Genomic DNA, 51,385 nt, shown 5'->3' with positions numbered 1-51,385 from the left:
TGTCTCATGGACTGTCATTTCCACTTCTCGCATGCCCGTACCCAGCTTATTTGTGGCGCTGAGCGTAACGGCGGTTTCATCCGCACCCACGAGTTCTTCTTCCATGAGCATTTCCTCGGACAAGCGACCTTCTTCTATCAGTTGGCGCTGAATATCTTTTAACGAGCTGTTACCGTTATCTTTTCTTTCTTTCACTTCCTTGAGTAGTTCAAAGCCTGCTTCGCTGATCAAATAGTGACCCTGCGGATTTTTCAGACGTTCCTGAGCAGGTACGAACAAGTCCAGCCAGTTACGTAGTGTACGAACATGCACATCAAGGCGATCAGCTACCTCTTTTGAAGCCATCCAAACTTGTACATCCATCCCGAATCACTCCCTTTTTTCCTCTCGGTATTCCCGGTGGACTCATTATAGCACCAAAATTTTCCGGGTAAGAGAGAATCGACAAAGGTTCTAAAAACTAGTGATCTTTCGTCCGATTCGGACAGGTCGTCGTATTTTGTCAAATTTGCTAGGCTGCTCATAATGACCGGGACAGGCGCGTACATATGGAAGGAGTAAGCATGTTTTTGCTCGTTGGGTGAGGAGAGGACCGGATGATGCAATCTGTTTTCTGGATTGTCCTTTTGACTGCTGCCTTGGCGAGCAGTATCGGGGGACTGCTGTTATGTCTGCGTGCTTGGTCGTCTGAGGCATTGTTTGCGATGATCAGTGCAGGGGCTGGGCTACTGCTGGCGATTACGCTTCTAGATTTGATGCCACATGTCTTTTCTGATAAGAGCTTGTGGTTGATGCCATTTGTGCTCGTTGGTTTTGTTACGCTTTTTGCTTTGGAATTAATCAGCAAGTCGAGTGGAGAGTTTGGCTCCACGGGAATGATTGGGGTCATGACAGGTTTTTTATTACATGCATTTGTCGAAGGTGTCTCTTTAGTCGCGAGCTTGCGGATGGATTCAGAGGTTGGGGTATCCGTGTTGGTGGCCATGCTCCTGCACAAAATCCCGGATGGTGTAACCATAGCCTCCCTGTTGCTGGCAGCGACCAACTCGAGAAAGAAAGCATTTTGGGGCGCGACGTCCCTTGGGATTGCGACGATTGCAGGAGCTCTCAGCTTTGGTTTTGCTGAGCGAATGTTTCCATCGAATTGGTCTGGCATTATGCTGGCCATGACGACTGGTATTTTTTTATATGTATCCGCCAGCCATCTCGTCCCTTATATCGGACAAACCAAAAAGGCACAGTACGGGGTTTATTTTGTTGGCGCGATGGCCGTGTATCTGATTTTGTCTGCCTTTTTACACGCGAACCACTTGCATGCATAAAAGGGCCCATTCCTAGCCAGTCTAGTCTGAAGGAAGGGAGTGTGGACTTACAGCATGAACCATCAAGAGCAAATGCAAACAGACGATCATTTGCAGTCACTGACTGAGTTCCCGGTCATGGGGACATCGTTGAATCTATTGCAGGAATCGTGGGCTTCCTCTGAAGCTCTATCAACGCTAGGTGATCAGGCCGGAAGTACCGATTAAATTTTACACTGCCTCTCTCGTTTATCCACTCGTATCCATGGACAAGATCGGTTATAATGCAGGGGAATAAGTTGGGAAAGGGGCAGAGACATAATGAATACATTGTTGCAAGGAAAGAACATCGTCATCATGGGCGTAGCGAACCACCGCAGTATTGCCTGGGGAATTGCGCAATCCTTACATAATGCTGGAGCGAATCTGATTTTTACGTACCAAGGGGAGCGTCTGCGTGAAAACGTGGCGGCACTCACGGAAAAATTGGGAGTAGAGTCGCTGCTGGTAAACTGCGATGTCACGAAGGATGAGGACGTCGAAGCGGCTTTTGCTGTGATCAAAGAGAAAGTGGGCGTGATTCATGGCCTAGCGCATTGCATCGCGTTTGCGAAAACGGAAGAGCTCGAAGGTGAGTATGTAAACACTTCCCGCGAAGGATACGCATTGGCACAGGACATTAGCGCATTCTCCCTGGTAGCAGTTGCTCGTGCTGCTCGTCCGTTGATGACGGAGGGCGGAAGCATCGTGACGTTGACTTACCTTGGCGGTGAGCGCGTGATTCAAAACTACAACGTGATGGGCGTAGCCAAAGCTGCCCTTGATGCTTCTGTTCGTTATTTGGCAAACGACCTGGGCAAAGAGAACATTCGTATCAATGCGATCTCTGCTGGTCCAATCCGTACGCTTGCCGCAAAAGGAATCCGCAATTTCAACTCCGTGCTGAAGGAAATTGAGGAGAAAGCGCCATTGCGCCGTACGATTGACCAATCGGAAGTAGGCGACACGGCTCTCTTCTTATTCAGCAATCTCTCCCGAGGAATCACGGGTGAAATTCTGCACGTCGATGCTGGCTACAGCATTATGGGCGGCTAACCAGAAGCAAATTTCCCGAAAAAGAATAACAGGCCCCGCTTTCTCGCATACTATACCCAAAATGAATGCGTGAAAGGGGGCCTGTTTTATGTTTCCATTGATTACGAACATGGAAGAATTCTTGATTTATATGGGCGGTGGCTTTCAGTACTTACCTTCCCATCTCGGCGATGAAGCGGGAGGTGCGGGTCTTTCGTCCGAATCGCTCCCGGGGGATACCGATACACAAGCTGTGACGGGCCCGGGTAATCGCGACGTATAAGAGACGGCGTTCTTCTTCAAGCGCACCGGAGCCGCCTTTTCGCAGCTCATCCAATGTGTACTCATGAGGAAGGGCACCCTCTACCAGATCGGGCAAGAAGACGTGGTCGTATTCGAGACCTTTTGCCCGATGGATGCTTAAAACATGAACAGCTTCGTCCGGGAGTGGTCGCATCGTGCGCCACTCTTTTTCTTGTCGCGTCATTTGATCGATATAAGCTAAAAAATCGCTGATCGTCGCATGGCGCTTGGAAGCTGCGAGTATTTGCTGTAGCTCATCGCTCCAACGTTCCCGGCCATCTTCCCGGTCTTTCGCGCGTTTTTTTAGATAATCGCGCAGTTTGCCGTCCTCATAGATGAGCTCCAACGCCTGAGCAGGTGGAACATCCTTGCAAGCGGTAAGTATCTCATTGATTTGCTGCATGTGCTTGCGCTGATACGGTTTGAGCTGTGTCAGATGCGGAAGAACATGCAGAATCGGCTTGTCCTCGATGATGGCTTGGCTGCGCAAGGCATTCCACATTTCCGCTGAGATGTAGAGGGTCGACAATATTTCCTTTAGCGCATCGGTGTCATCCGGGTTTAACGCGAGCCGCAAATAATTCAGCGTCCAGCGAACCGTCTGGCGTTGGTAAAAGGATTCCTCCTCTTGTGTGTAATGAAAAGGAATCCCGGCTTCGCTCAGGCGCTCCAAAATGGGGCGTGCCGATTCATTGGTGCGGTATAAGATCGCGCATTCACCCAAAATGGCACCCTGCTCGCGACGATGGATAATTTCATCGACGATCCGGGAAGCTTGCTCTTCTTCGTCTTCCGGCTCGAATAAATACGTGTCACCTTCCTCGTGATGAAAGGACTGACATTCCTTTGCCCATCGCTCCCGGTTATGACCGATCAGCGAGTAGCCAAGACTGACGATCGAGGAATGGGAACGGTAGTTGACCTCGAGTGTAAATGTCGACGCTTGCGGAAAGTCTTTGGTGAAGCCCAAGATGTACTGCGGATCACTGCCGCGAAAGCCGTAAATGGACTGGTCGTCATCCCCGATGACACATAAATTGTTTTGCGGAGCGGCTAATAGCTTGACCGTCTCATACTGAATGCGATTGATATCCTGAAACTCATCGACCATCACATAGGTGATACGTTCCTGATACCGGCGCAGAAGTCCTGGATCATCGCGCAGCATTTCGTAGCAGCCAATGAGCATGTCGTCAAAGTCAAACCATTGATGCTTTTTCTTCGTGGCCTCGTAGAGAGGATAGAGCTGGATCGCTCGTTTTTCTGCATCACTAGTTGCTTCCCGATACGCGACCTCATGGGGGAGGATGTATTCGTTTTTCCAACGGCTGACAATGCCAAGTGCTTCGGTGATCTCTGTTTCTTTTAATGTGGCAAGGTCGTCATGACCGAGCAGTGCGCCAGTCTCGCGCATCAACCGCCATTTTTGCCAATCCTTTTTCAAAAGGCGCTGCTGATCCCAGCGTTCTGGCTGGTGATGCAGGAGCATTCGGTAAAAGATGCTGTGGAACGTTCCGGCAATCAGCTCACGTGCTTGTCCGGCGGGTAGCTGCCGGGCAATGCGCTGACGGATTTCATCGGCGGCTTTGGTTGTAAAGGTCACGACCATGATTTGATTCGGCTTTACGCCCAAATCTGAGATCAAGTGAGTCGTGCGTGCTGTCATGACGCGTGTCTTGCCACTTCCGGCTCCAGCGAGGATAAGAAAAGGCCCCTCGGTAGCGTGCACCGCTTGCTGTTGTCCCGGGTGCAGCGATTGATCGCGCATTTGCTCAGCCATGTGAGAAATGGTCTTCTTCGGCATCAAGCGTTTGCGGAAAACCGGTGGCTTCGGAGCTGGCGGGGGAGGCGTCGTGCTCGCACCAATCGTTCTCTTTTTCGGAATGCGAAAGGAGCCGATGGTTGTTGTATTTGCTTCATCTACGTCTATACATGCCTCGCTATGCTCCTTAGATGAGAAAGCGAGTGGTTCTTTCGCGTTATCGTCGTTGTGATCCTTTGCTGCCGTAGCAGCCAAGACAGCCTGAAAGGCAGTGGCAGCCGTCTCATTTATCGCTTGCAGCGAATCGAGAGGAGTAGGACCGTTTTCCGTCAGAAGCGGGCACTCCGCTCCTTCGGGATGGAAGAAATGCGGCTCAAAGCTGATGCCAGCATGAAGACGAAGCACCGATGCACAGGCTGGACAGCGTACCTTGTCCTGCCGGGCAGCCATGCGCCAAAACGGTATGCGGTTGTAGTTCTCAGGTAGCAACAGGATGGGTTTGTTGTCGAGTAAAGCGTAGTTCATCAGGACACCTCGGAAACAAGAAGTGCCCCCTGTCGGCAGGGGACACTTGCCATTATGGTTGTTCTTTTCGATTAGGAGTGCAGCGACACGATGTCCTCAGGAAGAGCAGACGAATCCTCTGCTCCCAAATACGTGATGCTCACCCGTGTAATACGATGGTTTTCTAGTTCACTGATCGCAAAAAGATAGCCTTGGAATGTGACGGTTTTGCCTTTCGCGACCTCTTCATTCAACTGGCTGTAGAGCCATCCGGCAATGGTGTCGACTTCGTCGGAAACGACTTCAATCGAGATGTAATCATTTAGTTCTGTCAAGAGAGTTTTGCCGGAAACCGAGAGCGTGTTGCTGGAGCTTTCTTCAATTTCAGGGCGCTCATTTTCATCGAACTCATCCTGAATGTCACCGACGATTTCCTCCAAAATGTTCTCCATCGTTAGCAGCCCTGCTGTACCGCCGTATTCGTCAATCACGATGGCAAGCTGGGAACGGCGCTTTTGCATCAAGCGCAAGACGTGGCTGATTTCCATGGACTCCGGCACCGTCAATAATGGGCGGAGAAAATCAGTTAACTCAGCTTTCCCTGTCGTCAGCGCAGAGAGGTAAAAATCTGAGATGTGCACAAAGCCAATCAGCCTGTCCTTATCCTCATGGGCGACGGGAAAGCGTGAATGACGAGACTCTCTCATGATTTCGAGGTTTTCGTCATATGTGTTGTCATCGTAGAGGCAAATCATATCAATCCGTGGGATCATAATTTCCCGGGCAAGACGCTCGGAAAACACGAAGACATTGTCGACGAGTGCCATCTCGGTCTGGTCAATGTGACCACTTTTATGACTCTGGTTCATGAGAAGGCGGATTTCTTCTTCTGTATGAGCAGATTCATTTTCGTTGGCAGGCTCGATCCCAAGGCGTCTGATCAGTAGATTGGCTGCTCCGTTTAAAAGCCAGATGAGCGGATAGCTCAGCTTGTAGAAAAACATGAGCGGTGCGGCAGTCCATAGGGAAGTGGCCTCCGCTTTTTGAATCGCCAAAGACTTGGGCGCAAGCTCTCCGAAGACGATATGTAAAAATGTGATGATAGCAAAGGCGATTGCAAGGGAGGTCGGACCGACCAAATAAGATGGGAAATGAAAAAATGCTATGACGGGCGCGACGTAATGGGCGACGGCAGGTTCACCGACCCAGCCTAACCCCAACGAAGCCAGTGTAATTCCTAGCTGGCAGGCGGATAGATAGGCGTCGAGCTCTCGTGTGACTTTTTGCGCGTAGCGGGCACTTTTGTGATTGCCTTCACTGACGAGCTGGGTCAGACGAGTTTGGCGAACTTTTACCAACGAGAATTCTGCTGCGACGAAGAAGCCGTTCAGAAGAACCAAAAATACCACGAGCAGCAGATTCAGCGTAATCTCCCCTATCGGACTCTCCAAGCACACCTCCGCCTCCCGCAGTGCGAAAGGGGGAGAATTCACCTCCGATACGATAATGGTATTTTACATGTACGACCAAAAATGGATAAATATTCGATCTAAAACCTGCAATGGATATGCTTTTCATGAGCCAAGCTACAGGTTTTCTTGTTACTCGTAAGTATACCAATAGGTCAACCGAACAGTCAAAACGTTCCGATTTGAACCAGCGCATTCTGAAGCAATGCTTGGACATACCTGCTTCTTTCCGATCATAAACATAAACGAGCACGATCCAAGGAGGGGAGCGACATGTACTGGCTGCAAAAAAGTGTAGCGATTCTCACAGGAAGCGTGCTTCTAGGCGTTGGAGTCAATCTTTTTTTGGTTCCGCATCGCTTAATGGAAGGGGGCATGATCGGGATCGGTTTGTTGGCGACATATTACATGCAGATGCCGACCGGTCTCATGATGATTTTGATCAGTATCCCTGTGTATGTCATCGTCTTTTATTATGATCGCAGCTTGTTTTTTCACAGCTTTCACGGCATGCTGATTTCTGCTTTCTTTATAGACATTCTCTCGGATATGCGTGGCTGGAATTTGTGGTCCATTTCCTTTTCCGCAGTTACTGGCGGTGTATTAATCGGAATGGGTGTCGGTTTGATGCTTGCCTACGAGACAAATACGGGGGGGACAGACCTGTTCGCCCAATTTCTTGCCAGACGATACAAGCTGCGCGTTGCATTGCTGATTTTTCTCATTGATGGGCTGATCGTACTCTGCTCGATTCAAACAATCGGGATGGAGAGGATGGTTTTCTCATTACTAACAATCGTTGCCGTTGCGGCGACCACGCATATGTTCAGTGGACTCGGACGACCTCTGCCACCGTATACGATCATTGGCCCGCTTTTTTCACGTAAAATGGATGATCGCTCATCGCGGCACTATGTAAACACGAGCACGAGATATAGGAATAGGGAAGGGGAAGGCGATATTTTGGAGAAAATAAATAGGAAAAGGATGAAATGAGGGACTGTTTTGTCTGGACAAGCATTTCAAATGATAACGGAGCGTGTTGGTTATTTTCCCGGTCATGTTAACATAGGACTTGTCATTGGTGAGCACGGAGCGATCCTGATCGATTCAGGACTGGATACCCAAAACGCCAAAAAAATCAAGAAAGGACTGGACGCTATCGCCCAGCCCTTGTGTGCCATTATTCAAACGCACGCTCATGCCGACCATTTCGGTGGCAACGCCTACTTGCTCGGATGCTGGCCAGAAGCAAGGGTCTATGCGCCACCGCTGGAAGAGGCGATCATTCGGAATCCGATACTTGAGCCCATTTACTTGAACATGGGTGCAGCCCCACTTGAGGATCTCAAAAACAAGTTTTTGCTGGCGCAGCCTTCTCGGGTGGACCACCTCCTTCCACTGGATGAAGGGATCGAAATTGGTGGCGTACCTTTCTCTATCCTTTCTCTGCCGGGGCATAGCTGGCAACAGGTTGGCGTCGTCTGTGAAGAGATATGCTTCGCTGCCGACAGTTATTTAGGCGAAGAGGTTTTGGAAAAGCACAAGCTGCCGTTTCTTGTGGATGCGCATGAGACCCTACTCAGTCTTCATAAACTGCTTGCAACCAACTACAAGGGGTACTTGCCTGGGCATGGAGCATATACCACCACCTCTCATGATGCCGTGAATAAAAATATTACTTGGCATGAGCGGATTTTCTCGGTGATCTGCGACATTTTCGTAGAGGAGAGAACAGCAGAAGAAGCGTTGGCTCTCCTGTGTGAGCGTTTACACATTACCATAGAAAATACTTCGAGCTATGTCCTGTTTCGGACGGCGTTTATGGGTTACTTGGTCGGGCTGCAGAAAACAAAGAGGGTGGCGTACCGGTTTGAACAAAATCGGTGGTTGTGGAGAACTGTTCAGGATGGAGCCGAGGGAGCAGAAAGGTAATCGGCGATTTCTGCTAGCTTATGCTCTGCAGCTTCGCGGACGGCCTTGGGAATGAAAAAAACTTCTTCGGACGTGGTGTTCATATAGAACTTTGCTTCCAAATACGGATGACCCAGTTTGACATTCAGTTCCCCTTTTCCGGTTGTTGTGCTGGTGTAGTTCGTAGGGATGCGCAAAAAATACGCGCTGCTGCTGGCGGAATCGTACATGACGACATCGTACGTGGGCATACTGTCCCCGCCTGAACGATGAAAGCCTTGCTGCCGCAGCATTTTGTCAACATAAGAGAGTGGCTGAACGACACCGGTAAGGGTCTTGTTTTTTAACCGCATGGACATCCTCCTCGGTTCAACCATTGGGAATCGAAGCTTAGTCTCATACTATGTGCGGCAATACCAATTCAGACTTGTAGAATAAAGAAAAGAAGGAGTGGACGAGAATGGAACTTATGGCAGATTTGCATACCCATACAAAAGCGTCAGACGGTACCTGCGAGCCGGCAGAAAACGTACGCTTGGCGAAGGAGGCAGGACTCGCTGCACTGGCGATCACGGATCACGACACGGTAGCAGGGATTCCAGAAGCAATGGAGGCTGCCCGTGCACTCGGCGTGGAAATCATTCCGGGAGTGGAAGTGAGCTCCGTAGGGAAGGGGCAGGATATTCACGTTCTCGGCTATTTTGTCCCGTATGAAGACAAAGCTTTTGAAGAGCGTCTCTTTCGTCTGCGAGAGACAAGGCATGAGCGTAACCAACTGCTGATCGCACGGCTGCAGGAGCTCGGTATCGACATTTCCCTGGAAAAGGTATACCGTCGCAAGCAGGGCACGGACAAAAACATCGGGCGACCGCATATTGCAGAAGAACTGATGGAGCTGGGTGTCGTTTCAACGATTGCAGAGGCCTTCGATAAATACTTGGGCAAAGGGGGAGCGGCTTATGTCAATCCTCCACGCATTACCCCGCAGGAAGCGATTACGCTGATCAAAGAGGCTGGCGGAGTGGCGGTGCTGGCTCATCCGGGTCTGTATGACGATGATGAGCTGGTCCAGGAGTTGATTGTATTCGGATTGGATGGGATTGAAGTCAATCACCCGGACAATGATGAGGTACAAAAAATGCGCTACAGCAAGTGGGCAGCGCAATACGGACTTGTTGTCACCGGCGGTTCTGATTTCCATGGCTGGCGTGGAGAGGAGCCGTTTCATGCGATGCTCGGCTCACATACCGCAGGGATGGATGCTGTTGAACAGCTACGGGCGATTGCGGAGAAGCGGAAGGTGTAATACATCTAAACATAATGGAAGCGACCCTCTTCTCTTTTATGGGAAGAGGGTCTTTGGTGAGCTCAAAACAAAGCTAGCAGAAAGGATATCCCTAACCACAAGCAAAGAGGGGTAAACAATGCCGTATCTCGACGGGCAAACTTCGTATTTTTTACTTTTTTAAAAAAGCCAATGTAGTTAAAGTCTCCCACAGCCCGCAGGACAAATACAGCAGCACAGACCATGCATCCCCATTGAATCAAAGAAGGGGAGAGTACGGGCGATAGATAGCCGCTCTGGGCGAGCAAAATGTAACCGGCACAAGCCAACAAGCAGGCAACAATGATCGTTCCGCCTTTCCCAGGGGAAAAAGTCCGGCGTGCATGATCGGCTGTTGTGGGAATGACGGAATCGGTCCCCCATTTTCCTCCGAAGGCCCAATAAAAATGCAGCAAGGACACGATGACCAAGAAGATAGCAGATGAGATGGGGAAAACATGCGTCATAGAAATGCCTCCTATTGATTTGTAAGGTCTTCACGAAAGATACGCACTCGTATGTTTTGGGTAAAAAAACCCCTGCACGAGACAATCTGTCAGGCAGAAAGGGGGAAGTGGGAATCAAATCCAAGTCATAAAATGTTGCAAGGGTGCGGACATATCAAAAGGCGTTTCCAGCTCTCGGCGAACGAGCCAGCCAATATAGAGGAGGTACGCGAGTTGAGCGCGTGCCTTTGCATCAGCCGGAGCCAGCCCTTTTTTCTCATACAGGGAGGCTACGAAGCCGATTCTGCGTTGCTCGATTTCCACGAGACGTTTGGAAAGGGCAGGATGCTGTTTCGCCCAATTGTAGATAGCGGCTTCGGTTTTTCGCTCGCTACTAAAAACGCTCGACAAAAGCTGTTCCAACGACATGCTGTCCGAGTGTGGCGCTCGAATGATCCGCTCGGTCGCATGCTCCTCCCAATAATCGATCATGGAGTCTAACAGTGCTTGACGATCTGGAAAGTGATGATAAAAGCTCCCTTTGCTGATCTTCAGTTTTCTGGCGAGAGGCTCTACACGAACAGCGTCAATGCCTGCTTCAGCCAACATATCGAGCCCCGCCCGAATCCAATCTTCACGTACGTATTGCATGGTTCACCTCAAAAGATACGATATCGTATGTTTCTAGTTCCATGTTATTCCACTGGGTGTGCAGTGTCAAGAAGAGTTGATTTTTGTATTGACATTCACACTAGTGTAAAGCTTTAGAATCGCAATCAAGAGCGGTAGACCTTGCATGTAGCGCCGGATCTTCTCGCTTGGAAAAATAAAACGAATGGAGTGTCGACCTGTGAATTCAGCATCAATTCCTGCCTCTGTAACTGTTATTGGCCTTGGCCATATGGGAGTAGCACTCGCGGATGCTTTTCTAAAAGGCGGTCATCCAACGACTGTCTGGAATCGTTCAGCAGATAAAGCCAAAGGTCTGGTTGAGAAGGGAGCAGTGCTGGCGGGCAGTGTGAGAGAGGCAATCGCGGCAAGCAACTTGGTCGTTGTTTGCTTATCAACCTACAAAGTCATGCAAGAGCAGCTTGCGCCCTTAGAAAATGAATTATCAGGGCGTGTCATCGTCAACCTCACTACAGGAACACCGGAGGATGCACGCAAGACAGCCAAGTGGGTAAGCGAGCACGGTGGGCAATATCTGGATGGAGCGATCATGGCTATCCCTCAAATGATTGGACTGCCCGAAACACTCATTTTCTACGGTGGGTCGAAGGCTCTATTTGAAGCATATGAACCGACATTGAAATTGCTGGGAGGTAACGCTGCCTATCTCGGTGAAGACTATGGTGTTCCGTTGATCTATGATTTGTCGCTGCTTACCATGATGTATGGGGCTTGGTATGGCTCCATGCATGCACATGCCCTATTAAGTACGGCAAACATAACAGGAACAGAGTTTCTTCCGTACGCAACCAACTGGGTAAATCACTTGATTGCCCCGCTCTTAACAGATCCGGTTGCCGCACGGGCACGTGATGAAGGAGACTTCACGACAGATGTGTCCAATTTGAATACGAACAAACTAGGACTTGAACACATCATCCATGCCAGCCAGGAACAGGGAATCCCTGTTGAGTGGTTGATGCCATTGCTAACATTGGCCACACAGAAAGTAGCAGAGGGCTACGGTGCTGACTCTTTTGATCGCGTCATTGAGGCAATCCGGAAACCATTGGTGAAATAATTCTTTTCTCTGGGGCAAATGAAAAACAACCTCGTTTCGCATGCTGATCATAACGAAAACGAGGTTGTTTTTCTGAAAGAGAAAATGGAGCTACACGCAGCTTCCCTTATTCGCGAATGGATTTGACCATCGCAATATGCTCGATACCTGCATCGTCAAATAAGTCGCCAAAAGGTTCATAGCCGAGCTTTTCATAAAACCGTTGGGCTTGCGTCTGTGCATTCAGCTTCAGGCTGTCATATCCGTGTTGCTTGGAGAGCTCTTCCATCTCAAGCATGATTTGGCGGCCCAGCCCGGTACCGCGTTCTGTTTTGGCAACCGCCACCCGTTCGATTTTTCCCACACCAGGTGCGTAGGTACGGATACGGCTAGCGCCCACTGGCTTTCCATCGCGGTAGGCCACAAAATGAATCGTCCCGCTATCAAGGGTGTCATGCTCATCGATTTCCAACTCTTCTGGTACTTCCTGTTCCTCGATGAAAACGATTCGGCGTACTGACAGGGCATCCGCCAATTCTTTTTCCGTGGTGACTCTTTGGATCTGGTAGGTTTGCAAGTTCATCGTATTCGTCCTTTTTTAGAAAATATCCCTCCCTACGATGGATACGCAGGGAGGGTTGGTGGTTGAGGATAGGGTGTTTATTTTTTGAGAAGGAAAGTCTGGTAAACGCTCCAGATGCCATCTTCGAGCTGATAAACCAAGTGGAAGCGATCAATTTCGCTGTTCAGGTCAATTTTTGCCATGCTTAGTTGACCGGTTACATCACGCAGCTCATCGTCGGACAGGTCGCGCCCGATGGTCAGATGCGGTACGTATGCGTAGGTTTCTTTTTCATTCACACACTGATTGGCAATCTTTTGATGCAGCTCGTTAAATGGTTCTTTGTTTTGCACAGCCAAATAGATCACGTTGGTGGTAGGGTGGAAAGAAGATACCCGATGGAAATGAGCTGAAAAACTGTCAGTAGAGGAGGCAACCTGCTCCAGATGGCTCACCAGCTCAGGCAGCTTCGCTTCGTCCAGCTCAAAGGCTTCCTTCAAACGGATATACGGAGGAACCAAAGCATAGCCCGGGTCATAACGTTTCCGGTAAGAGTTGGCTACTTCTTGCACCTTGCTAGATGGGAATATTACGATACTGTACATCATCAGAACCACTCCTCCTTACTATCTATCATGCTCTACAAGATATTATTTTAACAGAAAATTCTTCATTTGTGTAATGTTAAGCGTGGGTCCGTATATTCCTTGCGCCAAAGGAAAGACTGTGTAGTGCAAGGAGGTGCCGCATGGCATGCATACGGCTATGATGATCACATTCATTTTTCTCGTCCTGCTTCTACTGTCTGTGCTGACCTTCACGATCTTGACTGCGATACGAAAAGGAGAATTCGAAGAGGCTCTCGTATCGACGATCAAGGATGAAGGTCCACAAGAAGAACAGCCACGGTAAGTTTACCCGTAAAGCGTCTTTAGCATACGCGGTAGATTGCGCTGCCAGTGGCCCCACGTATGGTCACCCTCAAACGTTTCATAAATGAGGGTGGCTTTTTTCGTGCCCAAAATCTCGCGCAATTCCTCATTGGCCGCAAGAAGATTCAATGTGCCACGCCCCGTGCTTACTGTCGTCTCCTCCGTCCCAATTTCCAAATAAATGGTTTGTGGTACGGAAAAGTCAGCGTCCGCTACCAGACGATTTAGCTTTGCGTCCATGGCAATCGACTGGCAGGCAACTTGTCCAAACGTATGTGGATAGTTAAGCGCGGTGAACAGAGAGACAACCCCGCCCAAAGATTCCCCAAGAAGGGTTCGTGCGTTTCCCAAAGGATGTGTGGAGTAATGCGTATCGACATAGCTCACGACCTCTTCGGCGAGGAAGCGTCGGTAGGCCATGTGCTCCTTACCATCCGGATGATAACGGTCGTTCCGTTTGCTTTTCTCGACAGGGAGAAAGACAGCGATGATATCAGGCAATTCTTTGTCCCCATTCAATTGATCCAGCAAAGAAGCCATTCTGCCCAGCGCCAAGTAATCTTCCCCATCCTGTACGTAGAGGACTGGATACGAGTAGAGTGGCGAATAGCGTTGGGGTGTGTAGACAATCAGCTTTTCCGGCGTCCCCAAATGCCGGCTTTCCAAGATGATTTCCTCAAGGGCCACTGCGTTGTCCTCCTTATTGGGATATTCCTGTTCATTATTATACAGGAGCGAGCGGGCATGCCCAATAGTTTGGGTGTAGAGTTCGGCATTGGGCGAAAGATTGTCGCAATTTGGCTCGTGTGTGATACTATGGTAGGAAAACGACTTCACTCGATTTGTGGAAGGGGTTGTCTCTTATATGAAGAAGCAAGTACACAGCATCGAAGTCAGAAACGCTGCTCTCGCACGTTTGGCAGAACGCGGAGTGACGTTGGATGATATCGCAGAGATCGTCTATCTCATGCAGTCGCCTTACCATCCAGATCTCACAATGGCGCAGTGCATCGAGAGCGTGAAAGCGGTCTTGGAAAAAAGAGAAATGCAGCACGCCATCCTGGTTGGCGTTGAGTTGGATACGTTAGCAGAGAAAGGCCTCTTGTCCGAGCCGCTCCAATCCATCATTGCGTCAGATGAAGGACTATTCGGATGCGACGAAACATTGGCACTAGGCTCCGTATTTGGATATGGAAGTATCGCGGTGACCACCTTTGGGCATTTGGATAAGCACAAGGTCGGGGTGATTAAAAGGCTCGATACCAAATCGGGAGAGGGACGTGTTCACACGTTTTTGGACGACCTCGTGGCGAGTGTGGCAGCCAATGCGTCTAGCCGCATGGCCCATCGGATGAGAGATGAGCAGGAGGCCGAGTTGGCACGAAATGAGGCGTCGAAGCAATAGGAAGCCGAGCTGCGTGTCGAGGAGAAAGAGAAAGGGACGGAGCAGGCGGGGTAGGTTAGGTTTGGGTTGAGGGTGTTTGCTTCGATCGTTACCTAATTATCTTGTTTGTTGTTGTTAGCTTTATTGGATCGTTTTTGTCTGGCAGAGTCAATTCTCCACTGGTGTAGCTCATATGCTTGATGCAGCCATGTAAGAAGTGATGCCATCAGGTAGGTGATCTCCTTGTTTTGTAGGGGGAGGTGGGCAGCAGCGGTGGAGAATGGCTTTTTACAAGGGGAAAACAAGCCTGATTTCACTGGGTTTCTTAGTGTTCTTTTGGTACGAGTGAAAATTTTTACAAGAAATTATTCATTTCCTCTTGAAATCCATTTTACGATGCTGTATAGTAATAAATGTGATCGACGTCCGATACGATTCGGGCCCTTAGCTCAGTTGGTCAGAGCGGTCGGCTCATAACCGATTGGTCGTAGGTTCGAGTCCTACAGGGCCCACCATTAAACGATCACACACATATCCCATGATCCGGTAGCTCAGTTGGGAGAGCACCATCTTGACAGGGTGGGGGTCGCTGGTTCGAACCCAGTCCGGATCACCATATATCGAATGCTGAAACCCTTGGTAATCAAGGGTTTTTCTTATTTCTTATCCATCTCAAAAAATTATAAGTTTTGATTTGGGGACGGATTGGGGACGAATTCTCTACGCTTTGTTTTTTACGTTGGGTTCGAAGAGAGAATCAAAGTGTTTAGCCGCTTCTTTGTCAGCAGACCTTAGTGCATGACCATAAACGTTCATAGTGGTTAGGATGTTTGCATGTCCAAGTCGCTCTGAAATTATCTTCGCATGTACTCCTTTGTTAATAAGCAAAGTAGCAGATGTGTGTCTCAAATCATGAAATCTGATGTATTTTAGATTGTGTCTTTTTGTGAAACGTGACCACCATGTTTTTACGCTAGAAGGATACAAGGGTTTTCCAAAGTCTGATGAGAAAACAAAGAAATACTCGCCATCCTCCCAAAGCTCTGCAGATTTCATTCTGTCTTTTGATGATTCAAGTTTTAATGCTTTTAGATCGGGGATTAGGCTTTCAGGAATAGATACAATTCGCTTCGAATTCTTTGTTTTAGGTTCTTTGACGATATAGCCAATATCTTTCACATAAGTTAAGGACTGCTTTACATCTATTGTGTATTCATTTAGATCAACATTTTTCCACTCAAGACCCAATAGTTCCCCGCGTCGTAAACCGGTTGTTAAGGCAATAGTAATCATCACCCTCCACATTAAACTCTCCTTTTCCAGGGCAGCGAAGAGCAATTGAGATTCCCACTCATCATACACTGACATTTCTGCATGTTCGACTTTTGGTTTTTTTATTGCTTCCATTGGGTTTGATTTAATAACTTGCCAATCGGTAGCTCGATTGAATACGTTTTTTAATACCCGGTAGATGTATTCAATTGTCCCAGTGGATAATCTTCCGCTTTTACCGTCTTGTCTAATACCGTCATTTTCTAACTTGCGAATAAAAGAAAGAATATGCATTGGTTTGATTTGATCTAATTTCATATGGCCGAATTCTGGAATAATCCTGTTGTTAATATGGCCCATGTAGGTTTCAAGTGTTTTTGCTTCAAGGTTGTTCTTGGCATATTTATCAATCCACTCATTAATGAAATTTGAAACAGTCATTTTTTCTGGCGATATATACTCTCCTGCCTCAACTTCAATTTTAAATTTAGCCAATTCAAGTTCTAAGTATTCTTTGAGTTTTTTCGGTGTTAATTTTTCTTCAATACGGATAGTTTTGCTTTTCTTTAAACGTTTACCATGTGAATCGTATCCGGTTTCTACAATTAACCGGTATGAGTTTTCCCCGCGTTTTTCAATTGATGCCACTATAATAACCCCCTTATTTATTAGGCCAAAATTTAACCTCTACAACTTTCCCTAAAATCTTAATGTCTTTTGAGTGGTATAACATCGGTTCGTAGTTTGGATTAGAAGATACAAGCATTACCATATCGCCTTGTCGTTTAACGCGTTTAAGGGTTGCTTCTGAACCATCAATTGTAACCACCGCTATTTCATGTGGTTGTACTTCTTCTTGTTTTAAAACTATAACAACATCCCCATCTAATATCCGGTCTCCGGTCATTGAATCCCCTTTTACACGTAATGCAAACCCATCTCTACCTCTTAATAAATCGGGGTCAATTAATGTATATCCATCGTTGTATTCGTAGAATTCTAAAGGTTTTCCAGCAACAATGGTTCCAAGAACGGGGAGCTTATACATTTTTTCAACTGAATAACTACTCATATCTTCGGAAACTTGAAATTTATTACACTGGTTTAAATCAGATATATATTGGTCATATTGACTTGGGTTTTGTATCGCTAAATTAGTCAATAAATCTAATAAAAGTTCAAGTTTTTCGGCCTTGTCTAATGAGTTTATGAATTCAAGGGAATTGGCATAATTAATCCCTTCGTTCAATTCTTCTCGCGAAACCCCGCCAATACTCTCATACCCATCAAACTCCACATTCAATAGTTTCTTTTCTATGAGAGGTTTTACCAAAATCTCAAAATCATTTACCTTATCAAGGATCCTTTTAACTGATTGTGGAGCTGTTTCATAATAACCTTCCCAGATTAATCTATCTGGATCGCCGCCAGTTACTTCAGCAAATGCCTTATTAATCTCTTCGGATGCTGGATATTTAGGGTTGTTTCTTAGTTTTGAAATATATGATCTATCTACTTTAATCCCTTTCTTTTCCTCCATTTCTTTAATTATTTGCGCCAAACTCATGCCAGAGCTCCTAATATACTCGTCCACAATTTGAGAATAAGTCATCTCGATTTTTCAGCACCTTTACACTCTCTATTAGTAGTAATGTTACCACAGTGTTGACTTTTTAATCAACACTATTTTATTTTTGTGACGTTTTAATCATTGACTGAATTTCGAATCAGGTTTAATATGAAAATCAATTAGTGGTGATCAAAAAGTCAACAGTGAATTCTAAGTCACAATAACACTGAGGTGAAGTTCAATGATGTACGCCAAAATACTTAAGAATGGCATCCAAGATGCAGATTTGTCACTTGCTCAAATCTGTAGGAGACTTTCGAGAAAAGGAGTGATTCTTGATAAAGCAATCCTTAGCAAATTACAAAACGGAAAACTTGCTCCGGCAAGAGATGAGATCAATGTAGCACTCGCTGACGTATTAGGAATCGATTCAAAGAAATTCAGAATTGCTGCTGTAAAAGAAACTTTGTCTGGAGAGTTGTTGCAGTTGATTAAGGATGATCTTCTCTCTGATGTAAGTTGAAGGGAGGCCAACAATGAGTACAAATAAAAATCCAGACTTCCTTGAAGGATTAGTTGAACAACTTGCGGAGAAACTTTTGCCAGTGTTGCAAGAAAAACTTCAGAAAGAAGCGATTGAGCAGTATGAGCAAAGAAGATTAAATATCCCCGAGGCAGCTAGATACATAGGCACTTCCGAAGATTGCCTTTACAACATGTGCAGGGATAAATTGATTCCGCATTTTAAGATAGGTGCAAAAAACTCACGGAGACCAAAGATAATTTTCTCTCAAAGAAGCTTAGACTTATGGATTAAGCAACAGGAAACTGAAAACTATTCCTTGAGTTCCGAATAATGGACTAGTAGAAAGGGGATGAAAGTATGAGTCAGTTACAAATCGTTCAACAAAATGGGCAGTTGTTAGTGGACAGCAGAGAAGTGGCGGAAATGATCTTTGTAAGACACGCGGACCTTCTCGAAAAGATCAAAGGTTACATCCAGCATTTAGAAAACGGAGAATTCCGTTCTCAGGATTTCTTTATCCCAAACACCTACAAAGTGGATGGTAACAACAAAACCTACGAATGTTACCTCCTCACCCGTAAAGGCTGTGATATGGTCGCCAACAAACTCACTGGAGAAAAAGGCGTACTCTTCACAGCAGCTTATGTCACAAAGTTCGAAGAAATGGAACGTCAAGTGGTTAACCCATACCTCGGACTCAGTAGAGAGTTACAAGCGATTTTCACCATTGACAAAAAGACGCAAGAAATCGAAACCCGCGTTGAAAAACTCGAAGACAACATGACCATAGATTACGGTCAGCAGTTGTCCTTACAGAAGGTCGCAAAGAATCAAATCCTTACGATCGTTGGTGGCAAAGAAACGCCAGCATATCAAAATAAGCCTCTGCGGGACAAGCTATTCAGTTCCATCTGGAGTGACTACAAGGATTACTTCAATGTTGGGTCCTACAGGGATACAGCGCTTAAGGATTGCGATAGGGCTAAGGAGTATCTCAAGCAATGGTCACTACAAGGAAAGCTTTTACGCGAGGTAGAGGAAGCGAATCTGCAACTTACATTTGCTAGTTGAAGCGAGGTGAGAAAAAGTGGAACAAACCACACGAGCAGACTTTGCAGAATTCATCTTGAACATGAGAACGGCCGCTGGTTTAACTCGAAAAGGTTTGGCTGAGTTGATCGGTGTCCAGGAAAGTGATGTCACTTCATTCGAGAAAGAACGCATCAGGCCGACTGAATATCTGTATCAACAAATCAGACAAGTTGTGCGAGATGAAATCAACAGAAAGCGAACGAGCAAACCAAACAAATGGATTATTTTAGCGAGGTGAGTGATGTGGATATTGATATTGCGAAACACCAGAAGTTAATTAGGCATGTAATGAAAAGATTCAAAATCAATCCAAATGGATTTTTCGACAAAGATGATTATTACCAAGCAGGTTTAATTGGTCTTTGGATCGCCGCCAATAAGTACGATCCATCCCGTGGGACAAAATTTGCAACTTATGCAGTGCCGTGGATTCGATCGCAAATGAGCAAGCTTATAGATTATGAAAACGCCGAGAAAAGGGTAGCAAGAACAGTTTCTATCTACAACATAGTAAGCCAAAAAAACGATGTTCCTCTAATGATGCTAGATATTATCCCAAATGAAGTTGGGTTAGAAGAAAAGTTATTTGGAAACATTGAGTTGAATGATCGGATAGCAGAAGCGATGAAATACGAGCCGTTTATTGTAACTTGTCTACTTAATGGAGACAGGGCGCCACAAATAGGGAAAAAGATGGGCATATCCCAACAGCGTGTACATCAACGCTTAAAAGCTATGAGAAAGAAGTTGATGGCGTGATGGACAAGCTGATCAACCAGGATAGCCGCAGGACCCTAGCTTATTATCAGCAACTCATGATGACCGCAAAGACAGAAGGCGATATGCGTTTACATGAAAGCTGTGTGAAGATTACGCGTGAATTGACTGCCCAATTAAAAGAAAAAACAGTCTGCTCGCAACAGACTGCCTAAAAACAAAAAATGTTAACGGTAGAGTACCACGGAAAGGTGGAAGTGGTCAAATGAAAACATACGAAGAGTTAGAAATATACCGTAGCACGTTGGTGAGAAAGCTTCAGTTACATGAATTTGTGCTGGACAGCTTGAAGCAAGACGAGTGCCGTATTGCCAGCATGAAAGAAGATGTTGAACAGTGTAAACAGAAAATTCGTGAGGTAGATGCAGAAATTCGTGAAAAGTTGCTGCCACTATATCCAGAAGGTTTTGAAAGAGGTGAAGCCGATGCCAGTTAATTTAGATCGGTTCTCTCAGGGATTGCCTGATCAACAAGAAGCAAAGGTTGTGGCTCATTGCGATCACGAAGGCTGCGGCAGTGAAATTTATGATGGACAACTTGTTACAACGTTGGACCAATCATATTTCTGCAACGACAGATGCCTGTTTAATCATCTGGGAGCCGTGACGATTACGGCAGGAGAATACTAAACATTCAGTCGAGCGTGGCACAGTCATCGGAGCTGTAACGGTTATGTAGAGGTAGGGGCATGACAAACTCGATTTAGGGAGGGTTTTACATGAATGCATTGGCGCATTTGGAATTGGATGAACTTCAAGAAATTGCTTTTCATCTGCAAGAGGAAGAAATCAAGCAGCGATTCCGTATCACTGACTTGGATTCACTCAACTGGACACTTCGAAAACTTGCTGCTCTAGAAGCGAAGCGTAAAGAAAATGATGCACTAGCTCAGAAGGAATATGAACGCATTCGGGCCTGGGAAGTAAAGGTATCCAAGGAGATCGACGATCACAAACAATTCCTCACCATGTTAATAGAAGATTACGCAAGGCAACAACGCGCAGCTGATCCTAAATGGAAATCGACAACGCCATATGGAAAAGTCAGCTTCCGTAAACAACAGCCCAAATGGGAATATGACGAGCAGAAGGCCCTAGAATCAGTGCAATCAAATGGGTTGGACAAATTTATCAGGGTAAAGCAAGAGTTGGACAAGCAGACTCTAAAAGCATCTGTGCAGGTTATGGAAGATGGTCGTGTTGTTGATGTGGAGACTGGCAACTTTATCGAAGGTATCGCTGTAATGGAGCAACCAGAAGCATTTAAGGTGGAGATTGTAGGATGAGCAAAGCACAGCTCTATAAGAAAATCCACGAAGTCATGAAGGAAGTCGAATATCTACAAAAGGACGACAAAGTAGAGTTTGGTCAAACAAAGTATAAAGCGATATCAGAAGAAAAGGTAACCACCGCTGTACGTGCAAGCTTAATTAAACATGGATTAATCATCATCCCAGCAGAACAAGAGCACAGCAGGGAAGGTACACTTTCAACAGTCAACGTGAAATATAAGATTATCGATACTGAAACTGGCGAATTTGAAACAGCTGTCTCGTCCGGTACAGGTGCAGATACGCAAGACAAAGGTGTAGGCAAGGCAATGACTTATAGCTACAAATATCTTCTTCTCAGGACATTTGCTATTCCGACTGGAGAAGATCCTGACAAGATAAGCAATGCTGAATTGGAACAAAAGTCCAAATCAGTATTGAAAGCAAAGTGGGAGCAACTTGCAGGCAACCTGGATGAATTCGACAAGTGGTTTAAAAACATGATCAACAAAGGTAATACAGAGCAACAAATGAACGAGTTCTTGACACAAAAACTAATTGAAAAGGGCGTTGTTATAGATGAATAAAGTCATTCTCATTGGCAACTTGACGAAAGATCCAGAACTTCGCTACACACCAAATGGTGTTGCTGTTGCTACTTTTACTGTGGCAGTTAATCGCCCTCGCACCAATCAGGCTGGCGAGAAAGAAACGGACTTCATCAACATTGTGTCTTGGCAAAAACTTGCAGATCTATGCGCCTCTTCCTTGAAGAAGGGACGCAAGGCAGCTATTGAGGGCCGAATGCAGACGCGCTCATACGACAACAAAGAAGGGAAAAAGGTATTTGTGACTGAGGTGGTTGCTGAAAACGTGGAATTCCTCGACAGAAACAAAGAAGACCGTAAACCAGCTAACAATGACTTTGACCCGTTTGGTGATCCGTTCGCAAATGCTGGAAAGCCTATCAACATTTCAGACGATGACTTGCCGTTTTAGGCGGTGGTAAACATGATGCCATTTAATCCAGCGCCTAAACCGGATCACAAACGGCGTGCCCCTAAACGCAAGGAACAGGGCCGCATTAAGCCTCAAACCTACGCAAAGGTATTTGAACGCGACAACGATCAATGCATCTTATGCAGTCGTGGAGACAGTCTGCAATGCCATCATCACGTTTATAGATCGCAGCTCGGGAAAGGTACAGAAGACAACCTGGTCATGCTATGCGTCAGCTGCCATGAATTGGCGCATAGCAGCAAAGCTACAAGAGAACGGATTGGGGAGTATTTGAGGAGATTGTACAAGGAGGATGCTCATGAACGAAACAAAATCAACGAAGTTTGACCAGGACAACATCGGGCATCAGATTTTGGTCGGGACACTTGCGGCGCTGGTTGATGATTTCGGATACACTCCTCGGGAACTATTCGAATTGATTGAAGATGTAAAGAAACAAACCTACTTTACTCTTCTCGAAATGTCCAAAGAAAAAGGAAATGCCAATGGATCACATTAAACTCGTTGATGATATCCGAAGAGTATCGCAGCGCCTGGACAAGCTTCCAAAAGAACTTCGTACTCAGGCAAAAGCATATGCCGAAAAGGAACGGGAATACCGCGTTGCATTACGCCAAGAAATACTGAAATTACGAGCTGAAAATTTCCCTGCAACACTGATTAGCGATCTGGCAAGAGGAAACGTTGCAGATTTGAAGTTTGAACGCGACCTGGCTGAATCTCTTTTTAAAGCTACAGTTGAGTCTTCAAAAGCGATACAAGCTGAAATGAGTGGGTTGCAGAGCATCTATAGAAGACAGGACGAGATGTAAAAAGAAGGTGGTAGGTGGTGTTAAATGGGTGGGTATCGCTCCACAGAAAAATACTTGATAGCCCAGTTTTCCAAAACGAAAAGCTATTCAAAACGTTTGCTTGGTGCTTATTGAAAGCCAGACACAAAGAACATGAGCAGATGGTAGGTAAGCAAAAAGTGAAGCTTCTTCCAGGTCAATTTGTATACGGAAGAAAGGCAGCTGCAAGAGAATTAGGCATGCCTGAGTCAACTGTCCGAAATAATATAGACTTCTTAAAAAAGGACGGCTGCTTGGACATCAAGACGGACAGCAAATTTAGCGTCATAACCGTTGTAAATTGGGGCTTTTACCAATCTGAATCCTCGGATGCGGACAGCAAAAAGGACAGCTCAGAGGACACGAAAAGGACAGCAAAAGGACAGCAAAAGGACACAAACAATAATGGTAATAATGATAACAATGGTAATAAAAAAGATATTTATGCAGATGCAGATAGTAACCCCTTCCTGTTCTACGAAATGAATTTTGGTGGATCAATCCCATCGATGGTTCAGCAAGATATCATAGCTTGGGAAACAGAGTTGCCAACTGAAATGATTATCGAGGCTATGAGAAGATCAATTAAAGCAAACGTACGAACATGGAATTATGTCGAATCCATTTTGATGAGTTGGCATCGAGACGGAATTAAAACTATCGAAGCAGCTATGGCAGAACAAGCTGAATATGAACGTAAGAAGGCTGTAAAAGGAGGCGCGCAACATGGAGGGACTAGACAAAGTTCTGGAGCGAATCCAAGCAAGGGCGGAACAAGCCCGTTTGACGGCTTCAAAGTCCCAACCAAAAAACGAGAATTCGAACCAGCCGAACAAGACAGTTTGTTCTAAATGCAACGGAGTACAAGGTATCTTGCGGACGTGGTATGAAGACAAAGTGTTCACCAAATTAGTGGGCGGCGAATGGATCACTGAAACGCGACAAATAAAGTGCGAAAGTTGGGAATGGTGCACATGCTATCTAAAAAAGCGCACCTTAGCAGCCAGCAAGATCACTGAGGATTTCAAGGAGAAAGGATTTAAAAACTTCTCCATAGATGGTCGTCCAGAAATCGTAAGAGAGTTGTTCCAAGTAGCCAAAGATTACACCATGAAGTTTGAGAAGATACGCAAAGAACGGAGAAATTCAATTGCGTTTCTTGGGAATCCTGGGGTTGGAAAAACTCATTTGCTCATGGCTGCTTGCAACAACCTGATGCATCAGAATGTGCCTGTAACGTACTTTCCTTGGGTCGAAGGTTGGAACGAAATAAAAGATGATTTCGACTTGCTGAACAAGCGCGTGAACATGCTCAAGGAATGTGAGTTGCTATTCATAGACGATTTGTTCAAGGGTAGACCGATGGACGAGCATGGTCGCGGTGGGCCGACAGCATTCCAATTAGAGCAGTTATTCGGGATCGTGAACTATCGCTACTTAGAAAAAAAGCCCCTCATGCTTTCGTCTGAGTGGTCTTTCGAGAAAATTGTAAAGGCTGACGAGGGAATTGGTTCCAGATTGGTGCAGATGTGCAAGGACTACACCGTAGAGGTATCTGGAAATCCATTCGAATTGAATTATCGCCTGATAGGGGAGTAATGACATGCAACTTGATTATCACGGGAAAACATACACAGTTGTTGACTTCGCCCGAAGCACAGTATTGCCGGAAGAGTTTATTGTGCTGAAAGGCGAAGACGAAATGTTAGTCGCACCAACTCATGATTTATCAGGACTAAAACACGGGGGTGTAAGCCTGAATGAAATCAAAAGCAAATGCGCGATCGCTCTTCCGAGACTTGAATCGCAAGAATGATCGAAAGACAACCAAACTAGAGTCATACGCAAAGCGACCAGTGAAGACATACTTCCGATACTGCTAGCGCGCTGCCAGACGAACGGAAACAGGGTAAATTTCAACGGAAGAATTAGAATCGACTGAATGCATGGATAGGAGTAAACAGTCGATTACGGAGCATCCTAGAGTTTCATTTCAAGATTCATACAATAATTTGAATGTGAGGGATGAGTATGGGGAAGAAAGGCCCGCCAATCACGATCATTCCGAAAGCAGTAAGTGACTGGATAAGAGAGTCGAGCAATTTGTCCAAGGTGAACAACTGGAAAAAGGGTGGAGGGAAGCCGCAAAAATGACTACAGATAGCGCGGCAAAAAAATTCCTATTCAGTATCGATCCGATGGGCGCCGTACGGACAACTCGGAGACAACAGTATGTAGATGAACGGGCTATTAGATACAGGGATTACAAATTGATAATCGCCCATGCTGCGCTGGAGCAAATGCGAGGTATGGCCAAGCTGACTTCGGCACTAGCCCTAAAGATTGTTTTCATAATGCCAATACCGGCTAGTTGGAGCAAAAAGAAACGCTGGGATGCTTTGGAGAAGCCTCACACAAGTACGCCTGATTTAGACAACCTCATCAAAGGCTGTACAGACGCATTAAACAAGGTTGTTTGGTTAGATGACAAGCAGATCGTTTCTGTAGATGCAACGAAAACTTATGGATTCGAACCACGGATCGAACTGTACGTTACTGAAATTTCCTAAAGGGGATGAATTGATTGGAACAGGTTCAAAAGGTGAATGTGCAAATCAAAAAACTCCATCAAGATGCAGTAGTGCCGCAATATGCTAGGGCAATGGATGCTGGATTTGATTTAGTGGCAGTGGATGATGTGCTTATAAAACCTGGGGAAACGAAGAAGGTTCCCACAGGATTAGCCTTCGCGTTACCAGAGGGTTTCGAATTGCAGATTAGAAATCGTTCAGGTGTAGATTCAAAAACGAAGTTGCGTGTATCAAATTCACCAGGAACTGTAGATGCGGGTTATCGTGGTGAAGTTTCTGTAATCATGGACAACATTAGTCAATTGAAACCGAATATGGTTGCTGGAGAGTTTGTTTTCATTGATGGAAGAGATGCACTTGGTAAGGAGCATGACAGGGGCTCCTACATCATCCAAAAAGGCGACAAGGTTGCGCAAGGTGTAATCGCTGTAGTGCCTATCGCGCAATTTGAAGTGGTGGACAAGCTTGACGAAACGGAACGGGGGACAGGGGCATTTGGCAGCTCGGGGGTGAGAGCGTGACTCGCGAACAGTGGATGGAATGGCAAAGGAAAGTCATTCGTGAAGAGATGAGGGACGAAGCCAATGAAAGGGCATAAGAAACCTCCAATTAACAACAACAAGACGATGCGTCCAGTGGATGTCGGCAACTTGCAAAGGGCAGCTTCCGAAACCGCAGAACAAGCTAAAGGCATCGTATATGAAGCGCTGCGCCAAGAATTCGGATTTGGTCCAGCGAGGATTGCAAAACTGCAATCGGTAGTAGCTGAGATGGAACGCCTCAAAAGCTTTGAAGCCTGGGTTGACTTTTACATCAAACAGAAGAATTAGGATAAGCCCCCCCATGGCTGCCAAATAGCTCATGAACATGACGATACACTCGCACATGCATGTCAGGGAACACAAAAGCAATGGTTCCTTCATCAAGAGTCAATCTGTTAGATGGCTGCTCAATCACAAAAGGTATCTCGATAGCTTGTAGAGTCTCTTTCAAATAACCAACATCAGACCAAGGCACAGAATAGTAAAACGACTTTTCCATACGAAACACTCCTTTTTCTCATCATATCGCACTAGGGAGGGAATCGCATGAATTTCGTTGAGCCGATACGTGACCCAGGAAAGATTGAGGATATGAAAAGACTTCTGTTACAGCAATCGAAACGGAACTACTTTTTGTTCGTGATGGGTATCAACACAGGATTGCGAATCTCTGATCTGTTGCCTTTAAAAGTACGAGATGTAAAAGGGAAAAGTCATCTGCTTATCAATGAGAAGAAGACGAAGAAACGAAAGAAATTCAAACTGAATGCAGATCTGAGGAAAGAAATTGCCCAATACGTCATGGGAAAAGAGCCAGAATCATATCTGTTCGCCTCGTCGAAACGGACGCAGCCAATTACCCGGGTACGATCGTACCAAATCATAAACGGCACGGCTGCAAAATTGGGGCTAACTGAGATTGGCTGCCACACAATGCGGAAGACGTTCGGGTATTTCTTCTACAAACGCACCCGGGACATTGCGACACTCCAATTAATTTTCAACCACAGTCATCCGCAAATTACGTTGAGGTATATAGGCATTAACCAAGACATTATGGATGAGGCTGTAGAGCAATTCAGCCTTTGAGGTTAGGAACACAAGCTCAATTATGTTAAATCGGGAGGTTAAATATCATGAATGAAGTCAAACGGATGTATCTAAAAGGTCTGATTTCAGCATCGTATCGGATGGCTAGCAGCCTTCTTAGTAAAGAGGAAGATGAACTGACCGTTCAAGAATCTGGATTGTTGAGTGCTGTAAACCACTGCGCTGAATTCAATATATCAGACAAATCGGTGGATGATATCGGCAGGAAAGTTTCGGTTTTTACAAATAAAGCACTGGTTGGCGTATATGGATACGATGAAATTTTCGGCAAGCGTGATTTGGTTTCAACTGGAACAGTAATCGATTTGAATGATGAGAAGTATGTCGTTCTTAATCTCATGTTGAAATCAGACAAGCAGATCACTTTGGAAGTAAAAGGTCCAGCAAAATAAAAAATGCTCAGGGAGATAAGGCGGCGATAAGTTTGAGGAAAACGGAACGATTGATGTTATCTAAGATTTACGAATACGCCAATGCGGTTCCTAATTTCAGAAACAACATGGACTTGAAGGGATACTCCTCTTTCAGGCACGACTCTATAGAGCTTGCTGATTTTATCTCGAAAATGTCGTACGCCTTGTTGATGTACGGAACACCAGACGAGGACAAAGGTTATTGGAAAAGTGAATTTGACGAGCTCCTGACCGACTTAGAAGACTTCATAAGGTTTCGCAAGGAAGAAGGGTGGAAGGGAAGTTCAAACGCGAGATACAAAACAGCGGTTTCCAAATGGTATTGAACAAAATGCTCATTAAGTAAAAGTTGAGGAGGACATGATAATGAAAAAAACATATTCAGATAAAGTAGATAAGCGCAAGATACGTAGGTTGAAAAGACGTATGGCCAAAAAAGTGAAGTTTATGAATTTAGATGAAGGGCGTCTCCTGTTTTCGGAGCAAACAGATGAAATTAGAGAGTATGAAAAGCGCATCAAATCTCTATCAAATCAGCATCTCTTAAATGAGAAATATGAGATTAGGCATTCTTCAATGATAACACAGGGATTATAACTCGGTGTGATCGGGTGGATACAGTAATGCTCATTATGTGAAAAGGGATGATTCCGATGGTGGATTGGTTAGCTGGATTAATTACTAATCCTTTAGGATATTTGTTGCTTTGCTTGGTGATTGCTTTAGTTGTGACTGGCTTTCTATATTACAGATGTGAAGTTTTCTTTACCGATATGGGTGAGTCTTAACTCAAGATTGTTAAACTTTCCACTTTGATAACGGTAACTAAAATCAATTGAAAATAAATGGATATGGTTATATGATATTAGTAACTGAAATCAAAGTGGAGTGATATGCATGTCTAAATCTAAACGTGGTGGTAAAAGAGAAGGTGCGGGAAGAAAAAAGCAAGGAATCATACGAAAAGTATCCATAAATATGCCTCAAGAATTTTGGGACTTTGCAGACAGCTTTGAAACTTTCACAGATTGCATCAAGGAACTATGGACAGTAAAAGAAGAAAATAGTAACCGAAATCAAAAGGTAGATAACGGTTACCACAATCAAAGCGAAGAAATAAGCAGCCAAGATCAATCTGATGAAATCAGTAACCAAATTCATATAGAATCATCTGGTAACCACTATCAACCGACTGATTCTGAAAAAAGGAAGCTTACGAAAGAATCAAAGTACATCTTCGATGTGATTGGCATGTATTCTGATCCAACTGTGGTCATTGTAGGTAGGTTTGAGAGAATCGGTCCTAAACTGGCACCACTGCTATTTGAAAAGTTGCTTACTAGGAAGTTTGAAGAAAAACATATAGCTACAATACATGAGTCGTGGAATAAGTACATTGCAAATCAGCAGGAGTTGGAAGAGTTTAGAAGACAGAGAGCCTGGAGCGCCAAGAGATAAAAGAAAGGAAAGAGTAATTTATCAAATTGTGTACTGTGTCAAAGCTTTAAGCCACTTTGAAGGGCTTGGAAATAGTCTGAAGTGATTTCGTCTAAGTTGGTATTGCAGTCTATTTTCTCAAGATACTTCCAATAAATTAATTCCTCAGACTCGATATGAAGCACTTCCATTTCAAATTGTTGTGACTCCCAAACAAGGATATGGCCAAAACAGTGTGGCGATTCATGTAAAACTTTTGATGATGGATCCGCGATCCTTGTGCCGTTTACAAATTCATGGGTGGTAATTTCGGAAGTGACATTAAGTAATTTTAGGGAAAGAGATCTGTCTTTAGCCCATTCACGGAAAATATCTAAAAGCATTGGCAGTACCATCCAATCATTGAAAAGTGATGAAGTAAGTATATCACAGGATAATTTTAGGAATTGATAGCACTATTTACTCAATAGTTATTCAGGAAAGGCGGGTCCGAATGGTGAAGTGCCACGCTTGCGGCGGTAAGGGTACTTTTGATCAGCATGAAACGTGTTTATATTGCGAAGGCAGAGGAATACAAGAAATTGGGGAGGAAAAAACGATGGAAAATAAAGGTCTGATCGTGAAATACGATGTGCGCAAAGTGGACAATGGGGAGCTGGTAAACAACTGCTTTGTTCTCCGTCCAGATAAAGATGGGGCGGCATTCACTGCGTTGAAGGCTTACGCTGAGAAAACCGCTAACGAAGAGCTGCGCAAAGACATAAATCAATGGCTCGATTCCATCCTGGCTGAGAAGACCAAAGAATTGAAAGCTTTTGCTATTGGACCGGATCGTTATGAGGTAGTCGTCGGATATGACCGGGAATCAGTGGTTGAGTGGTACAAGCAGCAAACCAGGATAAGCGAGGCTGATTTTGCCGAATATGAAATTGACGAGTATCCGATGGATAAGCCAGTTCAGATCGATGCCAGAAACGGTATGGGACGGGAAATCATAACCCTGCGCGAGTACATTAGCGATGTGAAAGACTTTCCTTGCCTGGCCTGGTTTATGGACTGATTAACAAAACGGTAATTTTGAGAAGAAAAAAGAGCGGAAATGCTTATCCGCTCTGCTAGTCCCACTTTTCAGGCGACAAACGGTAGTCTATCAACTTTCTAGCGTCGTCCGTCGTTTCAACTAATTTAGAACGCAGCGTGCCAAAATCAACACGGAAACCATTTTCATCAGCATACTGCAAAATCACATAGCCTCTATACGTCTCGATATCTTTACGATCAAGCATTATGTTCACCGTCCGTTCGCTTGATAGATACACATATTTCCATTTTGGAGGCTGACGGTCAGGTTGTCAATGAATTGGGAACACAACACCTTTCCTGTACTTGTTCGCACAGGGTAAGAAATTGGTCAAACGCTTAGTGCATCGATAATTTGGATAAATGGGGTGATTAAAATGAACGACCCTAAAGCGTATATTGCTCGAGACAACTGGGGCGACCATGGCAGCAGAGTTGTGTTCGCACATACTCCAGGGCAAGCGAAGAATAATGCGGTTGGTGAATTTGAAGGATGGGTCGAGTTCCTTGATATCCGAATCCGGCGTGCACCCGAATACGACATGTATTGGGAACTAGGAGAAGTACCTAAGCGTGTGTTGTTAGCGGATGGCTGGCACTGGGAATGCCACGGATGCAGTACGCACGCATATGAGGACAACGCCGTTGTTATCGATAACGTAGTCTGGTGCAAAAGATGTGCAGGACCTAAAGCGAAAGCTGTGTAACACATCACACGATTTGTTAAAAAGGAGGGAACGACTTGAAACAAGTTATCGAGTACATGGAAAAGCTCGTTGAGGACATGGAAGACATGCTGCACTGGGGAATAGAGGGGATCGTCGAAGTGCAAGAGCTGACAGAAGGGGATAAGGCTTACGGGGTAATTGTTGGTGATGTTACTCGATACACGAAACAAGATGACGGGTTCATTTGGCAGAAGGTCGGCTACTGCGGTGACGATTACAGCGGGTTCATTTTGAAGCCTTTGGAGGGAAACAAATACCTTAAAGTCAGTTTCGAATGCTGATTGAACACAACAATCGATTTGTAAAGGTGGGATATGGAAATGGACAAGCAAGAAGCAATTGACTTGATAAATACGCTTGAAGTATTGGACTACGAAGCTGATGGCGAAGCGCTTTATTACGCCAACGTTGACTTGAACAGCAAAACCATCGGTGTGTTGAAGTCTCTCGGCTATTCGGAAGAGTGGATTCACAAGAACGCTATAAGTGATTCGGAGTTTGATTTGACCAACGTCGTGTGGAAATACGCACAATGGTGGGACGGAGACGAATTTGTCTTGGAGAGACCCGATTACTAAAGCTATCGAATGGATTTGGAAGGGGTGATTTTATGATTGGACAAGGACATAAACGCGATGATGATCTTGAGCTACTTAATGAATTAATCGAAGCAAGTTTGCGAGAAAAAGGATACGAAGTAACGCGATATGAGGATACAAAACATTCAACCACAGCTTACAGAGGGCTATTTATCAAAGCGACGAATGGGCGTGTATTTACGGTAAGCATGAATGAAAAGTGGAAAGGTTGATTTTACAAAACATTACTTTTGAAAAACGAGGTGGAAAAGCGATGGCAAAAGCGTTTAGATCATTTGTTGATCTACCAGTAGGGAAAAACATTATGATCGGTGACATTGTTCCATATTCCAATTTTCCGCATGGGGTAGTGATTAAGGCTATTACGGAAATTCAGTTCTTTGAAAATAACATGCGGATATTTTGCTTGATGGATTCGCATCATGTAATACCAAAATGCAATCAATGTGGGGAGCTTCGAAGATGTTGCAGCAAGTGTTCATGAAGACTTGAAAGTTGTCAAAACTCACGTAAATTATTCCAAAAATTATTCCTGGGAGTGTTTTGGATGACGACTTATAACCTGTTGCTAGTGGAAGATCGGCTTTACATCTATATGGGATGCGACGAACAAGACCCACTTTATCAATACGCATACGATGGGTTACCAAATCGCATCGAGATCGGGGAAGCAGAGATCGTCGGGACGGTGGAGCTGACACCGGAACAACTGGAGAAAATTCAGGCTGAGTATGAAAACGGCGGCGAATGCGGATGGTGCGGCGAGATAGCAAAGAATCTGCGACCGTCACACATGTTCGACTTTGCTCCAGGAAAGAAGATGTGCAAGAACTGCTGGAACCATGATCGTGGAGTTTACTTGGGCAGCTACGGAGAAGACATTGGACAGTTTGATGAGAAGGACGACAGCAAGCAATGTGTGGCATGCAAGAACTTTATTGATGGTAAAAGACTCCTAAAGCTTGATGATGAAAATTTTGAATGCGAAGACTGCGCTCAACACATGAGCGACATGGCTCCATAGGGAGGGGAACGGGATGAACTGGCAATTAAGTCGTAGCGGAAACACTGGAATCAACATTCTATCTGAGGAAGGGAAGTGGATTGGAGCACTTTACACTCCCAAGCCAAACAATGAAGTGCGGGCTATCCAAAAAGCACCTGAAATGCTTGCTGTGCTTAAAAAATCAAGCGATCCAGAAGCTGTAGAATTGGTAAGTTTCATTGAAGGGTGGGGACGGGATGCTAGCAGGACGTGAGTTGGATTTGAAAGTCGCAAAGGCTCTTGGGTGGAGGGTGTCAGAGTACGATGGAATCTTTTGCGATGAGAATGGCCATGTGATCGATGAGCCTAAGTTTTCCACTACAGGGGATGGAATGATAAGACTAATCGAAGAAGCGCGGAAACAAGGCATTTGGCTGGATCACGAAACCTTTGCAGATGGATATGAAGTGAATGCCTCCGTTTATCGAAGCAAACACGCTAGGACTGTTCTCGCCGATTCAATGTTCAGATCGGAGGACTTGGCTGCTGAATACGCTCGGGTCTACATCAAAGCTAAAGAGGCTATTTAACAAAAGAGAATTGTGATGAGGTGTGCCGTCAATGAAATGGTGGGACAGGCTTCAATGGAAACGAAAAAAGAAGAAGGCGCTTCGAAATATTCGTGAAGGGTTTGGCTTTTTCGGGATTTTCATGGTAGATCTTTCTGATGATGTGTTAGAGGAACAAATCTATAATGCAGCTCATCTATTTGGTGGAGCGTTCATAACTGCTGAAGAGGCTGTAGAAGCACTAAGGAAGCTGCGGATTTAAGAGAAATTGTGATGAGGAGAGTGTGGTATGGATAAGCCTAACGGAAAGCTAACACCAATTGAATGGGAAATGTTAATCGACGGCCTAGTGGCGCAAATGCCTTTCCAAATTAAATTGTATGTAGAGTCCTCGAAGTTGTTTAAGGCACGATTTGATGCACTGGTTGCAGCTGGCTTCAGCGAACCGCAGGCTTTGGAGATTGTGAAATCCCGGGGGATGGATATTTGAGGAATTGTGATGAGGAGGGAAGGTTATGGATGACCTTAATCTGAAAATCGCTGAAATGAGACTGGAAGAAATCAGAGTATATATGTCCAAAGCGTTCGGCACAGAGGAAACAAGGGAATCGGCGTTGGCAGTTGTCATAGAGAGTTTTTATAGCAGGCACTTTGACTCGATAATGAAATCCAAGGAAGCGAGCTGATTCGATGCAAAGCATACAGATTCCTGAAAATGCAGTACCAGTGTCATTTGATGTAGCTATGCTAAAGTATCAACTCGGCCATAAAGTTTTAGCTACGTCGTCAGACGGTGATACGGTGTATGCAGCCCAAGCTTATGCTAAATCTTGGGAAAACCTAGAACAAAGCGATCGTGAATTCAAAGAGTTCAAGAAACATGGAAAGTGGTATTGGTTAATTTAACATACTATTTCGTGTGATAAGAATGGAGGGAAAACAATTGAGAGAACTTCAATTTCAGCTTCAACACCACTCATTGTATCGACATTACAAGGGTAACCTTTATTATGCAGTCGGATTGGCTGAACACTCAGAAACGTGCGAATTGATGGTGGTGTACCATGCTTTGTACGGTGATAACGACATGTATGTTAGGTCGCTAGAAATGTTTCTTTCAGAGGTTGAGGAAGGCAAGGAGAATCCGACAGGTCAAAAATATCGTTTTGAACTAGCTCAGAGATAGGAACAATGATGCCTGCTGGAATCCGAGATGATAGACAACACAAAACGTTTGAAACGGGAGCAAAGCGAGATCGCGCACCAGGTAAAGGCAGATATGATTTACTCTCACCCATAGCAATGCGCCGAATAGCATTGCGAAGTGAATTAGGGGAGATAAAATACGGCGATGGACGCAATTGGGAAAAGGGAATGCCGATCGGTGAATTCATGGACAGTGCTTTGAGGCACATCTTTCAGTATATGGCTGGCGATACTCAAGAGGATCATTTGGCGGCAGCAGCCTGGAATCTTAATTGCGCCATGCACCTTGAAGAAACGATGCCGCAAATGCAGAACATCCCTGCTAGGCAGGAACAATAGGGAGGGGATAGCTTGACTGTGATAGATAACTTTGGTCACACCTATAGCGAACTGGTAGCAGAAATCAATATGTTAGAAACTAGGATGAATGACCTACTCACAGAAAGGCGATTTCTCCTGAAGAGCATGAATTCAACAGCACCAAAAGGAATGGGCGCGGTTGACTATTCAAAAGATCGGGTGCAGTCGAATTTCGTTCCATATACTCTGGATCGGATCGTGGAACGGATGAATAAGATCGATACCATGATTCAACAGGTGGACGAGCAGCTCAATGCAAAACGCGAGACGCTGGGTAAGTTAGATGCGATTTTGGCACAAATGGATGGCTTGGACTACAAGGTAGCTTTTATGAGGGACAAGTTGAATATGCGCTTGCATGAGATTGCAGATAAATTGGGATACAGCTACGCACATATCAAACGGGTGTCTAGTGGAATACGGAAGATGCCAAATCTCCAGAAAATGAAAAGTGCCAGATGAGAACAAAACATGCTACCACGATGCTACCGACAGCACAAAAATTTTAGTATAAACTAGGATATAAGCCAAGGTAAAGGGAAATGTTCGACTCCTGGAACTTAACAAGGGATCGTGGATATCCCGGTCGAGTAAAGCCGCTCAGAAATGGGCGGTTTTTTTATTGGAGGTGGGACTGATGAAATGGTTATTAAAATTTCTCAGACGTATGGCTCCATGTAATGAGCTTCAACCACGCAATCGTCAGGAAAGAAGGCGTGGACGATCATGGTAAATAGGGGTATAGGAAACAGGGACTAACTTTGTGAGGGTATGTTGCGACGTTTTTAATCTTTGTCTCGTGTGCTTCTTAATTCGATTACTCCAATCCTGGTTGCGATCATCCATGATCATAAACACCAAGCGCAGCTCATACCCGTTCTACCTCGGGCAACCGCGACCACAGTGGTGAAAGGATCGGATCGTGGCGGCAGCCTCACGCCGAAGTAAGTGGGGTGAATAGCCAAAAGTAACAGGAAAAACCTTCCTGATGTCGAAGTTAGTCACAAAGGGAGGGATTGTATTGAAAACGAGAGTGAGTTTAAGTAATGGGAAAGAGTACATTGTGCCATATGAAATGGAGACCCTTAACAAGGATTTCTTAACGCACAAAGATGGCACTTTGATTAATGGGATAGTTTATTTTTCTGGATTTGCAATAAATCCTAGCCACATAGCTGCTCTGGAAGACGTGAATGAAGAGCCGCGAAAAGTACGAGACAAGCCTCTGAATTTATAAGCACCTTAGTGGTGCTTTTTTCTTTTGTAAATTAAAAACGGGTTGTGGTAATTAATGTGGCCATTTAAAGAGAAACATGAAAAAGTCCTGAAGAAAGTCCAAGAGAACACATGTCGGCAATGTGTATTTTTCAGAGAATATATAACCCCTACAAAACTCATGCCAGATAAGACGGTGATTCACGGAGAAGTTGATCGGTGGGAATGCGTCCGGGGAAACTTTGTTTTGAACGATTTGACTCCCTGTGAACTATTCAGTTTTAACGGGCATTGGGGAAAGCGAATGTCGTTACCACATATAACTCCCCCACAAAAATCGGTCTCAGGTGTACAAGGGTCGAATGGCTGAATGAGCGTTAGATAAATAAAACAAACGGTGGTGGTGATTATGTAATGGCAAGAGCAAGAGATCCAAACCGAGACAAAGCATTTGAGCTATGGAAACAAGCTGATGGTGAAATCAAGCTAAAGGCTATAGCTGACCAGCTCGGCATATCTGAAGGCACTGTCCGAGGGTGGAAGAACAAGGACAAGTGGGAGAACGGAACAAACCGAACGTTCCAATCAAAGGAACGGAACGGAACGAAAAAAGGAACGGAACGCTCCGATAGAATGGATCGGAAAGCTGAAGATATATCGTGGACTGAGATAGAGAATGAGTATGTTACCGATATTCGGAGGAAACCTTGCAGTATGGAGAGTCTTGCTGAAAAATACGGCATTCCATATCCCACGGTTAGGGATTACGCAGTACGGTATCAGTGGACTGAAAAACGCGAGAATCATCGTCGGACTGTCGTAGAAAAAACCATAGAAAAGACAGCTGAGAAAGTCAGTGATGACATAGCACGTATAACGGCACGTCACCTTCGAGTATCTGATAAGCTTCTTTCTGTTATTGAAGAATCGCTTCAAGATGATGAACAGTTTTATAAATACGTAGAGAAGATCCGTTCCGGTTATGGCTCTGGTGTATTCGACGAGAAGGTTGAAGTAACCGTATTGGAATCGCTCAACGAATCAAAGCTTCTGAGTACCATTTCGGCTATGGAAAAGCTCCAAAAGATACAGCGTCAAACGCTTGGTGTCGTCGACGAAAAAGACCGCGCCAAGATCGAAATGGATCAACGGCGACTGTTTGGTGAAGGTGAAGAGGAAAGTGAAGACGATGGTTTCATTGAGGCACTTGATGGAAAGGTGCAAGAGATTTGGGATGACCATGAAGAGGATAACGAGGGATAAAATTTATGCATGATATATACATTTTCAGCTCGGGAAATAATTGACACAAAACGCTGTAAACCGCATTGTTAAGCGTTTTGCATAAAAGATGCATAAACACCAGTTATCCACATGTACGGTAAATGGCGTCATTATCGCATTTGTGGTGATGGCTCGAGTCCCGATAATATACATTATGTAACCTTAGGATGTATACGGTATTCATTTTGTTAGGAGGGAAAAAGGTGATGATGTAGATGGGAAAAGTTAAAGAGGCATCGTTTAGGTGGAGCCCTCTTTCGAAAAAACAACTCAAGGTTCTGACTTGGTGGCGATCTGGTTCTCCTGTAAAAGACAAGGATGCCATTATCTGTGATGGCTCCGTCCGCGCTGGGAAAACAGTGGTCATGTCCCTTTCTTTTGTGATGTGGGGAATGGAAACATTTGCTGGGCAAAACCTTGCTCTATGTGGAAAAACAATCGGTTCTCTTCGTAGGAACGTTGTTCAACCGCTGAAACGCACATTGAAGGGTAGAGGGTACAAAGTAAAGGATCACAGGTCTGAAAACTACTTAACGATCACCTTCAAAGGAAAATCAAATTACTTTTATTTGTTTGGCGGTAAGGACGAAAGCTCGCAAGACCTCATCCAAGGACTCACCTTGGCAGGGGTCTTTTTTGATGAAGTAGCTCTAATGCCTGAGTCATTTGTCAATCAGGCTACCTTGCGTTGTTCTGTTGATGGACATAAGTTCTGGTTCAACTGCAACCCCGCCGGACCATATCACTGGTTTAAGGTGGAATGGTTGGATAAAGCAGAAGAGAAGAACGTGCTGCACATCCATTTTACGATGGATGATAATCTTTCCCTGTCACCAAAGACAAGACAACGGTATATGAGCAGGTACAGTGGAATCTATTACAAGCGCTTCATACTCGGTCTGTGGGTGCTTGCACAAGGAATCATCTACGATATGTGGGATGATGACGAAAACACATTCGATGATGAGGACTTGCCTCCGGGCTTCAAACATCGATCTAGACGGTATATCACTGTTGACCACGGTACACAAAACGCGACGGTGTTTTTGGATGTCTATGATGACGGAGATACATGCTGGATTCTCAACGAATACTATTATGATGGTCGCGCTAAAGGGATTCAAAAAGAGGATTCACAATACGCTGATGACTTCGAAGAATTTGTTGGTAAGGAATTCATTCCGTCATTCACAATCATTGACCCATCCGCAGCAAGCTTTAAGGCCACTCTCCGCAATCGTGGATACAGAATTAAGGATGCTGACAATGATGTGGAAGATGGCATTCGCATGACACAAACAATGATTCTAAAACGAAAGTTGAAGGTCCATAAACGCAATTGCCCTAACTTCTTGAAGGAACGGGCTAGTTACATTTGGGACGAAAAGGCGCAACAGAGTGGAATAGAAAAGCCAGTTAAAAAGAATGACCACTGCATGGATGGAACGAGATATTTCGTAAAGACAATCATCACGCCGCGCCGTTTGGCTGGCTAAGAAAGGAGGGACATCATTGAGCAGACGTAAACACAAGCAGAAGACCAGAAACGTGGTGGCGGACGCTAAACAGACTCCAAAGAAGATTGAACCTAAGCAACCTAAAGGGCTGACGACAGACGCATTTCAGAACGTCCTAGCGCGCATGGGATTCGGCACGCCTAACTTGCTTGAAGGTACTGAATATCCGATCACACGGCTATCTCAAGATTATCAACTCATGAACAGTCTGTATCGAAGTCATTGGATCGTGCGCAAGATTATCGACACGATACCCGAGGACATGACGAGGAACTGGATCAGCATTACAACGCAGCTGCCGCCTGATGAGATCAGAAAACTGGACAAGCTATGGCGCGTGAGAAGGATACGACAAAAGATACTTCAGGGGCTAAAGTGGGGTCGGCTGTATGGCGGTGCTGCTGGCCTTATCATGATAGAGGGTCACGAAGACATCCTGTATGAACCATTGGACTACGATACAATTATGCCGGGCTCGTTAAAGGGCTTGATGATCGTTGATCGATGGTCAGGAATATACCCCAATCCTGAATTAGTCGATGACTTAGATGACCCGGAGTTCGGCTTACCTGAGTCGTACCAATTGACTCTTGAAGAAGGTCAGACATTAAGGGTCCATCACACCCGGATTATCCGATTTATGGGTCGTGAGTTGCCATATTGGGAAAAGCTTGCTGAGGTATATTGGGGCGCATCTGAGGTTGAGGTAGTCTTTGATGAATTGAAGAAACGAGACAATACATCCTGGAACATTGCCCAACTCATATTCTTGGCAAATCTCCGAGTGCTAAAGATGAAAGACATGGACCAAGCGTTGTCTATAGGTGATGAGCGAGCACAACGCGATCTTTACAACACAGTGACTGCACAAAATTGGCTCATGTCCAATATGGGCCTATACGTATTAGGTCACGAAGATGATTTTGCTACTCATCAATACACTTTCTCTGGCCTCAACGACATCTACGAGAGTTTCATGCTGGACGTTGCAGGAGCCTGTCAGATTCCAGTTACAAAACTATTTGGTCGGGCTCCTGCTGGAATGAATGCTACGGGTGAGTCAGATATGCAGAACTACTATGAAATCGTTCAGCAGCAGCAGGAATCGGTTTTAGGGCCAATCCTTGATAAGCTGCTACCGATCATGTGTATGTCTGAGTTTGGCGCTGTTCCTGATGACCTAGATTATGCCTTTAACCCAATACGAACACCGGATGACAAAGAGATTGCAGACCTTGCTGACAAGAAAACGAAATCGATTATCGAGACGTATAACGCGGGTCTTATTAGCCAAAAGATCGCCATGAAGGAACTGAAACAAATGTCCGACACGACTGGCATGTTCAGCAACATTACGGATGAGGATATTGAGAGCGCAGACGAAACCACTCATCAGGGCGAGTTAGGATTTGGTGGTGATTTAGACTATGGCGGATTTATGGGCACCGAAACGACGTATAGAACAAGCCTACCGACGAGCGATTCAACGGGCGTTAGTAAGTTTAGGCGAGTCCTTAACGGGATTAGAAGACGCCTCGGAAATTCTTAGGCGGATCAGGAATTACGTAAACACTCCTGGATTCATCGAGTATGCCGAAGCAGAAGCATTGAAAATGGTTACTCACCTCTTTAGTGATGCAGGCCGAACATGGAGACAAGCTGCTAAGCACAACAGCCATGGACGAGCTATCTATGAGGCGCTATTACGTGAAATGCACGGTCCGATTGGTATAGCTGTTCATTTACAGGTTCAACGGAATGCTGAAATCATCCGTTCCTTGCCAATCACCTTGGCTAATCAGGTTAATGAGCATGTTCTTAGGGAAGTTCTGAAGGGAACGCGTGCTGACGAGATTGCCAAACAGATCAAGTCGTATTTTCCCGAAGCGACTAAGGCCAAAGCAAACCTAATCGCTCGTACAGAAGTCAGCAAGACCTCTACAGCACTAACACAAGCTCGTGCCGAATCGGTAGGGGCTAATTGGTATATCTGGAGAACAAGTGAAGATTCAAGGGTGCGTAACTCGCATAAGATCATGGACGGCGTTTTGGTGAAATGGAACGCTCCTCCGTCTCCTGAAAAGCTAGATGGTCAAACTCGTACCTTTGGCAATTACAATGCTGGTGAAATCTTCAACTGTAGGTGCTATCCAGAACCTGTGATTGATTTGAGCTTGGTGAGTTGGCCAGCAAAGGTGTATTACAACGGAAGCATCCATCGAATGACACGCAAACAGTTTGAAAGAATCATGTAGGAGGGTGGTACGCCATGAGCGATCCGTCAGAATGGGATGAATTCGAAGCGCAAGTGACAGCGTTGCTTTCGAAATGGCGGACGATAAATGAGGCGCATCCCGGCTATCCTGGGCGATGCATCGGAGTCTGCGTAGTGGAAATAAACGAAATTGATGCTGTAGTTAAAAGGCGAGAGCAGTTCGATAAGAACATGTGAGGAATATGGGGATATCCTAAACGGAGCGTAAAGTTTTATACAAACTTATGCATGCTACGTTTACCATAATGCAGGTTATCGGACGCAATGATAATGCGAAAACGTTGATATATCGCGGTTTTAAGAGACTTGTATCATGAGTATTTCCCATCGATAACGACCATTTATACATTGTTTATGCAAATTAGGAGCTTTGAGAAAGCTTCTTTTTTTATTGCCTGAAAGGAGGTGAAAAACCTTGATAAATTTTACGAAAACAATAGATGGCGTGGAACAAACATTTGAATCTGCGTCCATTTTGCAGGTGATTAGTACTAACTCCAGTAGCGAACACGCTACGAGCGAAGAGCATTCTGCTTCAGAACAAGGTGCAGAGTCATGAGAGCATTTTACGGTTCACGATTCAGTAAAAACATGACGGAAACCCCAGAAGGATTCTTGATCTGTCATAACGTGCCGATCGCACGAACCGGATGGTATGAGTACCTGGATAGCGAACTTGGCATAGGTGACCAAGGGAAGATTGTGAAAGTTTATCGCAGCCCAGAGGAAGTATTCAATCCTGCTGCAATCGCCAGTTTTGAAGGGAAAATCCTTACTGATGAGCACCCGCCAGTCGCACTGTCTTCAGAGAATGCAACTTGGTACACAAAAGGCGCTGTTCAAAATGTTCGGCAAGGAAGGGACGAGAATATCGATCTTCTGATGGCTGATTTGGTTGTTTACGATCAGTCGCTAATCAGTGAGATTCAGGAAGGCAAAAGAGAAGTCTCCTGCGGATATGAATGCACCTATGAAGCAATGAGTGATGGAACATATCAACAAAAGGAGATTCGCGGTAACCATGTTGCTGTTGTAAAAAACGGCAGGGCTGGTGATCGTGTTGCGATACAAGATTCCAAAAACAAGGAGGAAAGATTAATGCAAAAGAAATTGAAATTGCCACAAAAAAAGCAATCACTAGTGACTGATTTTCTGGCTGCACTCGGCCTTAAACAGTTTGCTACAGATGCGGAACCAGAGGAAATCATGGATGCAGTAAGCGCCATGGCTGAGGAAAAAGGAATGTCAGATGAAGAACAGACTGGACATGAAGAAACAAAAGACTCTCAAGATCCAGCCATTCAAGCGTTAACCGAGCAAGTAGCAAAGCTCACAGAAATCGTAACTGCACTTTCGAAACCGGCAATTGATGAAAAGCCAGAAGACGCTATCGATGAACTGATTAGTGAACTCGAAAAAGAGGAAAAGCAAGCTGAAGACGATGAGGAAGAAAGCCACACTATCCCAGTCGAAAACATGATGGATGAAGATGGTCCAGTTGCTCCTGCTGAAGAACGCCCGCACAGCGCATTGGACAATGCATACAAGCTCGCGGCACTGAAAGCAATTAAGCCAGTTATTGCTGCTATCCCTGATCCAGCCCAACGCAAAGTGGCCACAGACGCAGCGATCGCAAGTATCAAGCAGAAATCAGGAAATAACACATACGCAGCAATCCAACGAGGACAACGTTCAGTTGCAAATGACAAACAAAAAGCTGCTGACAGCAAACAAATCGATCATGAGCAACTCGGCAAAGAATGGGCTAAGAAATTCAATCCTCATTACAAAGACCGCGCCTAATCGCGCACAGAAAGGATGATAGTACATGCCAGGAAAAGTAATTGGTAAATCTCTTAATCTCGGTTATCCAGGGAATGTCTCTCGTAGTGCTGACGCGATCATTGACAATCGGGTCGTAAAACCAACAGACACAGCCAAAATCAACTTTGGTGATCCTGTTGTGCTCAACGATGACAACACATATTCCAAGTTTGGCGCAGCTGGTACTGCTGATACATTCGCAGGTATTGCTGTACGCGAAGTTAAACAAAGTACAGATTATTTCAATGCTCAAGGATTCTATGCTCCAGGTCAACCGTGCGATGTAGCATCTCGCGGAACATTGACAGTAGCATGCAACGTCGGTACACCAAAAGCCAGAGGAGCCGTATACATTCGTATTACAGCGAACGCAAGTATTCCTAACGGTATTGTTGGAGAGTTCGAAGCTGCTGCGGACGGAGCGAATACAGTACTCATTCCGAATCTGAAATGGACAACTGGTAAATTAGATGCAAACAAAGTAGCAGAAGTAACCATTCTGACCCGGGTAAATCCGTAATAAAGGGGGAAACAAAAAATGAACTTGGCAACTAATCAATCTCAAAGAGTGTTTACTTTACCAGTACCTGGCGGCAGCATGATGAACAGCCGTGGTATCACGACGAATGACGCAGCAATCGGTTCCGGAATGACTTTTCTTATTGGAGAATTGGAAAAACGCGATCCTCGATTGCTTGAACCACTCCAAAGCGTGACGTGGACGCGTGACATCGTAGCAAAAACTGGTGGAGGATGGGTAGATTTCACATCTAACACCTTTGTTGACTACGCGACTACTGGTGGGAACGAAAGTGGAATAATCGGTGGAGAAACCAATGACATCCCAATCATGCAAGCAGATGTGAGCAAGGATGTATACAAGGTCTTTTCATTTGCAAATATTTTAAAGGTTCCTTTCGTTGATCAAGCCAAACTCCAAAATATTGGGCGTAGTTTGGATGACATTTTGGATAAGGGGATTCGTTTGAATTACAACAAATCGATCGATAACCTTGTCTATACAGGTCTTCCGTCTATGGGGGTGTATGGCCTTGTAAATAATCCGAACGTTGTAACATCAGCAGCTCCAAACGGTGCATCTGGTAAAGCGGACTGGAGCAGCAAAACGCCGGATGAGATTTTGGATGATATCAACACACTCATCGTGGAGACGTGGACGGCTTCTGAATATGATTTGACGGGGATGGCGAACCACATTCTCGTACCACCACAACAATATGCTTACCTTGTTGGGCGTAAAGTGAGTGAAGCAGGAAACATTTCTATTTTGAAATACCTTGAGGAAAATAATATCGCTCGTAACCAGGGCGTGGAATTAGTTATTGTTCCTTCTCGTTGGTGCACGGCAGCAGGAACTGGTAGTAAAGATCGAATGGTCGCCTATGTGAACGAAGAGGACCGGATTAACTTCGATCTGCCAGTTCCTCTAAGCCGGGTTATGACTCAACCGCAAGTCACAGAAATGGCTTATCTGACAGCGTACGCTGCGCAACTGGGCCAGGTAAAAGTTCTGTACAATTCTTGCATCCGTTACATGGACGGAATTTAAGGAGGACACAAAATCATGCGTATCTTCTCGAAAAGAGCATTCAAATTCGACCATCCGGCAGGCCAAGAGCCTGCCGTTATTGTTCGATCTAATGACTTCGCTACTGTTCCAGATTGGGTAGCTCACTCTGTTATGTTCCAACTGGCAAGTAGCGTTGGTGAAGTTTCTGTAATTGAAACAAAGCAGGATGAAAAAGTTGCTGAATCTGATGCTGCTAAATCTCAGCGCGGCCGCAAAAAGGAAGATAATGACGGCGAAGCCCAATAGAATCGGGTGAGATCATATGTCCATAGCAAATAACGTCAACATGAGTGTGTCAGATATTATCGGGATTGCTTCCAATGTAAGAACTGGGACCAATCCCCCATTTACTTATAACGACTTTATTGCCATGTATCCTCAGTTTGGACTAGATCCTAATGGGAAAACAGTTATTCCCCTAGAGATTGTACAAATGTACATCGATCTAGCCAATGCTTGTATCCTGGAAGCGCGATGGCATGCATACTGGAAAGTCGCTATGGGCTGGTTTATCGCTCATTTCCTTACGCTTTATGTACAGGGAACAGCCGACCCGAATAGTGGTGCTGCAGGTGTATTAAAAGCCGGAGAATCAAGAGGACTGATTACCTCTAAATCTGTTGGGGATGTTTCTATAAGCAAAGACTATTCATTCTTGGCGAATGATTTAGATGGTTGGGCAGCATGGAAACTTACCACCTTTGGACAGCAGCTTGCGACTATCGGGAAAATAGTCGGAAAAGGCAGCATGTATGTGTATTGAGGTGATACATCATGTTTAGTGCGTTCTCCCAAGTGACGACTGGCATTGATAAAACCAATGAGATCAAGAAAGCTTTTGACGAGTTGGCGAAAAGGCAAGTGTTTGTAGGGATTCCTGAAGGTTCAGAGAGACCCGAAGAACACGGTGAACCAATTACAAATGCTCAGCTGCTCTATATCCATTCCCATGGCATTCGACAGAGAGTTATGCGAGAGGAAATGAACCCTGCTGTGGAAAGTGGCGAGATGTCATATAGCAAGGCATATCAATTGTGGATACAGTCTTACGGTTCTCCACTTTGGCAATCTCCTCCACGTCCAGTTCTTGAGCCAGCTATCGAACATAACAAGGAAGCCATCGCTGGACAACTGAAAAATGTGTTGCAAACAGCTCTGAATGGACAGGACCCACAATCTGAATTAGTCAAAGCCGGGTTAATGGGGCAAAACTTCGCTCGAGATTGGTTCACTAATCCCGCAAATGGGTGGGAACCAAATGCACCATCAACCATCAAGAAAAAAGGCAGCGATAGACCTTTGATAAACGAGGGAGAAATGCGTAAAGCCATTACCTTCGTTATTAAGGAGGGATAGTGTGCTCAACGTCAGTGAAGTCATTACTGACCCTGATTTTGCCCAGACGTTCATCGTCCATCGCAAGTCGAACGAATGGATCGCTGGACGTCCTGAAGAAACTGAAACAACCATCACAATGTTGGGTGTAATCACCGTGGCAGATGCAAAAACCTTGGAGCAATTGCCAGAGGGCGACCGTGTAATCGGGATGATGAGCTTTTACTCAACTGTCTCTATCAATACAACCAATGAAGAAGGCACATCCGATCAAATTGAATGGCGCGGGGAACGGTACAGGGTAAAAAAGGTATTCCCTTATGGTGATTACGGCTATTGGAAAGCTGTTGCCGAACGAATGGCTGGTGATTAAATGGCAGACAGTGTACTTCAACTCTCAGATATCGAGAACATCTTCTGGAATTGCACAATTCAAAACCTTGGACTCGATCCAACAGCTAAAGAAAGTCAAAAACGTATTCGCATAGGATACCCGACAGAAGGTGCGCCCGCATGGAAACGCACGGATAATGTCGGATTTATTCTTGTGACGCTAGCTGATGATCCGATCGCACACCAAGCAGAAATCTCATACACCAAAGCAACCCAAACAACCGCGACACGATCAGCGAGCTATACACGAGTTATTCAGGTGTCATGGACTTTTTACGGGCCGAGCAGCTTTGATGATGCTGATAGGATTCGTAACAGCTTGCATTTGAAGCCCGAAACGTTCGCGCCGTTGGCGTTAGTAACAAACGTTTCCGCACCATTTCGCTTGCCTGAGTTATTTGCAGGGCAATGGTGGGAACGCACAAGTTTCACCGCACAATTTAACGAAAAAGTTGTCCGTTCGACGGAAGTTAACTACATCCAATCAGCGGATATTCAAGTCATTCCAAACAAGTGAGGTGGTTAACCTTGGCACAATCTCTTGATGATATCGTAAGAGTCAATGTGACCGTGTCTCCTACTGCACAAAGTGCTGGAACATTTAATATTGGCCTGATTGTTGGAACATCCACAGTCATTTCAGCAACTGACCGCGTGAAAATCTATTCAAGTGTTGCAGATATGAAGTCAGGTGGATGGACAGGAACAGAACCGGAATATGCGGCTGCAACACTCTATTTCAGCCAAAACCCTACTCCATCAAAAGTGGTAATCGGTCGATGGGATGAAACTGGTAGCGAGACTGCTGTTGAGGCTGTAGATGCTTGCCGCGCTGCAAATAACGACTGGTATGCATGTTATGTAGTAGATGCAGTAAAAGCAGAGATTACAGCGGTAGCTGCTGCTGTAGAAGCGATGAAACCGGAGTCTGTGTATTTTTACACAACAGCAGATGCCGATGTTGCGAGTGGAACAGCAGGAAACATTATGGAAACCCTTAAAAGCGCCAGCTACAAACGTACCTTTGGCATTTACAGCAAAACTGCTCATGCAGGAGCTGCCGCCATGGGAGAAGCGATGGGGCTGAATACTGGTGGAGCTAACTCCTCTTTCACGCTTGCCTATAAAACGCTGGTAGGAGTTGCTCCAGAAGTTTTGAACACTACGCAAGTCAATTACATCTTGGGTATAAACGGAAATGTGTTTACGACGTATGGACCAAGTTATCAACTGCTGGTACAAGGCACTATGGCTGATGGTACTCATTTCGATGAAGTATTGAACTTGGACGTGTTGACTGCTGAAATCCAAATTGGAGCTACAAACGCATTGGTGCAAGCTGCAAAGATTCCGCAAACAGAAGACGGACTTTCACTATTAATCAGCGCTATCGAGGATCAGTGTGAGAAATCTGTGACGCGTGGCGCGTTGGCTCCTGGCGTTTGGAACGCAAACGCTGTCTTGACGCTGCAAAGAGGCGATGTATTGACCAAGGGTTATTTGGTGTTGGCTGAGAGTATTGCAAGCCAATCTCAGGCTGACCGTGAAGCTAGGAAGGCTCCACCTATTTATGTGCCAGTTAAAATGGCTGGAGCAATCGAGCATGCAGTTATCAACGTTATTGTGAATCGTTAGGAAGGAGGAATAGAGTATGGCCTACTCAACTTATAGCTTTGCAGATGTATCCATGGTCATTTCACACCCGTCTATGGGGCAATATGTGGCAACTGGAAACGGTTTGGGGAGTATCTCCACTTCGATGACCACAGACCGTTCTTCGCACGATGTGGCTGCGGATGGCTCTATCATGGTGTCAAAAATCATGGGTCGAAATGGAGCGCATGCTATTTCCGCTCAGCAAACATCCGAACTAAATAAATGGCTATTGAAACTGTACAACTACCTGGAGCAAGCCCCTACGAATCAGTGGGCACAAATCAAAATCACGATTCGTTCACCCGCAATGCAGGATCTGATTCGCTCCACAGGTGTTTCGTTCCAAAAACTTCCTGACCGACCTTATCAATCTCAAGGCCAACAGGTAACTTGGAACTTGATGGCGGCAGATGTTGACATGACAGTTTCGTAATAAAGGGCCAATTCATGGCCCTTCTTTAATTTGAGGAGGAATTGATATGCAAATTAAACATAAAGACGTGCAAATCGGTGAACGTACTTTCCGGATCAAAAAATTTTCGGCTAGAACAGGCTCCTTCGTGCTAATCAAGGTAACAAAAATTCTTGCTCCGCTCTTCGCTGGGTTCAAGTTGAACAACGTTAAATCTCCAGAGGACGTTAAGGTTGATGATATCAACATTACTGGTGCAATCGAACAACTGTCCAATATCTCTGAACAAGATTTCAACTATCTACAAGAGCAGGCGCTAAAGGTATGTTTTGAAATCCTGCCGGCTGGACTCGCGCCAGTATTGAATGAAAACGGGATGTTTGGAATTGAGGACGTGGAGGATGACACAGCTACGGTCATGACTTTGATGGTACATGCTTTGGCATTCAATGTGACAAGTTTTTTTCAAGGAAACGGTTTGCAGGGGCTGGTGGCGGGATTGGTTTCGAACCAGCGCGGCTGATTAATGTTGACGAATTTGCATATGCACCAGTCATGGCAAAGCTATGGAACCACCGGGATCTAATAGAGGATGTATTTGATATTGATGATTTGCTGGACGCTCACGAAATGATGGAAGTGGAAGCAGAGAATTCACGAAGGGCAAAAGCAGCTGCCGAATTGCAGGGAGAGGGGATGTTGCCGTGATTGATGTAATCAAAGAGTATCTAGTCTCTTTAGGAATGTCCGTTGATCAGAAGTCTTTTGAGCAAGCAAACAAAGCGATTGGTTCATTGGAAGAAGGCGTAAAGGACTTTGCAAGTTCGACGGTCAAAAGTTTTGCTGTTGCAGGAACGGCAATCGCCACCACGATAGCAACTGCAAATGTTGCTATTGCAAAATTTCTTGGCAATTTGGCACAAGCTGATTTGGAGTCTGAGAAATTCGCCACGCGGATGTGGATTTCAAAGGACGCTGCTGCTTCGCTGAACAACACTTTAAAGGCCATGAATGCAACGATAGAGGACCTTTACCTTAGTCCAGAATTGCTTCGTAACTTCCAGCAATTACGAGCCACAATCAACGAAATGAAGCCGCCTCCTGAATTCCAGAATCAAATGAAGACGATCCGGTCCATTAAATTTGAGTTTCAACGGATGCGTTTGGAAGCCACATATGGACTCCAATGGATCGGGTTTTACCTATTCAAGTATTTAGAAGGTCCGATTAAGAATATCAAAAAGGGGTTCGGCGGATTAAATAATGCAATCATCAAGAGTATGCCGAAATGGAGCAAAGATATAGCGCAATTTCTAAGCTGGTTTGTCAGATTGGGGATTGCGATGGTAAAAGGCGGTAGGGACATCCTGCGGCTTTTTATTATGCTTGGCGAACGAGTCCCCACATCGATTAAATTGATTACTACAGCTTTGTTAGGGCTGTTTATCGCAATTAAAGCACCATTCATCGGGATCAGCTTACTAATCACAGGCATACTTCTGTTGCTTGATGATTTCTATACGTATGTTGAGGGCGGAAACAGCGCATTTGGTCCTCTGTGGAAGAAGATAATTGACTTTTACAAGATGCTAAAGGATACAGGAGTAATCGACCGTTTTGGACGTGCCTTCGATCAGGTAATGCAAACCATTGACCGATGGATAAAACGTGCTGTGGAGGGCATAGGATCGTTTATACAGCGACTTAATGAACGAGGTTATCTTGAATCGTTGCAAAAGTCGTTTGAGTCTACATTCGATTTAATTTATAAAGTAGTAAAAGGATTTGCAGATTGGGTATTTGCTTTCTTTGATGAGCTGAATAATGATGGAATTCTTTCCGGATTGCTCGAGTCGGTTCTTGATTTAAGTCAGGAACTTATCGATACGATCGGCTGGGTAGCTGACCTTGTTTCTCAATTCCTCGAACTAGATGAAGTCCAAGTTATCTTAGAAGGGCTCAGCAATTTTATTTCTGGCACACTGAAGTTTGCACTAGAAGGAATTAAAAACACCCTTGATTCTGTTGTGGCTACCCTGAGACTAGCAAAAGCATGGGTATCTGGTGATGATGTAGGAATTGATAAGGCGTTAGGGGATTTTGCCGAATTGAAAAAGCGACAAGATTCTTTTGGTGATCACTACGGAGGGAAGGTAAAGGACTTTTTCAACTTCATGGTTGCTGATGAAAATGCTCCTAATCCATTCTTGAGCAATACAACCACCGCGGGGGCAGACAAACAAAATGATAGATTAAATGCAAGCATAAACAACCTACCAAGAGGACTTGAACCTTCCTTTAAGAAAGCTCTAAACGAATCCGAGCTCATCAAAGGATTCAAGAATTATAATCTGGACCTAAAGAATGGTTTAACTCTACTGGCTGGAGCAATCAATCCAGAGGTGTTCGAGCGTTACCAGGCGCTTTCTACTGGAACGTATGCTGGCAACTATATGTACTCAACAAACTCAAATCAGACCATTATTCAAAATGAAAATAAACCAGTATTCCATATTACCAGTACTGATCCAAAATCAGCAGCTCAGGAGGCTAATCAACAATGGTCTCAATGGTCGGGCTTGAATATCCGCAATATGAAATCAATCTTTGGATAAGGGAGGAAGAGCAATGAATCCCCTACTAGATTTGAGCAGCAAACCAATCGCCTCCCTTGTCTACCTCAAGACAAACATTGGTGGTTGGTTTTTTGATGCTATTTTACGATCAACACATACTAGCCGATTGAATATCACGCAACACCCAGTTCAAACAGGGGCTGCATTAACTGACCATGCATTTCTCCAGCCTAAAGAAGTAAGCATGGAGATAGGGATGTCTGACACAGCGACAAGTTTGATTCCGGGGCAATTTACGGGGGGCTGGAGTCGTTCGGTTCAAGCGTTCAAGGTCTTACAGGAACTCCAAGCCCTTAGGGTACCATTACAGGTACACTCACGTTTAGGGTTGTATCAAAATATGCTCATTGAGGAAATAAGCGCCCCTGACGATTACACAACGTTATGGGGCCTGCGCTGCACAGTGCTTTTGCGAGAAATTATTGTAGCTCAAGTTAGAACTGTAAAAATCAGTGCTAAACCTTCAGTGACGAATCAAGCAAATAAAGGTAAATTGGAACCTGATCCTGGGAGCGTATTATATCAAACAGGGGCGGGAGATGTAGTGAAAAAGCTAACAGGGGGAT

84 protein-coding genes and 2 tRNA genes (2 of these 86 running past the window's edge) are annotated in these 51,385 nt (G+C 45.1%); 72 read left to right on the top strand and 14 right to left on the bottom strand.

The annotated features are described in order from the left end of the window. Nucleotides 1-363: the 5' portion of a MerR family transcriptional regulator gene (locus ACUUHJ_RS21805; RefSeq protein ID WP_289673802.1), read on the bottom strand. Its footprint begins 255 nt before the window's first position; 363 of the gene's 618 nt are visible here — the first part of the coding sequence; the start codon lies at nt 361-363; its stop codon lies off the left edge, out of view. Between the two features lie 233 nt (nt 364-596). On the opposite strand from ACUUHJ_RS21805, the gene ACUUHJ_RS21800 reads away from it, so the two are divergent. From ACUUHJ_RS21800 to fabI, 3 genes are all read left to right on the top strand, one after another. Next, nucleotides 597-1,322 carry a ZIP family metal transporter gene (locus ACUUHJ_RS21800; protein WP_015892277.1) on the top strand — a complete coding sequence of 242 codons (726 nt, stop codon included), beginning with the start codon at nt 597-599 and terminating at the stop codon, nt 1,320-1,322. A gap of 54 nt (nt 1,323-1,376) precedes the next feature. Next, on the top strand, nt 1,377-1,529 hold the full coding sequence (locus tag ACUUHJ_RS21795) for a hypothetical protein (RefSeq protein ID WP_472299929.1): 153 nt from the start codon (nt 1,377-1,379) through the stop codon (nt 1,527-1,529). Nucleotides 1,530-1,622: 93 nt separating this feature from the next. Then, entirely contained in the window at nt 1,623-2,396 is a 774-nt protein-coding gene (gene fabI, locus ACUUHJ_RS21790) for an enoyl-ACP reductase FabI (RefSeq protein ID WP_016742464.1), read from the top strand. Between the two features lie 151 nt (nt 2,397-2,547). Here the strand turns inward: fabI and ACUUHJ_RS21785 are convergent, their stop codons facing one another. Next, nucleotides 2,548-4,965: a UvrD-helicase domain-containing protein gene (locus tag ACUUHJ_RS21785; protein ID WP_472299928.1), complete on the bottom strand. Its 2,418-nt coding sequence runs from the start codon at nt 4,963-4,965 to the stop codon at nt 2,548-2,550. A gap of 71 nt (nt 4,966-5,036) precedes the next feature. Beyond that, nucleotides 5,037-6,401 carry a hemolysin family protein gene (locus ACUUHJ_RS21780; RefSeq protein ID WP_472299927.1) on the bottom strand — a complete coding sequence of 455 codons (1,365 nt, stop codon included), beginning with the start codon at nt 6,399-6,401 and terminating at the stop codon, nt 5,037-5,039. A gap of 285 nt (nt 6,402-6,686) precedes the next feature. Between ACUUHJ_RS21780 and ACUUHJ_RS21775 the strand changes: the two genes are divergently transcribed. Together ACUUHJ_RS21775 and ACUUHJ_RS21770 are read left to right on the top strand one after the other, a co-directional pair. Continuing rightward, complete coding sequence (locus ACUUHJ_RS21775) at nt 6,687-7,409, top strand: YitT family protein (protein WP_472299926.1); 723 nt, start codon at nt 6,687-6,689, stop codon at nt 7,407-7,409. 9 nt (nt 7,410-7,418) lie between these two features. Beyond that, on the top strand, nt 7,419-8,348 hold the full coding sequence (locus ACUUHJ_RS21770) for an MBL fold metallo-hydrolase (RefSeq protein WP_289673798.1): 930 nt from the start codon (nt 7,419-7,421) through the stop codon (nt 8,346-8,348). Here ACUUHJ_RS21770 and ACUUHJ_RS21765 read toward each other — a convergent pair. Further along, on the bottom strand, nt 8,318-8,680 hold the full coding sequence (locus ACUUHJ_RS21765) for a hypothetical protein (protein ID WP_173617081.1): 363 nt from the start codon (nt 8,678-8,680) through the stop codon (nt 8,318-8,320). The two genes, ACUUHJ_RS21770 and ACUUHJ_RS21765, sit on opposite strands and share 31 nt — an antisense overlap. A 107-nt stretch (nt 8,681-8,787) precedes the next feature. Here ACUUHJ_RS21765 and ACUUHJ_RS21760 point away from each other — a divergent pair, with 107 nt between their 5' ends. Beyond that, the gene (locus ACUUHJ_RS21760) at nt 8,788-9,633 is read left to right on the top strand and encodes a PHP domain-containing protein (RefSeq protein ID WP_472299925.1); all 846 of its coding nucleotides are present in this window, start codon (nt 8,788-8,790) and stop codon (nt 9,631-9,633) included. Between the two features lie 62 nt (nt 9,634-9,695). On the opposite strand, the gene ACUUHJ_RS21755 is transcribed toward ACUUHJ_RS21760, so the two are convergent. Together ACUUHJ_RS21755 and ACUUHJ_RS21750 are read right to left on the bottom strand one after the other, a co-directional pair. Continuing rightward, on the bottom strand, nt 9,696-10,118 hold the full coding sequence (locus ACUUHJ_RS21755; RefSeq protein ID WP_173625050.1) for a DUF3995 domain-containing protein: 423 nt from the start codon (nt 10,116-10,118) through the stop codon (nt 9,696-9,698). Between the two features lie 114 nt (nt 10,119-10,232). Next, nucleotides 10,233-10,748 (bottom strand): TetR/AcrR family transcriptional regulator, encoded by a 516-nt coding sequence (locus ACUUHJ_RS21750; RefSeq protein WP_087349183.1) that lies wholly within the window; start codon nt 10,746-10,748, stop codon nt 10,233-10,235. 199 nt (nt 10,749-10,947) lie between these two features. Between ACUUHJ_RS21750 and ACUUHJ_RS21745 the strand changes: the two genes are divergently transcribed. Beyond that, nucleotides 10,948-11,847 (top strand): NAD(P)-dependent oxidoreductase, encoded by a 900-nt coding sequence (locus ACUUHJ_RS21745; protein WP_472299924.1) that lies wholly within the window; start codon nt 10,948-10,950, stop codon nt 11,845-11,847. Nucleotides 11,848-11,953: 106 nt separating this feature from the next. Here the strand turns inward: ACUUHJ_RS21745 and ACUUHJ_RS21740 are convergent, their stop codons facing one another. Both ACUUHJ_RS21740 and ACUUHJ_RS21735 read right to left on the bottom strand, forming a co-directional pair. After that, complete coding sequence (locus ACUUHJ_RS21740; protein WP_472299923.1) at nt 11,954-12,409, bottom strand: GNAT family N-acetyltransferase; 456 nt, start codon at nt 12,407-12,409, stop codon at nt 11,954-11,956. A gap of 77 nt (nt 12,410-12,486) precedes the next feature. Beyond that, on the bottom strand, nt 12,487-12,996 hold the full coding sequence (locus tag ACUUHJ_RS21735; RefSeq protein WP_015892264.1) for a YjcG family protein: 510 nt from the start codon (nt 12,994-12,996) through the stop codon (nt 12,487-12,489). 145 nt (nt 12,997-13,141) lie between these two features. On the opposite strand from ACUUHJ_RS21735, the gene ACUUHJ_RS21730 reads away from it, so the two are divergent. Continuing rightward, nucleotides 13,142-13,300, top strand: coding sequence for a hypothetical protein (locus ACUUHJ_RS21730; RefSeq protein WP_015892263.1), 159 nt, complete (start codon nt 13,142-13,144; stop codon nt 13,298-13,300). Nucleotides 13,301-13,302: 2 nt separating this feature from the next. On the opposite strand, the gene ACUUHJ_RS21725 is transcribed toward ACUUHJ_RS21730, so the two are convergent. After that, nucleotides 13,303-14,007: an alpha/beta hydrolase gene (locus tag ACUUHJ_RS21725; RefSeq protein WP_472299922.1), complete on the bottom strand. Its 705-nt coding sequence runs from the start codon at nt 14,005-14,007 to the stop codon at nt 13,303-13,305. Between the two features lie 178 nt (nt 14,008-14,185). On the opposite strand from ACUUHJ_RS21725, the gene ACUUHJ_RS21720 reads away from it, so the two are divergent. The 3 genes from ACUUHJ_RS21720 (at nt 14,186) to ACUUHJ_RS21710 (ending at nt 15,320) form a co-directional block, all read left to right on the top strand. After that, on the top strand, nt 14,186-14,725 hold the full coding sequence (locus tag ACUUHJ_RS21720) for a phosphatidylglycerophosphatase A family protein (RefSeq protein ID WP_026134194.1): 540 nt from the start codon (nt 14,186-14,188) through the stop codon (nt 14,723-14,725). A gap of 417 nt (nt 14,726-15,142) precedes the next feature. After that, nucleotides 15,143-15,219 (top strand) — tRNA-Ile (locus tag ACUUHJ_RS21715). 25 nt (nt 15,220-15,244) lie between these two features. After that, nucleotides 15,245-15,320: transfer RNA gene (locus tag ACUUHJ_RS21710), tRNA-Val, on the top strand. Between the two features lie 104 nt (nt 15,321-15,424). On the opposite strand, the gene ACUUHJ_RS21705 is transcribed toward ACUUHJ_RS21710, so the two are convergent. Continuing rightward, entirely contained in the window at nt 15,425-16,624 is a 1,200-nt protein-coding gene (locus ACUUHJ_RS21705; protein WP_472299921.1) for a site-specific integrase, read from the bottom strand. A gap of 13 nt (nt 16,625-16,637) precedes the next feature. Then, entirely contained in the window at nt 16,638-17,543 is a 906-nt protein-coding gene (locus ACUUHJ_RS21700; RefSeq protein ID WP_472299920.1) for a LexA family protein, read from the bottom strand. 244 nt (nt 17,544-17,787) lie between these two features. Between ACUUHJ_RS21700 and ACUUHJ_RS21695 the strand changes: the two genes are divergently transcribed. The 21 genes from ACUUHJ_RS21695 (at nt 17,788) to ACUUHJ_RS21595 (ending at nt 26,482) form a co-directional block, all read left to right on the top strand. Then, nucleotides 17,788-18,069: an XRE family transcriptional regulator gene (locus ACUUHJ_RS21695; protein ID WP_472299919.1), complete on the top strand. Its 282-nt coding sequence runs from the start codon at nt 17,788-17,790 to the stop codon at nt 18,067-18,069. A 13-nt stretch (nt 18,070-18,082) separates the two neighbouring features. Beyond that, entirely contained in the window at nt 18,083-18,403 is a 321-nt protein-coding gene (locus ACUUHJ_RS21690) for a helix-turn-helix domain-containing protein (RefSeq protein WP_472299918.1), read from the top strand. Nucleotides 18,404-18,429: 26 nt separating this feature from the next. Then, entirely contained in the window at nt 18,430-19,143 is a 714-nt protein-coding gene (locus ACUUHJ_RS21685; protein WP_472299917.1) for an ORF6C domain-containing protein, read from the top strand. Between the two features lie 16 nt (nt 19,144-19,159). Beyond that, nucleotides 19,160-19,402: a helix-turn-helix domain-containing protein gene (locus tag ACUUHJ_RS21680; protein ID WP_472299916.1), complete on the top strand. Its 243-nt coding sequence runs from the start codon at nt 19,160-19,162 to the stop codon at nt 19,400-19,402. Nucleotides 19,403-19,407: 5 nt separating this feature from the next. Further along, nucleotides 19,408-19,923 (top strand): sigma-70 family RNA polymerase sigma factor, encoded by a 516-nt coding sequence (locus tag ACUUHJ_RS21675; RefSeq protein WP_472299915.1) that lies wholly within the window; start codon nt 19,408-19,410, stop codon nt 19,921-19,923. Beyond that, entirely contained in the window at nt 19,920-20,096 is a 177-nt protein-coding gene (locus ACUUHJ_RS21670; RefSeq protein WP_472299914.1) for a hypothetical protein, read from the top strand. The genes ACUUHJ_RS21675 and ACUUHJ_RS21670 overlap by 4 nt, the downstream gene beginning before the upstream one ends. Before the next feature lie 50 nt (nt 20,097-20,146). Next, nucleotides 20,147-20,377, top strand: a complete 231-nt coding sequence (locus ACUUHJ_RS21665) for a hypothetical protein (protein WP_472299913.1) — start codon at nt 20,147-20,149, stop codon at nt 20,375-20,377. After that, a complete protein-coding gene (locus ACUUHJ_RS21660) occupies nt 20,367-20,570 on the top strand; it encodes a hypothetical protein (RefSeq protein ID WP_472299912.1) in 204 nt (67 codons plus the stop codon). Before ACUUHJ_RS21665 ends, ACUUHJ_RS21660 begins: the two co-directional genes overlap by 11 nt. Before the next feature lie 89 nt (nt 20,571-20,659). Beyond that, nucleotides 20,660-21,226, top strand: coding sequence for a host-nuclease inhibitor Gam family protein (locus ACUUHJ_RS21655; RefSeq protein ID WP_472299911.1), 567 nt, complete (start codon nt 20,660-20,662; stop codon nt 21,224-21,226). Continuing rightward, nucleotides 21,223-21,798, top strand: coding sequence for an ERF family protein (locus ACUUHJ_RS21650; RefSeq protein WP_472299910.1), 576 nt, complete (start codon nt 21,223-21,225; stop codon nt 21,796-21,798). Before ACUUHJ_RS21655 ends, ACUUHJ_RS21650 begins: the two co-directional genes overlap by 4 nt. Continuing rightward, nucleotides 21,791-22,210: a single-stranded DNA-binding protein gene (locus tag ACUUHJ_RS21645; protein ID WP_472299909.1), complete on the top strand. Its 420-nt coding sequence runs from the start codon at nt 21,791-21,793 to the stop codon at nt 22,208-22,210. The genes ACUUHJ_RS21650 and ACUUHJ_RS21645 overlap by 8 nt, the downstream gene beginning before the upstream one ends. 12 nt (nt 22,211-22,222) lie before the next feature. Further along, a complete protein-coding gene (locus ACUUHJ_RS21640; RefSeq protein WP_472299908.1) occupies nt 22,223-22,558 on the top strand; it encodes an HNH endonuclease in 336 nt (111 codons plus the stop codon). After that, nucleotides 22,530-22,730 carry a hypothetical protein gene (locus ACUUHJ_RS21635; protein ID WP_472299907.1) on the top strand — a complete coding sequence of 67 codons (201 nt, stop codon included), beginning with the start codon at nt 22,530-22,532 and terminating at the stop codon, nt 22,728-22,730. Before ACUUHJ_RS21640 ends, ACUUHJ_RS21635 begins: the two co-directional genes overlap by 29 nt. Further along, nucleotides 22,717-23,043, top strand: coding sequence for a hypothetical protein (locus tag ACUUHJ_RS21630; RefSeq protein WP_173624432.1), 327 nt, complete (start codon nt 22,717-22,719; stop codon nt 23,041-23,043). The genes ACUUHJ_RS21635 and ACUUHJ_RS21630 overlap by 14 nt, the downstream gene beginning before the upstream one ends. A 17-nt stretch (nt 23,044-23,060) precedes the next feature. Beyond that, nucleotides 23,061-23,912, top strand: coding sequence for a DnaD domain-containing protein (locus tag ACUUHJ_RS21625; protein ID WP_472299906.1), 852 nt, complete (start codon nt 23,061-23,063; stop codon nt 23,910-23,912). Next, nucleotides 23,845-24,660 carry an ATP-binding protein gene (locus ACUUHJ_RS21620; RefSeq protein WP_472301227.1) on the top strand — a complete coding sequence of 272 codons (816 nt, stop codon included), beginning with the start codon at nt 23,845-23,847 and terminating at the stop codon, nt 24,658-24,660. The genes ACUUHJ_RS21625 and ACUUHJ_RS21620 overlap by 68 nt, the downstream gene beginning before the upstream one ends. 4 nt (nt 24,661-24,664) lie before the next feature. Beyond that, nucleotides 24,665-24,877, top strand: coding sequence for a hypothetical protein (locus ACUUHJ_RS21615; RefSeq protein WP_472299905.1), 213 nt, complete (start codon nt 24,665-24,667; stop codon nt 24,875-24,877). 215 nt (nt 24,878-25,092) lie between these two features. Next, nucleotides 25,093-25,215, top strand: coding sequence for a hypothetical protein (locus tag ACUUHJ_RS21610; RefSeq protein ID WP_275553039.1), 123 nt, complete (start codon nt 25,093-25,095; stop codon nt 25,213-25,215). Next, entirely contained in the window at nt 25,212-25,631 is a 420-nt protein-coding gene (locus tag ACUUHJ_RS21605; protein WP_472299904.1) for a RusA family crossover junction endodeoxyribonuclease, read from the top strand. Before ACUUHJ_RS21610 ends, ACUUHJ_RS21605 begins: the two co-directional genes overlap by 4 nt. Before the next feature lie 14 nt (nt 25,632-25,645). Beyond that, nucleotides 25,646-26,173 carry a dUTP diphosphatase gene (dut, locus tag ACUUHJ_RS21600; RefSeq protein WP_472299903.1) on the top strand — a complete coding sequence of 176 codons (528 nt, stop codon included), beginning with the start codon at nt 25,646-25,648 and terminating at the stop codon, nt 26,171-26,173. A gap of 63 nt (nt 26,174-26,236) precedes the next feature. After that, entirely contained in the window at nt 26,237-26,482 is a 246-nt protein-coding gene (locus ACUUHJ_RS21595; protein ID WP_472299902.1) for a hypothetical protein, read from the top strand. On the opposite strand, the gene ACUUHJ_RS21590 is transcribed toward ACUUHJ_RS21595, so the two are convergent. Further along, the gene (locus ACUUHJ_RS21590) at nt 26,466-26,693 is read right to left on the bottom strand and encodes a hypothetical protein (RefSeq protein ID WP_472299901.1); all 228 of its coding nucleotides are present in this window, start codon (nt 26,691-26,693) and stop codon (nt 26,466-26,468) included. The genes ACUUHJ_RS21595 and ACUUHJ_RS21590 overlap by 17 nt on opposite strands. Before the next feature lie 47 nt (nt 26,694-26,740). Here ACUUHJ_RS21590 and ACUUHJ_RS21585 point away from each other — a divergent pair, with 47 nt between their 5' ends. The 5 genes from ACUUHJ_RS21585 (at nt 26,741) to ACUUHJ_RS21565 (ending at nt 29,175) form a co-directional block, all read left to right on the top strand. Next, nucleotides 26,741-27,283: a tyrosine-type recombinase/integrase gene (locus ACUUHJ_RS21585; RefSeq protein WP_472299900.1), complete on the top strand. Its 543-nt coding sequence runs from the start codon at nt 26,741-26,743 to the stop codon at nt 27,281-27,283. 47 nt (nt 27,284-27,330) lie between these two features. Beyond that, nucleotides 27,331-27,696, top strand: coding sequence for a hypothetical protein (locus ACUUHJ_RS21580; RefSeq protein ID WP_472299899.1), 366 nt, complete (start codon nt 27,331-27,333; stop codon nt 27,694-27,696). 50 nt (nt 27,697-27,746) lie between these two features. Then, nucleotides 27,747-28,043 (top strand): hypothetical protein, encoded by a 297-nt coding sequence (locus ACUUHJ_RS21575; RefSeq protein ID WP_472299898.1) that lies wholly within the window; start codon nt 27,747-27,749, stop codon nt 28,041-28,043. Nucleotides 28,044-28,083: 40 nt separating this feature from the next. Further along, complete coding sequence (locus ACUUHJ_RS21570) at nt 28,084-28,314, top strand: hypothetical protein (protein WP_472299897.1); 231 nt, start codon at nt 28,084-28,086, stop codon at nt 28,312-28,314. 300 nt (nt 28,315-28,614) lie between these two features. Then, nucleotides 28,615-29,175: a hypothetical protein gene (locus tag ACUUHJ_RS21565; RefSeq protein ID WP_472299896.1), complete on the top strand. Its 561-nt coding sequence runs from the start codon at nt 28,615-28,617 to the stop codon at nt 29,173-29,175. A gap of 38 nt (nt 29,176-29,213) precedes the next feature. Here the strand turns inward: ACUUHJ_RS21565 and ACUUHJ_RS21560 are convergent, their stop codons facing one another. Then, nucleotides 29,214-29,537 carry an immunity protein TriTu family protein gene (locus ACUUHJ_RS21560; RefSeq protein ID WP_472299895.1) on the bottom strand — a complete coding sequence of 108 codons (324 nt, stop codon included), beginning with the start codon at nt 29,535-29,537 and terminating at the stop codon, nt 29,214-29,216. Nucleotides 29,538-29,752: 215 nt separating this feature from the next. On the opposite strand from ACUUHJ_RS21560, the gene ACUUHJ_RS21555 reads away from it, so the two are divergent. Continuing rightward, a complete protein-coding gene (locus tag ACUUHJ_RS21555; protein WP_472299894.1) occupies nt 29,753-30,214 on the top strand; it encodes a hypothetical protein in 462 nt (153 codons plus the stop codon). A gap of 55 nt (nt 30,215-30,269) precedes the next feature. On the opposite strand, the gene ACUUHJ_RS21550 is transcribed toward ACUUHJ_RS21555, so the two are convergent. Beyond that, nucleotides 30,270-30,440 (bottom strand): hypothetical protein, encoded by a 171-nt coding sequence (locus ACUUHJ_RS21550; RefSeq protein ID WP_472299893.1) that lies wholly within the window; start codon nt 30,438-30,440, stop codon nt 30,270-30,272. Between the two features lie 536 nt (nt 30,441-30,976). Between ACUUHJ_RS21550 and ACUUHJ_RS21545 the strand changes: the two genes are divergently transcribed. From ACUUHJ_RS21545 to ACUUHJ_RS21380, 34 genes are all read left to right on the top strand, one after another. After that, nucleotides 30,977-31,243, top strand: coding sequence for a hypothetical protein (locus tag ACUUHJ_RS21545; RefSeq protein WP_472299892.1), 267 nt, complete (start codon nt 30,977-30,979; stop codon nt 31,241-31,243). A gap of 39 nt (nt 31,244-31,282) precedes the next feature. Continuing rightward, the gene (locus ACUUHJ_RS21540) at nt 31,283-31,540 is read left to right on the top strand and encodes a hypothetical protein (protein WP_472299891.1); all 258 of its coding nucleotides are present in this window, start codon (nt 31,283-31,285) and stop codon (nt 31,538-31,540) included. Between the two features lie 32 nt (nt 31,541-31,572). Next, the gene (locus tag ACUUHJ_RS21535; RefSeq protein WP_472299890.1) at nt 31,573-31,773 is read left to right on the top strand and encodes a hypothetical protein; all 201 of its coding nucleotides are present in this window, start codon (nt 31,573-31,575) and stop codon (nt 31,771-31,773) included. A gap of 335 nt (nt 31,774-32,108) precedes the next feature. Then, on the top strand, nt 32,109-32,585 hold the full coding sequence (locus ACUUHJ_RS21530; RefSeq protein WP_472299889.1) for a hypothetical protein: 477 nt from the start codon (nt 32,109-32,111) through the stop codon (nt 32,583-32,585). A 13-nt stretch (nt 32,586-32,598) separates the two neighbouring features. Beyond that, nucleotides 32,599-32,820, top strand: a complete 222-nt coding sequence (locus tag ACUUHJ_RS21525) for a hypothetical protein (RefSeq protein ID WP_472299888.1) — start codon at nt 32,599-32,601, stop codon at nt 32,818-32,820. Further along, on the top strand, nt 32,804-33,136 hold the full coding sequence (locus ACUUHJ_RS21520) for a hypothetical protein (protein WP_472299887.1): 333 nt from the start codon (nt 32,804-32,806) through the stop codon (nt 33,134-33,136). Before ACUUHJ_RS21525 ends, ACUUHJ_RS21520 begins: the two co-directional genes overlap by 17 nt. 31 nt (nt 33,137-33,167) lie before the next feature. Beyond that, nucleotides 33,168-33,377, top strand: a complete 210-nt coding sequence (locus ACUUHJ_RS21515; protein WP_472299886.1) for a hypothetical protein — start codon at nt 33,168-33,170, stop codon at nt 33,375-33,377. A gap of 27 nt (nt 33,378-33,404) precedes the next feature. Next, the gene (locus ACUUHJ_RS21510) at nt 33,405-33,605 is read left to right on the top strand and encodes a hypothetical protein (RefSeq protein ID WP_472299885.1); all 201 of its coding nucleotides are present in this window, start codon (nt 33,405-33,407) and stop codon (nt 33,603-33,605) included. 25 nt (nt 33,606-33,630) lie between these two features. After that, a complete protein-coding gene (locus ACUUHJ_RS21505; protein WP_472299884.1) occupies nt 33,631-33,801 on the top strand; it encodes a hypothetical protein in 171 nt (56 codons plus the stop codon). A gap of 4 nt (nt 33,802-33,805) precedes the next feature. Further along, nucleotides 33,806-34,021: a hypothetical protein gene (locus ACUUHJ_RS21500; RefSeq protein WP_472299883.1), complete on the top strand. Its 216-nt coding sequence runs from the start codon at nt 33,806-33,808 to the stop codon at nt 34,019-34,021. Nucleotides 34,022-34,058: 37 nt separating this feature from the next. After that, nucleotides 34,059-34,301 carry a DUF1653 domain-containing protein gene (locus tag ACUUHJ_RS21495; protein WP_472299882.1) on the top strand — a complete coding sequence of 81 codons (243 nt, stop codon included), beginning with the start codon at nt 34,059-34,061 and terminating at the stop codon, nt 34,299-34,301. A 5-nt stretch (nt 34,302-34,306) separates the two neighbouring features. Continuing rightward, nucleotides 34,307-34,660 carry a dATP/dGTP diphosphohydrolase domain-containing protein gene (locus ACUUHJ_RS21490; RefSeq protein ID WP_472299881.1) on the top strand — a complete coding sequence of 118 codons (354 nt, stop codon included), beginning with the start codon at nt 34,307-34,309 and terminating at the stop codon, nt 34,658-34,660. Nucleotides 34,661-34,672: 12 nt separating this feature from the next. Beyond that, nucleotides 34,673-35,143, top strand: coding sequence for a hypothetical protein (locus ACUUHJ_RS21485; RefSeq protein WP_472299880.1), 471 nt, complete (start codon nt 34,673-34,675; stop codon nt 35,141-35,143). 559 nt (nt 35,144-35,702) lie between these two features. Next, nucleotides 35,703-35,918, top strand: a complete 216-nt coding sequence (locus ACUUHJ_RS21480; protein ID WP_199927639.1) for a hypothetical protein — start codon at nt 35,703-35,705, stop codon at nt 35,916-35,918. A gap of 392 nt (nt 35,919-36,310) precedes the next feature. Then, complete coding sequence (locus ACUUHJ_RS21475; protein ID WP_472299879.1) at nt 36,311-37,159, top strand: phage terminase small subunit-related protein; 849 nt, start codon at nt 36,311-36,313, stop codon at nt 37,157-37,159. A 236-nt stretch (nt 37,160-37,395) separates the two neighbouring features. Next, the gene (locus ACUUHJ_RS21470) at nt 37,396-38,676 is read left to right on the top strand and encodes a PBSX family phage terminase large subunit (protein ID WP_472299878.1); all 1,281 of its coding nucleotides are present in this window, start codon (nt 37,396-37,398) and stop codon (nt 38,674-38,676) included. Nucleotides 38,677-38,692: 16 nt separating this feature from the next. Next, nucleotides 38,693-40,246, top strand: coding sequence for a phage portal protein (locus ACUUHJ_RS21465; RefSeq protein WP_472299877.1), 1,554 nt, complete (start codon nt 38,693-38,695; stop codon nt 40,244-40,246). Nucleotides 40,247-40,310: 64 nt separating this feature from the next. Then, nucleotides 40,311-40,952: a phage head morphogenesis protein gene (locus tag ACUUHJ_RS21460; protein WP_472299876.1), complete on the top strand. Its 642-nt coding sequence runs from the start codon at nt 40,311-40,313 to the stop codon at nt 40,950-40,952. A 14-nt stretch (nt 40,953-40,966) separates the two neighbouring features. Beyond that, complete coding sequence (locus ACUUHJ_RS21455; RefSeq protein ID WP_472299875.1) at nt 40,967-41,149, top strand: hypothetical protein; 183 nt, start codon at nt 40,967-40,969, stop codon at nt 41,147-41,149. Nucleotides 41,150-41,387: 238 nt separating this feature from the next. Then, complete coding sequence (locus tag ACUUHJ_RS21450) at nt 41,388-41,531, top strand: hypothetical protein (RefSeq protein WP_472299874.1); 144 nt, start codon at nt 41,388-41,390, stop codon at nt 41,529-41,531. Beyond that, a complete protein-coding gene (locus tag ACUUHJ_RS21445) occupies nt 41,528-42,775 on the top strand; it encodes a DUF2213 domain-containing protein (protein ID WP_472299873.1) in 1,248 nt (415 codons plus the stop codon). The genes ACUUHJ_RS21450 and ACUUHJ_RS21445 overlap by 4 nt, the downstream gene beginning before the upstream one ends. A gap of 25 nt (nt 42,776-42,800) precedes the next feature. Beyond that, nucleotides 42,801-43,316, top strand: a complete 516-nt coding sequence (locus tag ACUUHJ_RS21440; protein WP_472299872.1) for a structural cement protein Gp24 — start codon at nt 42,801-42,803, stop codon at nt 43,314-43,316. Nucleotides 43,317-43,334: 18 nt separating this feature from the next. After that, entirely contained in the window at nt 43,335-44,366 is a 1,032-nt protein-coding gene (locus ACUUHJ_RS21435) for a DUF2184 domain-containing protein (RefSeq protein WP_472299871.1), read from the top strand. 15 nt (nt 44,367-44,381) lie between these two features. Then, a complete protein-coding gene (locus ACUUHJ_RS21430; protein WP_472299870.1) occupies nt 44,382-44,633 on the top strand; it encodes a hypothetical protein in 252 nt (83 codons plus the stop codon). Nucleotides 44,634-44,649: 16 nt separating this feature from the next. Next, entirely contained in the window at nt 44,650-45,150 is a 501-nt protein-coding gene (locus tag ACUUHJ_RS21425) for a DUF4054 domain-containing protein (protein WP_472299869.1), read from the top strand. A gap of 11 nt (nt 45,151-45,161) precedes the next feature. Continuing rightward, complete coding sequence (locus tag ACUUHJ_RS21420) at nt 45,162-45,743, top strand: hypothetical protein (protein ID WP_472299868.1); 582 nt, start codon at nt 45,162-45,164, stop codon at nt 45,741-45,743. Between the two features lies 1 nt (nt 45,744). Beyond that, nucleotides 45,745-46,095, top strand: a complete 351-nt coding sequence (locus ACUUHJ_RS21415) for a hypothetical protein (protein ID WP_472299867.1) — start codon at nt 45,745-45,747, stop codon at nt 46,093-46,095. Further along, nucleotides 46,096-46,632 carry a phage neck terminator protein gene (locus ACUUHJ_RS21410; protein WP_472299866.1) on the top strand — a complete coding sequence of 179 codons (537 nt, stop codon included), beginning with the start codon at nt 46,096-46,098 and terminating at the stop codon, nt 46,630-46,632. Nucleotides 46,633-46,643: 11 nt separating this feature from the next. Next, nucleotides 46,644-47,750, top strand: coding sequence for a DUF3383 family protein (locus tag ACUUHJ_RS21405; RefSeq protein WP_472299865.1), 1,107 nt, complete (start codon nt 46,644-46,646; stop codon nt 47,748-47,750). Nucleotides 47,751-47,766: 16 nt separating this feature from the next. Continuing rightward, nucleotides 47,767-48,204, top strand: coding sequence for a tail tube family protein (locus tag ACUUHJ_RS21400; protein WP_472299864.1), 438 nt, complete (start codon nt 47,767-47,769; stop codon nt 48,202-48,204). 46 nt (nt 48,205-48,250) lie between these two features. Continuing rightward, nucleotides 48,251-48,706 carry a phage tail assembly chaperone gene (locus ACUUHJ_RS21395; RefSeq protein WP_472299863.1) on the top strand — a complete coding sequence of 152 codons (456 nt, stop codon included), beginning with the start codon at nt 48,251-48,253 and terminating at the stop codon, nt 48,704-48,706. Between the two features lie 32 nt (nt 48,707-48,738). Beyond that, a complete protein-coding gene (locus tag ACUUHJ_RS21390; RefSeq protein ID WP_472299862.1) occupies nt 48,739-48,891 on the top strand; it encodes a hypothetical protein in 153 nt (50 codons plus the stop codon). After that, entirely contained in the window at nt 48,888-50,798 is a 1,911-nt protein-coding gene (locus tag ACUUHJ_RS21385; protein ID WP_472299861.1) for a phage tail family protein, read from the top strand. The genes ACUUHJ_RS21390 and ACUUHJ_RS21385 overlap by 4 nt, the downstream gene beginning before the upstream one ends. Before the next feature lie 13 nt (nt 50,799-50,811). Continuing rightward, nucleotides 50,812-51,385, top strand: partial view of a phage baseplate protein gene (locus ACUUHJ_RS21380; protein ID WP_472299860.1) — the 5' portion only. The gene runs 2 nt beyond the window's last position; the window shows 574 of its 576 coding nt (coding positions 1-574); it begins with the start codon at nt 50,812-50,814; the stop codon is cut by the window's right edge — 1 of its three bases falls inside, at nt 51,385.

Source organism: Brevibacillus schisleri (genome assembly GCF_055685845.1).
This window is presented reverse-complemented; position numbering and strand designations above follow the sequence as displayed.

What these genes read in the sequence shown, in the direction of transcription:
- ACUUHJ_RS21800 (WP_015892277.1), top strand. Translation starts at nt 597, where the DNA reads ATGATGCAATCTGTTTTCTGGATTGTCCTTTTGACTGCTGCCTTGGCG.
- ACUUHJ_RS21795 (WP_472299929.1), top strand. Translation starts at nt 1,377, where the DNA reads ATGAACCATCAAGAGCAAATGCAAACAGACGATCATTTGCAGTCACTG.
- fabI (WP_016742464.1), top strand. Translation starts at nt 1,623, where the DNA reads ATGAATACATTGTTGCAAGGAAAGAACATCGTCATCATGGGCGTAGCG.
- ACUUHJ_RS21785 (WP_472299928.1), bottom strand. Translation starts at nt 4,965, where the DNA reads ATGAACTACGCTTTACTCGACAACAAACCCATCCTGTTGCTACCTGAG.
- ACUUHJ_RS21775 (WP_472299926.1), top strand. Translation starts at nt 6,687, where the DNA reads ATGTACTGGCTGCAAAAAAGTGTAGCGATTCTCACAGGAAGCGTGCTT.
- ACUUHJ_RS21765 (WP_173617081.1), bottom strand. Translation starts at nt 8,680, where the DNA reads ATGCGGTTAAAAAACAAGACCCTTACCGGTGTCGTTCAGCCACTCTCT.
- ACUUHJ_RS21760 (WP_472299925.1), top strand. Translation starts at nt 8,788, where the DNA reads ATGGAACTTATGGCAGATTTGCATACCCATACAAAAGCGTCAGACGGT.
- ACUUHJ_RS21755 (WP_173625050.1), bottom strand. Translation starts at nt 10,118, where the DNA reads ATGACGCATGTTTTCCCCATCTCATCTGCTATCTTCTTGGTCATCGTG.
- ACUUHJ_RS21750 (WP_087349183.1), bottom strand. Translation starts at nt 10,748, where the DNA reads ATGCAATACGTACGTGAAGATTGGATTCGGGCGGGGCTCGATATGTTG.
- ACUUHJ_RS21740 (WP_472299923.1), bottom strand. Translation starts at nt 12,409, where the DNA reads ATGAACTTGCAAACCTACCAGATCCAAAGAGTCACCACGGAAAAAGAA.
- ACUUHJ_RS21735 (WP_015892264.1), bottom strand. Translation starts at nt 12,996, where the DNA reads ATGATGTACAGTATCGTAATATTCCCATCTAGCAAGGTGCAAGAAGTA.
- ACUUHJ_RS21730 (WP_015892263.1), top strand. Translation starts at nt 13,142, where the DNA reads ATGCATACGGCTATGATGATCACATTCATTTTTCTCGTCCTGCTTCTA.
- ACUUHJ_RS21720 (WP_026134194.1), top strand. Translation starts at nt 14,186, where the DNA reads ATGAAGAAGCAAGTACACAGCATCGAAGTCAGAAACGCTGCTCTCGCA.
- ACUUHJ_RS21700 (WP_472299920.1), bottom strand. Translation starts at nt 17,543, where the DNA reads ATGAGTTTGGCGCAAATAATTAAAGAAATGGAGGAAAAGAAAGGGATT.
- ACUUHJ_RS21695 (WP_472299919.1), top strand. Translation starts at nt 17,788, where the DNA reads ATGATGTACGCCAAAATACTTAAGAATGGCATCCAAGATGCAGATTTG.
- ACUUHJ_RS21690 (WP_472299918.1), top strand. Translation starts at nt 18,083, where the DNA reads ATGAGTACAAATAAAAATCCAGACTTCCTTGAAGGATTAGTTGAACAA.
- ACUUHJ_RS21685 (WP_472299917.1), top strand. Translation starts at nt 18,430, where the DNA reads ATGAGTCAGTTACAAATCGTTCAACAAAATGGGCAGTTGTTAGTGGAC.
- ACUUHJ_RS21665 (WP_472299913.1), top strand. Translation starts at nt 20,147, where the DNA reads ATGAAAACATACGAAGAGTTAGAAATATACCGTAGCACGTTGGTGAGA.
- ACUUHJ_RS21660 (WP_472299912.1), top strand. Translation starts at nt 20,367, where the DNA reads ATGCCAGTTAATTTAGATCGGTTCTCTCAGGGATTGCCTGATCAACAA.
- ACUUHJ_RS21655 (WP_472299911.1), top strand. Translation starts at nt 20,660, where the DNA reads ATGAATGCATTGGCGCATTTGGAATTGGATGAACTTCAAGAAATTGCT.
- ACUUHJ_RS21650 (WP_472299910.1), top strand. Translation starts at nt 21,223, where the DNA reads ATGAGCAAAGCACAGCTCTATAAGAAAATCCACGAAGTCATGAAGGAA.
- ACUUHJ_RS21645 (WP_472299909.1), top strand. Translation starts at nt 21,791, where the DNA reads ATGAATAAAGTCATTCTCATTGGCAACTTGACGAAAGATCCAGAACTT.
- ACUUHJ_RS21640 (WP_472299908.1), top strand. Translation starts at nt 22,223, where the DNA reads ATGATGCCATTTAATCCAGCGCCTAAACCGGATCACAAACGGCGTGCC.
- ACUUHJ_RS21635 (WP_472299907.1), top strand. Translation starts at nt 22,530, where the DNA reads ATGAACGAAACAAAATCAACGAAGTTTGACCAGGACAACATCGGGCAT.
- ACUUHJ_RS21630 (WP_173624432.1), top strand. Translation starts at nt 22,717, where the DNA reads ATGGATCACATTAAACTCGTTGATGATATCCGAAGAGTATCGCAGCGC.
- ACUUHJ_RS21615 (WP_472299905.1), top strand. Translation starts at nt 24,665, where the DNA reads ATGCAACTTGATTATCACGGGAAAACATACACAGTTGTTGACTTCGCC.
- ACUUHJ_RS21610 (WP_275553039.1), top strand. Translation starts at nt 25,093, where the DNA reads ATGGGGAAGAAAGGCCCGCCAATCACGATCATTCCGAAAGCAGTAAGT.
- ACUUHJ_RS21605 (WP_472299904.1), top strand. Translation starts at nt 25,212, where the DNA reads ATGACTACAGATAGCGCGGCAAAAAAATTCCTATTCAGTATCGATCCG.
- ACUUHJ_RS21595 (WP_472299902.1), top strand. Translation starts at nt 26,237, where the DNA reads ATGAAAGGGCATAAGAAACCTCCAATTAACAACAACAAGACGATGCGT.
- ACUUHJ_RS21590 (WP_472299901.1), bottom strand. Translation starts at nt 26,693, where the DNA reads ATGGAAAAGTCGTTTTACTATTCTGTGCCTTGGTCTGATGTTGGTTAT.
- ACUUHJ_RS21585 (WP_472299900.1), top strand. Translation starts at nt 26,741, where the DNA reads ATGAATTTCGTTGAGCCGATACGTGACCCAGGAAAGATTGAGGATATG.
- ACUUHJ_RS21580 (WP_472299899.1), top strand. Translation starts at nt 27,331, where the DNA reads ATGAATGAAGTCAAACGGATGTATCTAAAAGGTCTGATTTCAGCATCG.
- ACUUHJ_RS21570 (WP_472299897.1), top strand. Translation starts at nt 28,084, where the DNA reads ATGAAAAAAACATATTCAGATAAAGTAGATAAGCGCAAGATACGTAGG.
- ACUUHJ_RS21565 (WP_472299896.1), top strand. Translation starts at nt 28,615, where the DNA reads ATGTCTAAATCTAAACGTGGTGGTAAAAGAGAAGGTGCGGGAAGAAAA.
- ACUUHJ_RS21560 (WP_472299895.1), bottom strand. Translation starts at nt 29,537, where the DNA reads ATGCTTTTAGATATTTTCCGTGAATGGGCTAAAGACAGATCTCTTTCC.
- ACUUHJ_RS21555 (WP_472299894.1), top strand. Translation starts at nt 29,753, where the DNA reads ATGGAAAATAAAGGTCTGATCGTGAAATACGATGTGCGCAAAGTGGAC.
- ACUUHJ_RS21550 (WP_472299893.1), bottom strand. Translation starts at nt 30,440, where the DNA reads ATGCTTGATCGTAAAGATATCGAGACGTATAGAGGCTATGTGATTTTG.
- ACUUHJ_RS21540 (WP_472299891.1), top strand. Translation starts at nt 31,283, where the DNA reads ATGGACAAGCAAGAAGCAATTGACTTGATAAATACGCTTGAAGTATTG.
- ACUUHJ_RS21535 (WP_472299890.1), top strand. Translation starts at nt 31,573, where the DNA reads ATGATTGGACAAGGACATAAACGCGATGATGATCTTGAGCTACTTAAT.
- ACUUHJ_RS21530 (WP_472299889.1), top strand. Translation starts at nt 32,109, where the DNA reads ATGACGACTTATAACCTGTTGCTAGTGGAAGATCGGCTTTACATCTAT.
- ACUUHJ_RS21525 (WP_472299888.1), top strand. Translation starts at nt 32,599, where the DNA reads ATGAACTGGCAATTAAGTCGTAGCGGAAACACTGGAATCAACATTCTA.
- ACUUHJ_RS21520 (WP_472299887.1), top strand. Translation starts at nt 32,804, where the DNA reads ATGCTAGCAGGACGTGAGTTGGATTTGAAAGTCGCAAAGGCTCTTGGG.
- ACUUHJ_RS21515 (WP_472299886.1), top strand. Translation starts at nt 33,168, where the DNA reads ATGAAATGGTGGGACAGGCTTCAATGGAAACGAAAAAAGAAGAAGGCG.
- ACUUHJ_RS21510 (WP_472299885.1), top strand. Translation starts at nt 33,405, where the DNA reads ATGGATAAGCCTAACGGAAAGCTAACACCAATTGAATGGGAAATGTTA.
- ACUUHJ_RS21505 (WP_472299884.1), top strand. Translation starts at nt 33,631, where the DNA reads ATGGATGACCTTAATCTGAAAATCGCTGAAATGAGACTGGAAGAAATC.
- ACUUHJ_RS21500 (WP_472299883.1), top strand. Translation starts at nt 33,806, where the DNA reads ATGCAAAGCATACAGATTCCTGAAAATGCAGTACCAGTGTCATTTGAT.
- ACUUHJ_RS21490 (WP_472299881.1), top strand. Translation starts at nt 34,307, where the DNA reads ATGATGCCTGCTGGAATCCGAGATGATAGACAACACAAAACGTTTGAA.
- ACUUHJ_RS21475 (WP_472299879.1), top strand. Translation starts at nt 36,311, where the DNA reads ATGGCAAGAGCAAGAGATCCAAACCGAGACAAAGCATTTGAGCTATGG.
- ACUUHJ_RS21470 (WP_472299878.1), top strand. Translation starts at nt 37,396, where the DNA reads ATGGGAAAAGTTAAAGAGGCATCGTTTAGGTGGAGCCCTCTTTCGAAA.
- ACUUHJ_RS21460 (WP_472299876.1), top strand. Translation starts at nt 40,311, where the DNA reads ATGGTTACTCACCTCTTTAGTGATGCAGGCCGAACATGGAGACAAGCT.
- ACUUHJ_RS21455 (WP_472299875.1), top strand. Translation starts at nt 40,967, where the DNA reads ATGAGCGATCCGTCAGAATGGGATGAATTCGAAGCGCAAGTGACAGCG.
- ACUUHJ_RS21445 (WP_472299873.1), top strand. Translation starts at nt 41,528, where the DNA reads ATGAGAGCATTTTACGGTTCACGATTCAGTAAAAACATGACGGAAACC.
- ACUUHJ_RS21440 (WP_472299872.1), top strand. Translation starts at nt 42,801, where the DNA reads ATGCCAGGAAAAGTAATTGGTAAATCTCTTAATCTCGGTTATCCAGGG.
- ACUUHJ_RS21435 (WP_472299871.1), top strand. Translation starts at nt 43,335, where the DNA reads ATGAACTTGGCAACTAATCAATCTCAAAGAGTGTTTACTTTACCAGTA.
- ACUUHJ_RS21430 (WP_472299870.1), top strand. Translation starts at nt 44,382, where the DNA reads ATGCGTATCTTCTCGAAAAGAGCATTCAAATTCGACCATCCGGCAGGC.
- ACUUHJ_RS21425 (WP_472299869.1), top strand. Translation starts at nt 44,650, where the DNA reads ATGTCCATAGCAAATAACGTCAACATGAGTGTGTCAGATATTATCGGG.
- ACUUHJ_RS21420 (WP_472299868.1), top strand. Translation starts at nt 45,162, where the DNA reads ATGTTTAGTGCGTTCTCCCAAGTGACGACTGGCATTGATAAAACCAAT.
- ACUUHJ_RS21410 (WP_472299866.1), top strand. Translation starts at nt 46,096, where the DNA reads ATGGCAGACAGTGTACTTCAACTCTCAGATATCGAGAACATCTTCTGG.
- ACUUHJ_RS21400 (WP_472299864.1), top strand. Translation starts at nt 47,767, where the DNA reads ATGGCCTACTCAACTTATAGCTTTGCAGATGTATCCATGGTCATTTCA.
- ACUUHJ_RS21395 (WP_472299863.1), top strand. Translation starts at nt 48,251, where the DNA reads ATGCAAATTAAACATAAAGACGTGCAAATCGGTGAACGTACTTTCCGG.
- ACUUHJ_RS21390 (WP_472299862.1), top strand. Translation starts at nt 48,739, where the DNA reads ATGGCAAAGCTATGGAACCACCGGGATCTAATAGAGGATGTATTTGAT.